This window comes from Acinetobacter sp. AOR34_HL (assembly GCF_027854795.1).
In the GTDB taxonomy this organism is placed as follows: domain Bacteria; phylum Pseudomonadota; class Gammaproteobacteria; order Pseudomonadales; family Moraxellaceae; genus Acinetobacter; species Acinetobacter junii.
This window is the reverse complement of sequence record NZ_JAKTID010000080.1, coordinates 1-57,671: the sequence shown is the minus strand read 5'-3', so window position 1 is coordinate 57,671 and position 57,671 is coordinate 1. Positions and strand designations below refer to the sequence as shown.

The following is a 57,671-nucleotide window of genomic DNA, read 5'->3' as shown; positions in this document are numbered from 1 at the left end:
TAAGGATTGCAAGGAAATATATCTTCAATAAATGCTTCATATCGGACTACCCTAGCAAACCGAGAGTCGTTAGTTTCGGAGCAGGAATGACGGGAAGATTAAGCATTTTCTCCACTCGTAGTTTCATTTGCTGACTACTACGATCTGGCAGATCCTCTAAAAGCAGCATAACTTCTTGCATTGACTTGCGATATTCAGTGGCTTGATTTAAATGCAATGCTTGCTCTGCAAGTAATAATCTTAATTGAGCCTCTTTTAGTAAAATACTTCGTTGAATTAAGTCCGGTGGAGTGCGTTGCACCTTTTCAAATTTGAACCATTGCCACCATGAACGTTCACTGTTTTTCTGCAGTCGAATATCGGGTTTCTGCATTTCTTGCTGAAGCTGCTGATCTAAATACTGCAATAACGTATCAAACTGCTGACGCTGCTGAGTTTGCAGCAATACATATTGTTGAATGTTTTGCTTATCTTGTTCCATCGCTTTGATAAGACCATGCTGCAATGCTGGTGAAACTTGATGTTGAGCCATTTGTTGTTGCAACTGATTCAACTGTTCTAGCGCAAAAATAAATTGTTGCTGATCTACCGCAAACTGCACTAATTGTAGTTTTTGCTTGATTACAACAGCGGGAGCAATACCATCAATCGTTATCGGTGTAGTTACAAGTTTATTATTGGTATTTGAGGTGTTTTTGTCTTGCAGTTGTCGTTGCAAACCCACTAATTGGTCATTTAACAAAGAGTATTGTTGCTGTGATTGAACCAACTGCTGTTGAAGCTGAGGAATTGTTTGAGAATATTGCGCAACATCATAACTGAGTTTCGCCAACCACACCAAACCCAGAACCAATATGAAATAAGCAATTTTTCTCATGATTGTCCTTGCCAGCCTTGAATAGAATGAATAATTTCTAATGGTGCTAATGTTTCTAACTGAATATATTTCAACATAGAATCTACTTGATTTTGCGTTTGACACAATACCTGAGCTAAACGCTCACCAAGTACTAAATAAATACAATCCAACTCTTTGCTAATCTGTGCGGTGAGCTTTTGCCAGTTTCTCCAACTTGCTTCACTACTAATCAACACAAAAACTGGTTGTTGTGATACCAATTGAGAAACGAGTTTAGGAAATTTAGTCAAACTTAGTTCAGGGCATTGGCGACGATAAAGGATAAAGTTGAGAGTATTAACGCCTGTTTGTTGCAAATGTTGCATCATAAATTGACGTCCGCCATGCCCACGCCAAAAGGCGACTGTATTTAAGTCAACACGTTCTCTAAGTATCGGTAGCTGCAACATCCCTTCTGAACTTTCCACATCAGGAACAAGACTATCAATCCCAAAGGTTTTTAGCGCTGCTGCTGTGGCTTGCCCAACCGCGATCCATTGAATATGTTTAAGTTGATCTAAATCAATCTCACTATTCTTGAGATGCAGCATGCCAATCTCAACAGCAGTTGGACTGACAACAACGATCACTTGCGAAGCCTTGAGTTGATCATACAACTGCATCAAATCTACTGTAAATGGCTCAGCAACCAACTCAAGTAAGGGCAAGGATTCAACCTGTATCCCCTCTTGAATCAGAGCTTGATTTAATGAATGTGCTCGATCTTCAGGGCGCGTATTGATGAATAACATTTTAATATAAAGCTTTCAGTAGCTCACCTGCACCCTGTGCCAATAATTTTTCGGCTAAAACCACACCCAATCGCTCTCCCTCATCCAATGCTCCTGACAATTGTTCTTTTAATAGCGTCTTTCCATCCACACTACCGACTCGACCTTCGATATGAAGTTGATTTTGAGTAATTGTCGCATAACCAGCGATCGGAACTTGGCATCCGCCTTCAAGATAGGCATTAAATGCACGTTCTGCACGTACACAAATTGAAGTTACTTCATGTTGAAGAGGAGAGATTAATTCCAGTAATTCTTGATCATCTGCACGACATTCCAACCCCAAAGCACCTTGCCCTACTGCAGGCAAACTCAATGTAGGTGCGAGGCAATGGCGAATCCTCTCTGCCAAACCTAAGCGTTTTAAACCTGCGCTCGCTAAAATGATCGCATCATACAATCCATCATCGAGTTTAGATAACCGTGTTCCGACATTACCGCGTAGATCAATAATTTCTAAATCAGGGCGTTGCTGAAGTATCTGACATTTACGGCGTAGACTTGAGGTTCCTACTTTCGCACCATGTGGTAACTCATCAAAATGAGCATATTGATTCGATACAAAAGCATCTAAAGGATCTTCTCGTTCACAGATCACTGCAAGTGTTAAGCCTGCAGGTAAATGCATCGGCACATCTTTCATTGAATGTACAGCTAAATCAGCACGCCCATCCAATAGTGCTGCTTCCAACTCTTTTACAAATAATCCTTTACCACCAATTTTTGCCAAAGGCGTATCTAAAATCTTATCACCTTGGGTTACAAACTTAACCAATTCAACCGTTAAATCAGGATAAAGTTCATTTAAACGAGCACGAATATGCTCAGCTTGCCAAAGTGCAAGAGGACTTTGTCGAGTTGCAATTTTTAGAGTTTTCATAAATCTAAGTTAAGTATTGATCAAAGCAATTGCTCCAAACTTAACTTGATCATTTAAAAATGCAAGCAAAAAAAGCAAAAAGTGATCATAACAAGCTTAGCTTCAACAAATTATAGTTGATGCATACACTCTCTTAGACTTGGTAAATGACGGCGACTCACCGACAAGCGCTCCTCGAGTTCACGTAATCGAACTTGGTATTGCCCAGCAGCAACCAGCTCTAAACCTTCTAAATAATCTAGTGAAACAAGCGCATTACGATGGATTCTAATAAAGCGGTCAGCAAACTCATGCTCTAAATCTTTTAATGTTTCGTCTATCAATACACTGCCATTTTTATGGCGCACGGTGACATACTTCTGATCCGCCAAAAAATAATAAATATTTTCTACAGGGATAAGTTCGACCCCACGATAAGTTTTTGCAGCAATTTGGTGACGTTGAGTTTTAGTATCGTACATATGATCTTGTTGTTTTAAACCCGTCATTTGAGCTTGGGTAAGTTGAGTTAAATTATCAAAAACCTGCTGTAAATCTTGTTGGGCTACAGGTTTGAGTAAATATCCTTGGGCTTGAAATTTAAATGCTTCCAATGCATGTTGATCGTATGCCGTACAAAAAATAATAGCAGGACGTGGGTTCAAGTGACTCAATTGCTCAGCGCACTCTAATCCATTCATCCCTGGCATTTGAATATCTAATAAAACAACATCTGGTGAATCATTTTCAATATGATCTAACACATCTTGCCCATGATGTGCTGTCGCAATCACTTCATGCCCCATCTGGGTCACTAAACGTGATAAACGCTCTACTGCGAGAGGTTCATCATCAGCAATCAGAACTTTCATCCTCTCCTCCTTGTCACCGTTAACATCATCCATATTTTTTATGGTTAACTGGACTTATTATTTTACTCGATCGTGGTAACTCACCACAGTCGTATATAACGACACTCCTCCATACACTTGAAATTTCACAGCTGGCCCATAATAAGCCTTCAAGCGCTGTTCAACATTTTCTATTGCAATACCATTCCCTGTTCTGGATTTTATTTTATCGTGAGAATAGGGGTTAGTAATGACTATAGTGACTTGATTTTGCAATATTTCAACCAATACGCTAATCGTTGAAGCTTGTAAAACTTTTTCCACCCCATGAAAAATACTATTCTCTAACAAAGGTTGCAACGTTAATAATGGAATAGTCGCTCGTTTTAACTCAATTGGTGTCGCTTGAATATTCCATTCTACGGTTAATCTATCACCTAAACGCATTTTCTCAATACTGAGATACTGCTTACACAGATCAATTTCTTCCTCCAAACTTACCAGTTTCAACTCCTGAAAACTGGCCCGAAACAATCGAGAAAGACTGATCAACATATTTTCAGCTTTATCTGGATCTATTGAAATCAAACTCACCACACTATTTAAACTATTGAATAAAAAATGTGGATGAATCCGTGCCTGCATCGCTTGAATACGCGCATTTAACTCACTGTACTGCTGACGCAACCATTGCTCACGCATATATAAATAACGTAAGCAAAAAGCACCCAATAAAATACCATACCCCAAATGCAAACTTACGCCATGAAATAAGACATCTTCGGAAAAACCAGTAGATCGAGCTGCCCAAAACTGAATGATATTCACAGCGCAAGTTGTAAGCAGCACAATGATTTGCAGGACAACAAAACCCAAAGTCAAAGCGACCTTTTGACTTAACTTAGTAAAGAAATCCTGAAAATAATCGACAAATGCGGAAAAAGATAAAATCACCCAATTAATAAAAAAGGTGTATTGTAAAACGCGAATACCTTCCAAAGCATGCCAAGAGCGAGCTTCCGCCAATGCTAAAACCATTGCCAATACATTACTTGCAACAATTAGTTCTAATAAGTGTTGCCATTGACCAATTTTCGTAAAAAAATACGTGCCTGATGAATTCATCTGACGAGATTGCGATAACTTCTTGCGTCGAGTTTCGGCATCTGCGTTTGGATTTGCTATACTCTTTTTTATTTTACTGAGCCGCCATGACCACATCTTCTCAATCCTCATCTACAGCAAGCCCTAATCAAACCTCTGGTATGTGGGGCGGTCGCTTCTCAGAAGCAACGGATGCATTTGTTGCAGAATTTACAGCATCTGTGCAATTTGACCAACGTTTTTATAAACAAGATATTGCGGGCTCTATAGCTCATGCAACCATGTTAGCGAAAGTTGGTGTACTCACTGAAGCTGAACGTGATGACATTATTCAAGGTTTAAGCACAATTAAAGCAGAAATCGAAGCTGGAAATTTTGAATGGCGTATTGATTTAGAAGATGTCCACATGAACATTGAGTCTCGTCTGACTCAACGTATTGGCATCACAGGTAAAAAACTTCATACAGGTCGCAGTCGTAATGACCAAGTAGCAACAGATATTCGTTTATATCTACGTGATGAAATTGATGACATTTTAGGCTTATTACTTCGCTTACAAAAAGGTTTACTGAGTTTAGCAAGTCAAAATACGCATACCATCATGCCCGGTTTTACTCATTTACAAACAGCTCAACCTGTGACGTTTGGTCATCACTTATTAGCTTGGTTTGAAATGCTTGTTCGTGACACCGAACGTTTACAAGACTGCCGTAAACGTGTCAATCGTATGCCACTCGGCTCAGCAGCCTTAGCTGGTACAACCTACCCGATTGATCGTGCCTATACCGCTGAGTTATTAGGTTTTGAAGCCGTTTCAGAAAACTCTCTGGATGCAGTCTCAGATCGTGATTTTGCGATTGAATTTAATGCCGCAGCATCTTTGATCATGATGCACTTATCACGTATGTCTGAAGAACTAATTCTATGGACTTCAGCTCAGTTCAAGTTTGTGAATATTCCTGATCGCTTCTGTACTGGTTCTTCAATCATGCCACAGAAGAAAAACCCAGATGTTCCTGAATTAGTTCGTGGTAAGTCTGGTCGTGTTTTTGGCGACTTAATTAGCTTATTGACCTTAATGAAAGGTCAACCATTGGCATACAACAAAGATAACCAAGAAGACAAAGAACCATTATTTGATGCCATTGATACCGTTCGTGGCTCACTTATGGCTTTTGCAGACATGGTTCCAGCACTGGTACCAAATATTGAAGTTATGCGTGAAGCAGCTTTACGCGGCTTCTCTACAGCAACCGACCTTGCGGATTACCTCGTGAAAAAAGGTGTTGCTTTCCGTGATGCGCATGAAATTGTTGGTAAAGCAGTTGCTCTTGGCGTAACAGAAGAAAAAGATTTGTCTGAGCTTTCTCTTGAACAGTTACAACAATTCTCTGATCTGATTGAAGCAGATGTATTTGACAAAGCTTTGACTTTAGAAGCTTCAGTGAATGCACGTGACCATATTGGTGGAACTTCACCTAAACAAGTTGAAGCTGCAATTGTTCGTGCACACACTCGCTTAGAACAGCTATACGCTTAAGGACTGATCATGACTAGACAAGTATTTTGCCGTAAATACCAACAAGAACTTGAAGGTTTAGATTTTGCACCATTCCCTGGTGCAAAGGGTCAAGAATTTTTTGAGACTGTATCTAAACAAGCTTGGCAAGAATGGTTAAAACATCAAACTACATTGATTAACGAAAAACGTTTAAATGTATTTGAACCAGATGCAAAAAAATTCCTCGAGGAACAACGCGAGAAATTTTTCAACAATGACCAAAGCGTAGAAAAAGCCGAAGGCTGGAAGCCTGAACAAGGATAAGCTGAGTAACGCTCTACCCTTATCGAACAGCTAAGCTCTGCCAAGTTAAGAAGGGGAGCTTAGTTTTTTAAAATTTCTTGTGTCAAAAGCAATGATTCCATCATTGCTTTTTTTATTTAAAAATTGGCAAGACAACTTTGATCTTTTAAATTACAGGCTATTTTTACCATAAGTTCAAATTTTGATTTAAAAACACTTATGATTTATCATTTTTATTTACGTGATCTTTACACTAGTAATAAAGGATTACAGAGTATACACAGTTGTCTACATGACAGATTGAACGATTCTATTTAAAGTTACTTATAGAAAGATAGAGATACCCCCAATATCTCAACAATGCATGATATTTCTCTTCCAGACTTTTCCCCCGAAGTCTGGGATTTTTTTATTTACTCTATCTAAATATCTGTGTGACATATTCGTTTCTGCAATCTTATGGAGATAGCAGGAAATACTCCCAAATCATAAATCCTAAACCAAATCCAAGACATGCATATAGAACGATAATAAAGAAAACGAAGCTCGCATTATTTTTCTTTTTTAGGAAACTCATAGCATTCTCGCCTTTAGGTTGAAAATACTATTTTGAAAAAATACTGATTCTAAATATAGCCACAAAGCCTTCAAAAAAAACTATAACAGATCATTAAAATCACCCCAAAATGATCCAAACAAACCGTTTTTCATAAAAAAAGTGAACTTAATCAAAATCTGCTTCAGATTTACTTTGATTAAATTCACTTTCTATTAAATCTTTTTGGGTGTGCAAAATTACTTTTGATTTACTTTTTGCTCAATTTCTTCAATGCTAGTATGACGAACATCCATACCTTTCGCCATATAGATCACTTGCTCAGAAATATTACGCGCATGATCACCAATTCGCTCTAAAGAACGTAACACCCACATCACATTAATAACACGTGAGATATGACGTGGATCTTCAATCATATATGTCATAAGTGTACGAGTCGCTGATTGATATTCACGATCAATATCGACATCAGCCATAACAACTTTCAAAGCCTGATCCACATCTAAACGCGCAAATGCATCTAATGCATCATGGATCATGACACGAACCTGATTACCAATATGACGTGTTTCCATGTAACCACGTGGTGACTCACCCTCTTCACAAAGATTTTGAGCAATACGTGCAATTTTTGCAGCTTCATCACCAATTCGCTCAAGATCGGTATTGGCTTTGCTCATTGCAATCACCATACGCAAATCGATCGCAGCAGGATGACGGCGCGCCAAAATTAAAGTCAAACCTTCATCAATATCTCGCTCATATTGATTCACCGTGTTGTCTTTAAACTGAACATCAATCGCTAAATTGGCATCTGTGTCTAATAAAGCATGAATTGAGTTAGCAACTTGCTGCTCTACCAATCCGCCCATTGTCATAAATTTGGTATGAACATCTTGTAGGTCTTCATTAAATTGTGAAGAAATATGGTGACTTAACACTGGATTACTTGGACACACAGGATGCCTCCACTAGACACATGGAAAAAATGATTGGTGATTAAACCATAACTATGATGAAACTTTTATGACAATAGCATGGATTTGGCAATTAACGAATGGTGTTAATTGATACAACAATAAAGCAAAAATCTGTTAGTCTAAATGCCTAGCTTGACGGAGCGCAGTTAACAAACTGCTGAGATTGTCTTAATTCTCAATTTAAAGACAAGTACCGTTGAACCTGATCAGGTTAACACCTGCGTAGGAATCAAGCCCAGCAAAAACTTCGCCTTTATTTATCAAAGAGATAAATCCGCCATCGTTTTTGGTCGTGCTTGATTCGTTAATGCCAAACATAAGGATCATGCAATGAACCAATTAACGAATCTTTCCCCTGCTGATATTTCTGCTCAACATGAGCAAGATGCTAAAGATTTAACCCGTATCTTACCTGCCTCCAAAAAAGTCTATGTTGAAGGTTCACGCCCAGACATCCAAGTACCGTTCAGAGAAATCAGTCTCACAGATACTCCTACTGGTTTAGGTGGCGAACATAACCCACCAATCATGGTTTACGATACATCTGGAGTCTATACAGATCCAAATGTCCAAATTGATTTGAACAAAGGTTTACCTCTAGTTCGCCAATCATGGATTGAAGAACGCAATGATACAGATGTTTTAGAAACCTTGAGTTCTGAGTTTGGACAAGCACGCTTAAAAGATATTCGCACAGCAGATATTCGGTTTGCTCATATCCAAAATCCTCGCCGCGCAAAAGCAGGCAAAAATGTCACGCAAATGCATTATGCGAAGCAAGGTATTATCACGCCAGAAATGGAATATATTGCAATTCGTGAGAATCAACGCCAACGTCATGACGTTGATATGCGCCAACACGCAGGACAAAATTTTGGTGCACAAAATTTAAGAGAAATTACCCCTGAATTTGTACGTCAAGAAATTGCTGCAGGACGTGCGATCATCCCTGCAAATATTAATCACCCTGAATGTGAACCGATGATTATTGGTCGTAACTTCTTAGTGAAGATTAATGCCAATATTGGTAATTCAGCGCTTGGCTCATCTATTGATGAAGAAGTTGCCAAAATGACATGGGCAACACGTTGGGGTGCTGACACCATTATGGATTTATCGACAGGTAAAAATATCCATGAAACACGCGAATGGATCATTCGCAACTCACCTGTTCCAATTGGGACTGTTCCAATTTACCAAGCCTTAGAAAAAGTGGATGGTGTTGCAGAAGACCTCACTTGGGAAATTTTTAAAGACACCTTGATTGAACAAGCTGAACAAGGTGTAGATTATTTCACCATTCATGCTGGTGTCTTACTTCGCTACGTTCCTATGACTGCAAATCGCCTCACAGGCATTGTATCTCGTGGGGGTTCAATTATGGCGCAATGGTGTTTAGCACATCATCAGGAAAACTTCTTGTACACGCATTTCGATGAAATTTGCGAAATCATGAAAGCTTATGATGTCTCATTCAGCTTAGGTGATGGACTACGACCTGGATGTGTTCAAGATGCCAATGACGAAGCGCAATTTAGTGAACTTAAAACACTGGGAGAGTTGACACATCGTGCTTGGGAACATGATGTTCAGGTGATGATTGAGGGTCCTGGTCATGTGCCTATGCATATGATTAAAGAGAATATGGATTTACAACTAGAAGTCTGTAAAGAAGCTCCTTTCTATACTCTTGGACCACTCACGACTGACATCGCACCAGGATATGATCACATTACCTCAGCAATCGGTGCTGCGATGATTGGTTGGTATGGTACAGCGATGCTTTGTTATGTTACACCTAAAGAACATCTAGGCTTACCAAATAAGAAAGATGTAAAAGATGGCATCATTACCTACAAAATTGCAGCGCATGCGGCAGACTTAGCCAAAGGTCATCCAGGTGCGCAAGTCCGTGATAATGCACTTTCTAAAGCACGTTTTGAATTCCGTTGGGACGATCAGTTTAATCTGAGCTTAGACCCTGATACGGCACGTAGCATGCATGATGAAACACTTCCAAAAGAAGCTCATAAATCAGCTCATTTCTGTTCGATGTGTGGACCAAAATTCTGTTCGATGAAAATCACACAGAATGTGCGAGATTATGCGCAAAATCAACACAATGCCAATCAATCAAATGATGAAGATGCAGAAGTTGAAGCAGGTCTCAATGCAATGAAAACCGCTTATCAGGAACATGGTCAAAAACTGTACCACAAAGTGTAAATCGACTAAAAAAAGATTTTCCAACGAACCATTCTCGGTTAGGATGAGATATGTACAATCTCATCCTAATTTATGATGAATATTCTTGAGCACGCCAGCTTTTCAGCATCCGACGTTTCGATAGAATCTCGAGAGAACTTATTTCGAGGGTTCATTCAGGTAGAGAAAGTCACGATAAAACATAGATTATTTAATAAATCTAATTATTCATCATCTATTCATCGTGAATTAATTCACCGTCCCGAAGCGGCTGGTGTTTTATTATATGATAATCAGCAAAGACGTTTTGCTTTGATCGAACAATTTCGAATTGGCGCATTAAACGATACCGTTTCACCTTGGCAATTAGAAGTGATTGCTGGTGTTTTAGATGGGGATGAAACACCTGAAACATGTATTCGCCGTGAAAGCTTAGAAGAAGCGGGTTGTGAAGTTCATGACTTACAACATTTATTTACCTTTTATCCTTCAGCAGGGGCATGTTCAGAAATTTTTCACTTATATGTTGCAAATGTTGAATTACCAACATCAGGTGGCGTGTTTGGAATGCCAGACGAAGGTGAAGACATTCAACTTCATTTGTTTGATTATTCTGATGCACCTCTATTATTAAAAAATGGGCGGTTGAGAAATGCACCTGTCATTATGGCATTGCAGTGGCTTACTCAGCATTTACGACAACAATAAAAATCTGAAGGGGATAAAGCGGTGACTTTTCAAGTCTCAACATTATCACAAAAAGATTTTGTGATGATCCAGATTACGGATACTCATTTACTTGAATATCCACATTTAGAATTTGTCGGAATGCAACCCGAACAAAGTTTTCATGCAGTAATTGACTTGATGCGTCAAACACACCCTGAGATTGACTTGATTGTTCATACAGGTGATTTAGCTCAGAACCCGACGCCACTCACCTATCATCGCTATCTCGAGTATATGCATAGCTTGAGCATTCCCTTTTTTCAAACACCTGGGAATCACGATGATGTCAATCATTTTCCATTCCATGAGCAAGACAAGACTGCTCCAACAGTTGTTGAGCTTGGAAATTGGTATGTCATTTTATTAAATAGCGCTCAGCCGAATCGTATTGACGGCAAAATCGCAGATGCCCAATTGCAGCAACTTCCAAAATTATTGACTCAACTACATGATCGTTATGTCATAATTGCATGTCACCACCATCCCTTTGCAATGCAATCTGCATGGATTGATCAGCATAAATTAAAAAATTCCTCTGATTTACTTGAAACCATTCAGCTCTTTAGCAATGTTAAGGCAATTATTTGTGGACACGTGCATCAAGACTCTATTACATCATGGCAAGGTGTTGAATTCCTTTCGACCCCTTCTACATGTATTCAGTTCAAACCGAAAAGTGAAAAATTTGCACTTGATGAAGAACACCCTGGCTACCGATATATCCGTTTGAAAGCAAATGGCGAGATTGAAACACAAGTACATCGTCTAAGTAATTCTCAACGCTTGAGTAGCTCAGAAGTCTTAGGTTACGACTAAACTTTTGATTACAAATCACATCCTAGATTTATCACTAATTCTAGACAGTAATGACTACCATCTTGCTGAAAAAGTCTATATGATGTCGACCCTTGATGGAAAAAACCATCTTAGGTTTCTATAAAAACACTTGCATATCACCATATTTTTTGCGTATAGATAGTACGTGTAAGATGAGGAATGCCCTATATGGCGAATGACAACCAAAATCAAGTCTTGGACGAACACACAGCAGTGATCGACGAACAAAAATCGACTGTAAAACGTGTACGCAAAACCAAACCTAAAGCTTCTGAAGGCGGTACAACTGCGAGCTTGTTTGGGATTGAACCTTATCAGCCGAAAAAAAATGAAGAATACATGTCTGATGGACAACTTGAGCATTTCCGCCAAATCTTAAATGCATGGAAAGCAGAGTTAATGTCAGAAGTTGATCGTACGCTCAACACAATGCAAGATGAATCAACAGCTTTACCCGATGTAAATGATAGAGCGACTCAGGAAGAAGAGTTTGCGATTGAATTACGTACACGTGATCGTGAGCGTAAGCTGATTCGTAAAATCGAGCAATCATTAGAAGCGATCCAAAGTGGTGATTACGGTTTCTGCGAAACTTGCGGTATCGAAATCGGCTTACGCCGTTTAGAAGCTCGTCCAACAGCTACTCAATGTATCGATTGCAAAACTTTGGCTGAAATCAAAGAAAAGCAAAACAACGGATAACCATCCCGCCTAACCTCCCTTTAGAAAGGGAGGAATATTGCGAATTTTAAAAACCCATTGTTTTCGCATATCTCCCTCCTTGTATTGGAGGGATTAGGTGTAGATTTAATTATTTAGACAACAATAAATCTTTATGTCTTATATCGGACGTTTTGCACCCTCTCCTACTGGCCCTTTACATTTTGGTTCTTTACTGACTGCTGTCGCAAGCTATTGTGATGCCAAAGCCAATCATGGTAAGTGGTTAGTACGAATAGAAGATACCGATATTCCTCGCATTTATCCAAATAGCGAAACTCACATTTTATCTTGCATCGATGCCTTTGAATTTGAACCTGATGCCGAGATTATTTTCCAAAAAGATCGTTTAGCTATTTATGAGCAAGTAATCGATCAACTCAAACAGCAACATGCCATATATGCCTGCCAATGTACCCGAAAAATGCTCGGCTCTAATCACATCTATGCTGGCACATGCCGAGATTTAAATCTTGATTTTGCTGAGCAAGCCATTCGTTTAAAAGTCGATGATCTGCTGATTTGTTTTGAAGACAGATTACAAGGTCGACAATGTTCCAACCTAAAAGATGATCTTGGTGACTTCGTTCTAAAACGAAGAGATGGCATCATTAGTTATCAATTAGCAGTTGTGGTTGATGATTATTTACAAGGCATTACGCATGTCGTTCGCGGTGCGGATTTATTAGATAATACCGCTCGACAAATCTGGCTTGGCTCTATATTGAACTATCCAAGTTTGAGTTATATGCATTTACCCCTAGCTATGAATGGTCAAGGTCAGAAATTATCTAAGCAAAATTTGGCACAAGCATTAGACGTATCAAAGGCTTCTGAATTATTACAGCAAGCCCTATTGGCACTTGGGCAACCAAATGTTGAATTAAATAAACCTAGAATAATGCTGCAACAAGCTGTACAGCAATGGGATGTAAATTTAATCCCTAAAGGCATTCATTTGACAGGATCTTATTTATAAAACAAAAGAGACCCTAATAAATTAGGGTCTCTTTTGTATCAGAAACTAAATTCCTTAGAAATTCGATTCTTCTTTGACAGGATTTAGCTCTTGGGTTGAAGCATCAATTTTCAAAATCAGACTAATCATCGCAGCACACATCATCAATGATGTACCACCATAACTAATAAATGGCAGTGTCAAACCTTTGGTTGGCATCAAGCCCATATTCATGCCTGCATTTACCAAAATCTGTAACAGGAAAATAATGCTGATACCATAAGCTAAATAACCTGCGCGCAGATAATTATGCTGCAATGCACGATGCCCAATACGAATACAACATGCCAGCATAGTAAATGAGAGAATCATGACAGTTGTTACACCGAAGAATCCAAACTCCTCCCCCAAGACTGCTAACATAAAGTCTGTATGTGCTTCAGGAAGATAGGAAAGTTTCTGGACACTATGTCCCAAACCTGTTCCAAACCATTCACCCCGACCAAATGCCATCAAAGCATTTGACAACTGATAACCCACACCTAATGGATCAGCCCAAGGGTTGGTAAATGAAATAAGTCGTTGAAAGCGGAATGGTTCAAATAAAATCAGTGCGGTAATTCCTGCAAGAATCGCCCCTAACATGATCAAGAACTGAGTCGCAGGCGCACCAGCTAAGAAGAACACACCAACCATCATTAAAACTATCACCGCTGTTGCCCCAAGATCAGGCTCAGCAACGATAAAACCGACTGTAAGTGCCATTACTCCGCTTAAGCGTAGCAAGCCTTTCCAGTGCGTTCGAACCTCTTTCGCACGGCGCACCACATAATCTGCCGTAAAAATTGCCATCACAATCTTAGCAATCTCCGTTGGCTGTATCGTGAAACCACCAACTTTAATCCAACGATGTGCGCCATTCACTTCTGACCCGACCACCAAAACGGCGAGCAGTAATATGATCGTAATCAGCCATAATGGAAACGCATTTTTAAACCATAAGTTTAAAGAGACACGATAAGTCAAAAATGCAACCACAGCGGCGACAACAATCGAAATACCATGACGAATCAAAAAATAAAATGGATTCTCATGGATATATTCTGCATACGGCATGGAAGCAGAGGCCACCATCACCGAACCCAAACAGAGTAAAGACACTACACAGAAAATCAGAATGTTACGTGGTGTCATTTCTGCTGGAAGCTTCGGCAATCGATTTAAGATTTGAGAAATCTTCTGCACTGTATTTTGGGCCAAATCCGCCATAACGCTGTTCCTAGTTTTTATTTTCACTCAAGGCATTTACACATGCCACGAACTGATGCCCGCGATCATTATAACTTTTAAACATATCAAAACTTGCACATGCTGGCGACAACAGAACCACATCTTCAGCTTGCGTTACTTGCTGAGCAAGCTCGACCGCGGCTTTTAAGCTAGACGCGTGCTGAATAACAGTTGTTCCTTGTATCGCTTGTTCAATTACAGGCGCATCCTCGCCAATTAGAATGACAGATTTCACATATTTTTGTATTGCATTACGCAAAGGACGGAAATCCTGACCTTTGCCTTGACCGCCTAAAATAAGTGCTAATTTGCCTTTATTGACTTCAATAGCAGCGCCAAGCCCATCAATCGCCGCTAAAGTTGCACCGACATTTGTTCCTTTTGAATCATTGTAATAACGCACACCATCAATCGTTTGCACATATTCACAACGATGCTCCAAGCCTTTGAATGTTTTCAATGTCTCTAACATACTCGGCAACGGAAATCCAACCGCTTCACCAATGGCCAAACAAGCAAGTGCATTTGCTACATTGTGCATTCCTTGAATATACATCTCAGAGGTTTTTAAGATACGCTCTCTTCCACGTGCCAACCACATGGTGCCATCTGCATCTCTCAAAACACCATATTGATTTAAATCAGGAGCATTCAAACCGAAACTTTGCATTGGTGTTGCATCAGGCACTAAAGGACGGCTTAAATTATCATCACGGTTATAAACGACTTTTTTAACACCTTGGAAAATTCGATGTTTGGCTTTGTGATAACCCAACATATCACCATGACGATCCAAGTGGTCTTCACTCATATTGAGAACAACCGCAACTTCAGCATTCAAATGCGAAGTAGTTTCCAACTGGAAACTCGATAACTCCAAAACGATGAGTTCAGGTTTATCTTTTAATAAATCTAAGGCTGGTCGACCTAAGTTTCCACCAACAGCCACTTTCTTTCCAGCATCCTGAGCCATCAAACCCACGAGTGTTGTCACTGTACTTTTAGCATTTGACCCTGTAATCGCAATAATGGGAGCATCAGTTGCACGGCGTAAAAGCTGAATATCCCCTACAACTGGAATTCCTTTATCAATGGCTTGTTGAATTTCAGGTAATTGTGGTGCTAATCCAGGACTTAAAATAATCTCTTCGGCCTGAAGTAATAGCTCTGTATCGAGTCGTCCAAAGCTCGTTCTCACCTCAGCAGGAATTTGATCATGACCTGGTGGAGTTTCTCGAGAGTCTGTTACTGCAACTTGGTAGCCTTGTTCATGCAGAAAGTTTACTGCTGACACACCAGAAATACCCAAGCCAGCAACAACTTTTAATCCACCACGTTGTATTAACATTTTTGCCCCATTTTATCGCAGATCACAGAATGGCAAAAATGTTAGCACTTTGCTGTTTTGAATGCTTTTTCAGTTTTATCTTTATTCGCATTTTTTTGTGTCAGTGCGTAAAAAAGCCATCATTCGATGGCTTTATAAACAAAAAATCTTAACGCCATTTCACGGCTTGAATCTCTTCAGTTTTATTATTGTCCTTTTCATCGCTTGCACAACCACATCCACCACCACATCCAACAACCATTTTAGGTTTCAATCGTAGTGCTAAGCGTTGCCAACCAAAATGTTGACATACATTCGACAAAGACATGAACATAGCATTTGCGGTTTGAGGAAATACCTTTTTAAAGACAACTATGGCACTCCAACCGACCAAAACCGCAATAATCAGATACTCAAACATATGCAGCTCCTATCTAGCCCCAAATTCGCGAAGCGATTTGGTAAGTAAAGAAAGACATCAAATAAGCCAAACCAAATAAATATGCGGTCATCACAGCCACATGTTTCCAAGAACCTGTTTCTCTACGCACCGTTGCCAAAGTTGCTAAACAATGTGGCGCATAAACAAACCACACCAGCAAAGACAGCCCTGTAGCTAAAGACCAACCTGTTCCATCTGCACTAATTAAATGAGCCAAGCCTTGGGCAACAGCTTCATCATCAGCTCCAGATAAGGCATATACTGTTCCCAGTGCAGCAACAACTACTTCACGTGCTGCCATCGCTGGAATAAGTGCAATACATATCTGCCAGTTGAATCCCACTGGGGCAAAAATAGGCTGCATTAAATGCCCCAACATACCAGCAAAACTATAATCAATCGCAGGTTGAGTGGCACCTTCAGGCGCTTGTGGGAAAGTACATAAAAACCAAAGTAAAATCGAAAGCGCGAAGATAATTCCACCCACGCGTTTTAAGAAGATTTTTCCACGATCTAATAAACCAATGCCGACACCTTTTAAATCGGGAATACGATAGCTTGGCAACTCTAATAAAAGCGCATGTTGTGATTTATCTTTTTGCAAAAATTTCATCACAAATGAAACACATAATGCGCTAACAATACCCGCCATATATAGACCAAACAACACTAAACCTTGAAGATTAAAGATTCCCCAAACGGTCTGAGCTGGAATAAAAGCTGCAATCAATAAAGCATATACAGGTAGACGAGCTGAACAAGTCATTAATGGCGCGACCAAAATCGTCGTGAAACGATCACGGGGATCACTAATACTTCGAGTAGCCATAATACCCGGAACAGCGCAAGCAAAACTTGAAAGCAATGGAATAAACGCACGACCACTCAAACCTGCTTTAAACATCAATTTATCAAGCAAGAACGCAGCACGAGGTAGATATCCAGATTCTTCTAAGACTAAAATGAAGAAGAACAGGATCAGAATTTGTGGCAAAAACACCACTACGCCACCAGCACCTGCAATAATCCCATCAACCACTAAACTTTGTAAAAGCGGTTGACTGATATGAGCACCTAATGTTTCACCAAGCCATCCAAAGAATGTTTCAATTCCATCCATAAATGGTGCCGCCCAAGCGAATACAGCTTGGAAAACGATGAACATCATCACCGCTAGACTGAGCAAACCCAACACTGGATGCAAGAAGATTTTATCAAGGAAATCTGTACGTTTATCTTCCTGATCTACGAAATTCACGACATCTTTGAAAATGGTTTCAATTTTCTGATGATGCTCACCAGTCAAACCACTCAGCTCGGTCTGCGGAACGGTATATTTCCCTTGATCAAGTGCATGTAATAAATTTTCGATTCCTGAATTACGTACAGCAACCGTCTCAACCACAGGTACACCTAAACGTTGAGATAATTTTTGTGTATTGATTTGAATACCTCGACGACGTGCTTCATCCATCATATTCAAAACCACGAGGATCGGACGACCAAGCTCAATAATTTCTAATACGAGACCAAGATGTAGTTTTAAGTTCGTCGCATCTACCACACACAAGAAAGCGTCTTGCTGACCTTCCTCAGCTATTTTACCTTGGCAGACGTCACGGGTAATTGCTTCATCGGGACTAGTTGCTTGTAAACTATAAGTTCCTGGCAAATCTAGAACACGAACATTTTTACCTGATGGCAGCTGAAAATGTCCGACTTTACGTTCAACCGTAACACCCGCATAGTTTGCTACTTTCTGGCGGGTACCAGTTAAATGATTGAATAAAGATGTTTTACCGCAGTTTGGATTTCCCACAAGGGCAACACGAAGCGCATCACTCATGTAGGTACTCCTTCCAGCTGAATTTCAATTTTATCGGCTTCAGATTTGCGCAGAGCAAAACGGGTAAAACCTATTTGGATTAGAATCGGGTCACCACCAAAAACACCTTTGGTAATCACTTGAACTTGTGCGCCAGGCACAAAACCCAAACTCTCAAGACGTATCGCTACCAGATCTGGTTCATCATTATCATTCACTAGGCGATTCACTTGCGTGATTTTCGCTGTTTGTTTGACTTTTAATGCTGACAATCGCACCGTTTCTAACCCATATCTCTTTTGCACGTAGTATACAAGCAAATGAGAATAATTACCAAAAGCAATCTCAGTGGCATTTAGTCTTGTCACAGATCGACAACAAATACTTTTTCTTTTACAGTGCAATAGATGAAAGGATTTAAGCTGTTATGTTAAATAAAAAACCTCGTATTCCTGCTGCTGTAAAAATCCCTGAACATTTAAGTTTTTTACATGGATTTCGTGATTATTTAGTTGCACAAACAGTAAGTCCACATACTCGTAATGCCTATTTGTCTGATTTAATTCAATGTAGTGACTTGCACGACACAGTGGTACTTACTGAGTGGTCAAGTGATGATATTGCCGATGTACTGATCGCGCTGACCAAACATGGCAAAAGCCCACGCTCCATTGCTCGGTGTTTATCAGCTTTACGGCAATTTTTTAAATTTCTCAGAGAACAAAAACTTAGAGATGATAATCCTGTTGCGACACATCAATCCCCTAAGATTGGTCGATCATTACCTAAAGATTTATCAGAGCATGATGTTGAAGCACTGATAAATGCACCAGATATCAGTACCGCTTTGGGTTTACGTGATCGAGCCATGCTTGAAGTTTTATATGCTTGTGGTCTACGTGTTACAGAACTACTGAATTTACGTTTAGAGTTAATAAATTTAAAACAAGGCTTCTTACGTATTACAGGTAAAGGAAACAAAGAGCGTCTTGTCCCGCTAGGTCAATACGCATGTGAATGGGTCGAGAAATACTTATCAAAATCCCGTCCACAGCTTTATAAAAGTAATACCGATTATTTATTTCTTACCCAACATGGCGGAATCATGAGTCGGCAAAACTTTTGGTACGCGATCAAACGCTATGCTTTACAGGCCAATATATCTGCAGAATTATCCCCGCATACCCTGAGACATGCGTTTGCCACACATTTACTCAATCACGGCGCTGATCTGCGTGTAGTACAAATGCTACTCGGTCATAGCGATCTTTCAACCACACAAATTTATACGCATGTCGCTCAACATCGAATGCAAGAGCTGCATAGCAAACATCATCCAAGAGGTTAAACCGACCGTTTATCTATGACGCATTCAACAAGTTGATTGAGTTCACAAAGCTTAAGCAAGATTTAACGAAGTCAGATGTTTTTTTTGCTATGCTTAGACCCTTAATACAAATGAATACGTAGAAAAAAGGTTCTTTATGGTGTTTACTCGGTCTAAGCTTGCACTTGCTTGTGCATTAGCATCAACTTTATTAGTTAGTGCCTGCTCAAAAGAAAATTCAGCACAAAAACAAGATGCTCTTACAGCAACAGCGCCTGCTACGGGTGAAGCATCAACCTTAAGTGAGCGAAACGCGCAACAACGCTTAGTCTCAACCTTAGAAAAGCATCTTAAAACTGCAAATATCAACGCTAAAATTATTGCAGTTAAAAAAACAGAAGTTCCTAATCTATTCTGGGTGAGTCTAGAAGGCATGGGTTCTGTTTATGCCACTAGTGATGGTCAATACATCATCCAAGGCGATGTGATCCGTTTAGGCGACAAACAGCTACAAAATGTTAGCGAAGCTCTGCAAGCTACAGAAAATAAAAAACATTTAGCAGCACTCAAAACTGAAGATTTAATTGTTTACCCAGCGGAAGGCGGTAAAGCTAAGCATGTGATTTATGTCTTTACCGATTCAAGCTGCCCGTACTGTCACAAGCTGCATGAACATTTACCTGAAATTAATGCCAAAGGTATTGAAGTTCGTTATATCGCATGGCCACGTGGTGAGCAGTTTATGCCTACGATGCAAGCAATTTGGTGCAGTGAAGATCGCAAAGCTGCATTTGATCAAGCATCACAAGGTCTTCCTGTTGCTGCAGCAGAATGTAAAAACCCTGTACGTGATCAATATCAGTTAGGTTTAAACATGGGCGTTAATGGCACACCAGCAATTTATAACGTTGACGGCGAATATCTTGGTGGATATATGACACCAGAAGAAATCATTAAACGACTCGAAAAATAAATCCTCACAGCAACTCCACAAAGCGACTTGGGCGACAGATTAAAGATGATCTTAGCCCTAGTGTCTGCGCACTTTTTTAGCTATGATCAAGCTTCATTAAAATGATTGAATAAAATGGAGTGTGACGTGAAACCAGTTCGTCTGGCGATACTCGGTCTTGGTACTGTAGGTGGTGGAGCCCTTAAATTATTACAAGAAAATGCTGCTGAAATTAAACGCCGTACTGGTCGAGAAATTCAAATTACACACGTAGGCACCCGCCGTCCACGTCCAGATCTACAACTCGAAGGCATTAAACAAAGCTCAGATCTCATGGAGATCGTGCGTCAACCTGATGTTGATGTAGTCGTTGAAGTCATGGGTGGCATTCATCCTGCTTATGAAGTCATCATGGAAGCCATTAAGCATGGCAAGCAAGTTGTTACAGCAAACAAAGCTTTACTCGCAGAACATGGTAATGAGCTATTCAAAGCAGCAGAAGACAATGCCGTGCAAATTGCTTATGAAGCGGCTGTTGCTGGTGGTATCCCAATTATTAAAGTCATCCGTGAAGGTTTAGCAGCTAACCATATCGAATGGCTTGCAGGCATCATCAACGGTACAGGTAACTTCATTCTGACTGAAATGCGTGAAAAAGGTCGTGCATTTGATGATGTTCTCAAAGAAGCTCAAGAGCTTGGCTATGCTGAAGCAGATCCGACATTTGATGTTGAAGGGATTGATGCTGCACACAAACTGACGATTTTGGCATCTTGTGCGTTTGGTATTCCACTTCAATTCGATAAGGTTTATACCGAAGGCATTAGTAAAATCACAGCTCAAGATGTGAAATATGCTGAAGAACTTGGCTTCCGTATCAAACATTTAGGTATTGCGCGTCGTGCTGAAAAAGGCATTGAGTTACGTGTACACCCAACCTTGATTCCTGCTGAAGAATTGATCGCAAACGTGAATGGCGTAAAAAATGCGGTACTTGTTCAAGCAAATGCGGTGGGTCCAACATTGTACTATGGTGCTGGTGCAGGCGCAGGACCAACAGCTTCAGCAGTTGTAGCAGATGTGATTGATATTGTTCGAGATATCTCATACACCGAAGACGGCGCTGGAACAATCCCTCAACTTGCATTCGAGGCGCTTACAAATGTACCAATCCTAAGCCGTGAAGAAATGACAACGGGATATTACATTCGTTTAAATGCAGAAGACCAAACTGGTGTGCTCGCTGATGTCACTAGCATTCTCAGCCGTTCAGGTATTAGTATTGATGCGATCATGCAACAATCTCGCCTCAAAGACCTCATCCCAATCGTGATTTTGACTGATCCAATTGTTGAATCAAAAATGGATGAAGCTCTTGCTCAAATTCAAGCATTACCAGCTATTCGTGGCGAAATCGTAAGAATTCGTTTAGAATCGCTCGATAGTTAATCAGGTTGAGGGAAAATGCCTTCCCTCACCCCGCTCTACCTCATATTGGAACACCATCATGTCGAATGCCAATCGTTATACTGGTCTTGTAGATCGTTATCGTGACCGTTTACCTGTGTCTGCAACTACACGTGCAATTTCTTTAGGCGAAGGAAATACTCCTCTTATTAAACTAGAGAACATTCCACGTATTATTGGCAAAGACGTTGAAATCTATGTGAAGTACGAAGGTCTTAACCCAACAGGTTCATTCAAAGACCGTGGTATGACGATGGCTGTAACCAAAGCGGTTGAAGAAGGCTCGAAGGCAATTATCTGTGCATCAACAGGGAATACTTCAGCTGCAGCAGCGGCATATGCAGCACGTGCAGGAATTAAAGCATTCGTTTTGATTCCTGAAGGCAAAATTGCAATGGGTAAAATGGCTCAAGCAATGATGTACGGTGCAATCACCATGCAAATCCGCGGTAACTTCGATGACGGTATGCGTCTAGTAAAAGAAGTAGCAGATCAAGCGCCTGTGACTATCGTAAATTCAATCAATCCTTACCGTTTACAAGGCCAAAAAACCATTGCGTACGAAATTGTTGAAGCTCTAGGGCGTGCACCTGACTACCACTGTTTACCAGTAGGTAACGCAGGGAATATCACTGCACACTGGATGGGTTATACAGAAGCATTAGCAAATCAACCTGCTGATCAGTTCGAACAAGTCATCTATGATGCAGCAACAGATCAATTCACTGGTCCTAAACCTGAAGGCTTACCAACGATGGTTGGTTATCAAGCTTCTGGTGCAGCGCCATTCTTACGTGGTGCTCCAGTGGAAAGTCCTGAAACCGTTGCAACGGCTATTCGTATTGGTAATCCACAAAGCTGGAATCATGCAAAAGCAGTTGTACGTGATTCGAAAGGTTGGTTCGATGAACTTCAAGATAGCGAAATTCTTGAAGCTCAACGCTTACTTTCTATGTATGAAGGTGTTTTCGTAGAGCCAGCTTCTGCTGCTTCTATCGGTGGTGCTATTCGTGACATCAAAGCAGGTAAAATTGCTGAAGGTTCTGTGATCGTATGTACAGTGACAGGTAACGGTTTGAAAGATCCAGATACAGCAATCAAACAATGTGCGGATGCTGTGATGTTATCCATCGATGCAACGATGGATCAAGTTAAAGATTCTATTCTTTCAAATATGTAAGAATAAATTTTTAGTAATAAAAAACCAGTTGCTTGCAACTGGTTTTTTATTAACTAGAACATGATTTTATTCTTCATATTCATAATCTTCATCATAGCTATATTGTTTCGCTAAGTATTTTTCAATTTTTTGAATTTCTTCTAGACTAATTTCCTTAATTTCAAACAAAGGCTGCTTCAATAGCGAATTCACAGCATACAATGCTTCATCTTGCCAAGCATCAATGACAAGGGTTTGTTTTGCTTCATCATAACTTAAACCAGATCGTGTACTAATCATTGCTTGCAATAAAATCGGTTGGGCTGAAAGTTGATCCAAGCTGCCTTTTATTTCAATTGCTGAATAATCATAATCAGCAAAAATATGCTCAACTTTAGATTTAAAAGCATCTAAACTTTCTGAATATATTAAACCCGCAAAGCATTCATCATGCTCCTCCACCCATTGTTGTTTTTTTACAGACCATAAACCATAAAACTTGACTTCATTTTCGAATTCAACCAATTGGAATTTTTGCATTCCAGCAAGCTGAATAAATTCAAAGGTATCATCGTCACTTAAACTTGCAGGTAATACATCGTCAGAAATATCCCCTTCTTCGCAAATATGTTCACCACAACGTGAATATACGAAGTCATCTAATTGCTGCAATAATGCTTCATCAGCATCAAAAAGGGATTCAACTTCATATAATGCAAAATCACGCGCTCCATCTATCTCAAGTTTTTTATAAGCTAATTCAGCCTGTTGCTTATTATCAAAAACATTCGCAATACGATTGCCAGCTACGTAGAAAACTTCATCGTTATAACCAAAATACTTGGCACGAATCACATATGTGCTCATTTTATTCCCGTAAAAATATATCGTTAAGTCGTTTGTTTTATTTGATGTAATGCTTGCGCACTCAGAGGAATTGCCATCCCATTGTCCATCCACAATTCAAAATGCATCGCATTAAAAAAATCAGCAGGGCTATAACGAATATTTCCCAAACTAGGCAGTGATCCCAATCGAGGTAAGATATCAAAAATAAACCAGCTATTATGTGTCAGTAATAAAGAATGTAATTTACCCGTCTGTGCTAATGGCGATAACATCATTTGCGAAAGTGTTTTATCCTTTACATAGTTAAGATGTAATTGTTCTAAATGTTGTTCAAAATTTTGGGGTAATTGTTTTACATCTATCGCATTTACAAAATCATGTAAGGTCGGAATAAAACGCTGTTGATAGTCCACTAACAAATGATCACGCTCACACAAATCTTTAACATCAACAGATTTGCCTGTACTCGTCACTAGACTATGCCCAAAGATCGGTACTACAACTGAGTTAATTCCCCATAAAGTATGCAAAACTCGGTGTCGTGCATCACTGCATAAGCTTTTGGTACTATCTATAAAAGCATGAATTTCATAGTAGTCTTCAGGCTCCCCACCCCAACGTTTTGCGGAAATCCGAGCATGTTGCATCGCATTCATGATTGAATGTCATCATTTATTGTAATGAATAAATATTACTCTATTTTTGATTTATTAATACATATAATTATTTGATAAAAGACAAGTTATGTCGTCTTTCTCTGATTTTTTAAAGACATAAAAAAGCTCTTCATAAAGAAGAGCTTTTAACAATCCAATGCTACTAAATACGTTTTGGTAGGGTAGCCACCCAATTTAATAGATTAGTCGCATCATTTGTACGTGCTTGAGAAGTTGAAGCCCCGAGCAATACGACAACAGCTGGACGAGAATTAACTGTGGTGTGCATCACTACACAACGTCCTGCCTCATTGATATAACCTGTTTTTGATAAGTTAATATTCCAACCACCATTACGTACTAATGCATTGGTATTATTAGACTTCAAAACACGATAGCCTAAATTAAAATCGTAAGTAGGTGTTGTTGAGAACTGACGAATCAAACCATATTGAGATGCAGCACTCACCAAAATACCTAAATCTCTAGCTGATGAAACATTATGTGGATCAAGGCCTGTAGATTCAGCATAACGCGTTGATGTCATACCTAGTTGTCTTGCTTTTGCATTCATCGCAGCCACAAACGCTGAACGGCCACCTGGATATGTACGAGCTAAAGCAGCAGCAGCAGGATTCTCAGATTTCATCAATGCGAAAAGCAGTAGTTCTGCACGATTCATCGTATCTCCGGCACGCAATGTAGAACTTGAGTTCTTACCACCAGCACCAGCGAAATCGATTTGTTGTAAGGTGATCTCTTCCGACATGTCTAAACGAGCATCAGCTGTCACAACTGCGGTCATGACTTTAGTAATCGATGCAATTGGAACTGCTAAGCTACTATTTTTACTGTACAGTACTTCACCAGTTTGTGCATCCATGACTAATGCTGCACGTGCATTGACAGAGGGTTGATTGCTATACCCGAAAGTGTCACGTATTTGTACGCTCTTTTGAGGCGCCGTTGATGAAGTAATGGAAGCAGAGCCACTCCCTCGTAAAATTGTCGTGACTGAAGTTGAACCTTGTGGGCTAATCTCAGTCTCATCATCTTCCAGAAATTGACTGACATCATTTGCAGACCAACTAATCGAAGCTGACGAACTGCCCGCACTCGGAGATACTGAATTGTTATTCACTAATTCAGCAAAACTTGTTGAACTCCACGCCAACAAGATCGACATGCTTAACACATGCAAGACAGATTTTTTAGAATTTTTCACGACACAATACTCAACTCAGGACGCTGTACATTTGCGCTTACTATCATTATGCCTTACATTTGAACAAATCGGGTAAAGCTTTTGTAGACACAATTGTGTACAACTATTCTCTAATCACAAAGAATAGGATTGCTAATTTTGTCGTTTCATTGCAAGCTAATTTTGCTTTATGTAACAAAAAACCAGTTTTTTGAAAAAAAAGGAGGTCTTCTTGATCACTGTTCTAGTTGTTGATGATCATGAACTCGTACGCACAGGCATTTGCCGTATGTTAGAAGACCATCCAGATGTAGATGTTATTGGACAAGCTGAATCTGGCGAGGAAGCAATTGCATTGGTTCGTCAAAAACACCCTCAAGTGGTGTTGCTTGATGTCAATATGCCAGGTATTGGTGGCGTTGAAACTACTCGCCGACTACTCCAGTCAGCACCAGATACAAAAGTTATTGCTGTCAGTGGTTTAGCAGAAGAGCCCTACCCATCACTACTGCTCAAAGCAGGTGCTAAAGGTTATATTACCAAAGGTGCACCGATTTCGGAGATGGTTCGAGCGATCAATAAAGTCATGCAAGGTGGTAAATACTTCAGTGCTGATATTGCAGAGCAGTTAGCTAGCTCATATCTTTCAGATACTCAACAATCCCCATTTGATTCGCTTTCAGAACGTGAAATGCAAGTCGCGATGATGGTCGTTAACTGTATTAGTGCTCAGGAAATTGCCGATAAATTGTTTGTAAGCGTTAAAACTGTCAATACTTATCGTTATCGTATTTTTGAAAAACTTGGGATTGATAGTGATGTCAAACTCACACACTTAGCGATTCGATACGGTCTTATTAAACCTTAAGAAAAGTGATCACATATGCTGGGCAAAATAGCCTCTTCCGTCTCCCAAACCGTCTATAAGCTTGGTATTTGGTATAGTGGATATCGGCTGATTATCTCTATCAGCCTTTTGCTCATTTATTTATTAACGGCTGAGCAATTAGCCTCAGACTATGATTACCCTTTTTTATATTTCTATACACTGATTTGCTTTATTGCATTTAGTATTTTCCAGCTTTTTTTACTCAAAATACTTCCAGTACAAGTCACTAAACAGCTCATTTTAATTTTTCTTATTGATGTGATTTGTTTAGCGTTGATTACTTTCTCTGCGGGGGGGCCAAACTTACAATTAAGTTTGCTGTACGTAATCGTAATCTTTTCTTCTGCAATTCTACTAAACTCTCAGCTCTCGCTGATCGTGACACTTTTTGCTGTCATTATGGTGGTTTATCAACGTTTTATTGGCGATTTCTTTAACTACAATAACTTAAATCATTTAAGTAATAGTATCTTTCTCGCTTTTTTATTCTTTGTTGTGCATGCTATTGGACGTATTGCAGTACAACGTTTTAAAATTTTAGAGACGTTGACATTCCATCAATCCATAGAGATTCATCAACTTCAAAATATCAACCGCTACATCCTTGAACAGATTGAAGATGGTTATCTCGTTCTAGATGAAAGTAACCATATTGTTTTAAGCAATCCTGCTGCCAATACTTTACTTGGAATTAACGTTCCTGTTTCTACTGAGAAAACACCTTTAATAAAATGGCAACCTGATCTTTTTGAGCTGATCAAATTTAGTGAGCTAAAAGATGGTGAGGAATTTAGTTTTGAATCACAACTTAGCCCATACACGGTCAATGTTAGAGTCAAACATTTAATTGTTCCTGAACAGCCCCTATTCTTATTGATCCTGAAAGATGCCCAAAAACTTACTCAACAGGTTCAACAATTAAAATTGGCGGCTTTAGGACAACTTTCTGCAAGTATTGCACACGAAATCAGAAACCCACTTGCAGCTATTGTACAAGCCAATGAATTACTTAAGGGTAGCGATATCCATCAGCAAGATATGCTATCTCGAATGATTAGCAAACAGGCAAAAAGGATCGATAGCATCATTCAAGATACTTTGGGAATGGCACGCAATAAACCTACTGAACCACAAATTATTCAATTAACAGAATTTTTTGAAACATTATTAAATGAAGATTTAGCAGATGTTAAATCTAAGATCCGAATCAGTTTGCCTGAAAATTTAACGATCATGTTTGATGAAAAACAATTAAGACAAGTGTTAATCAATCTTATTCGTAATGCTATAAGACACAATGCACCTGAAGCAGAATATATTGAAGTGAATATTCATCTAAATGATGGTCGCACCCGAATAGATGTGATTGATTTTGGTACAGGTGTTGCAAAAAGAGATATTTCTCAGTTATTCAAACCATTTTTTAGTACCGAAATTAAAGGAACTGGTTTAGGATTGTACTTGTCTCATAGTTTTTGTGAGGCAAATCATGCAAAGCTCAATTATATAGAGCAACAACAAGGAGCATGTTTCAGGATTGAATGCTCAAAAATTCATTGATTAAATTAGGTTTTTCGGGGAAATGGCAACTAAACAACCTCTCGTCTTACTCGTAGACGATGAAGAAGACTTGTGTCTTCTTATGCAAATGACGCTCGCACGTATGGGAATCAAAACTCATCTTGCATATCGTGTGGAGCAAGCCAAAAAATTCTTTACCGAGTTTCAGTACGATGCATGTCTAACCGATCTTAATCTTCCAGATGGAAATGGTCTTGATCTCGTTAAACATGTGACTCAAAACTATCCAAACACACCCATCGCTGTTCTTACTGCTTACGGAAATATGGACATTGCAATTGCAGCACTGAAAGCTGGAGCGTTTGACTTTGTTAGCAAACCAGTGAATCAGACACATCTTGATCAACTGATTCAAAAAGCTTTAAACCGCCCTCAACCCGAACAAGAGGCGGTAGAAACAGCCTTAGAAAACAAATTGCTGATTGGGCGTTCAACACCTATTCAACAATTACGGATCGCTTTAAAAAAGATTGCCCGTTCACAAGCACCTGTTTTTATTACAGGTGAATCAGGAACAGGAAAAGAAGTTGTTGCGAACTTAGTTCATCGTTTAAGTAATCGCAGCGAAGGACCTTTCATTGCCATCAACTGTGGTGCTATTCCAACAGAATTAATGGAAAGCGAATTATTCGGTCATAAAAAAGGCAGCTTTACAGGTGCAACACAAGATAAACAAGGTCTTATCTTATCGGCACACGGTGGCAGCCTTTTTTTAGATGAAATCGCAGAACTTCCCTTAAACATGCAAGTAAAACTTTTACGTGCAGTACAAGAGAAAAAAATTCGTCCAGTTGGATCAGATCAAGAAATTGATGTGGATTTCCGTGTGATTAGTGCCAGCCACCAAGATTTAGAACTCTTGGTTCAGCAAGGTCGCTTTAGACAAGATTTATTCTTCCGCATTCATGTGATGGATATCGTATTGCCCCCACTTCGTGAGCGTGGTCAAGATATCTTAATTCTGGCAAATCATTTTATTCAAAAGATTAGCCAAGAATGGGAGTTACCTGTTAAATCCCTCACCACACGTGCAGAGCAATTCCTCTTGCAGCAATATTTTCCAGGTAACGTTCGCGAACTTCGAAACATTATTGAACGTGCAATCACTCTCAGTGATGATGAAACCATTGATTTGGCTCATTTGCAAACTGCACCTCTGCGTAGCTCAATCAGTATTCCTTCAAATGCTTATGTTCAGTCAGATGAAAGTGAAATAACGCTGCAAAGTGCGAGTCCAAACCCAAGCTCTAAAAAATTACCGCCAGAAGGTTTGGAACGCTATTTAGAAAATATTGAAAAAGAAGTGTTATTGAATGCTTTAAATCTCACCCACTGGAATCGAACGCTAGCAGCAAAAAAACTTGGAATGACCTTCCGATCTTTACGCTATCGTTTGAAAAAGTTCGGTTTAGATACTGAGGATGATGAGTAATCTTCGAATAAAAAAGCCCCATAAAGTTTGGGGCTTTTTTTAGATTTTGCTTTTTAAAGTCAACTCTGCCACATGTTCTAGATATGAATCTTCCCTTGTTTCAGGCGACAAGGGATAGGTTTGATGAGGCTGAATCCCTTGACCTTCAATCATATGTCCTTCAGGCGTATAATAATGAGAAACAGTCATTTGTAAGGCGGCTCCGCTAGGAAGTGGAAAAAGCTTTTGCACCACGCCTTTTCCATAACTATTTTCACCAATTACCCACGCTCTTTTATGCTCTTTTAATGCAGCAGTAAATACTTCAGCAGCTGATGCGGAACGATGATTAATCAAAATTCCTACTTTTAGATTTTGAAAGTCATTTGAAGGAAGTGCTTGAAATTGTTGATCTCCCTCAGAACGACTTTTTGTCGTCACGATCAAACCTTGGTTTAAAAATAAATCGGCTGACTCAACAGCAGCGGATAACAATCCACCTGGATTATTACGTAAATCCAAAACAACAGCTTTCAAACGATTTGAACTATATTCATCAATAATTCTTTTGATTTCATTTGCAGTGTCTTGTTGAAAGACACGAATTTTTAAAACTAAAACTTGATTGTGCAGTAACTCAGGTTCGATATCCGTTTCAACTTTTTTGTTTCTGACTAAGATGATAGTACTCGTGCTATTTTCAGCTTGTATTTGTACTGTACTTCCGATGGACCCATAAAGTAAGCCGAGAACTTGATCTTGATTTAGATTTTTTAATTCTTGATTATCAATTTTTAAAATTGTCTGCCCATTTCGCAAACCCAATTTATTTGAATCAGAACCTGTTTTTAAATCTTGAATCTGCCATGCGCGCATATGCGTGTCGTAATTCAAATTAAAATCAACTGATGCTAAATCACCTTCGGTATATTGAATGAGTTGGCGATATTCTTCTGCAGAAAGATAACGAGAATAACGATCTAGACCACTGACTAGACCTTGTATGGATTGTTGGAACAAAGCATCATCAGATTTTTTATCGACGTAATTGTCCTTCACAATGCTATAGATTTGAACAAACTGTTGAATTGATTCTATCGGAACTTCGGCACTACGAGATTCAGGATTCTCATCCCACTCATGTGTATGTGAGATCGGCGCAGCAAAGGATGAATATCCCCCACACATCAACAAACTAGCAAATAATGCGCGATATATGTTGTTGTGTGGGGTCATTCTCTCACCTTATTGTAACGTAATTAGATTTTTGCCTTGCATCTCTTGTGGAACAGGAAGATTCATCAAACTAAGCAAAGTTGGTGCTACATCTGCAAGCACGCCACCTTCAGCAATTGTTGCTTGTGTAGGTCCAACATAAATGAATGGTACCAGCTCAGTGGTATGTTGCGTATGTACCTGTCCGCTTTCATAGTCCTGCATTTGCTCTACATTACCATGATCAGCAGTAATTAACATATGACCTTTGTTTGCCATCACTGCTTCGTAGACTCGACCTAAACATGCATCCACAGTTTCTACTGCTTTCACAGCAGCATCAAACACACCAGTATGACCAACCATATCACCGTTAGCATAGTTCACAACTAACAGATCAAACTCACCTGAATTGATTGCATTAACCAACTCATCAGTGACTTCAATTGCACTCATTTCAGGTTTTAAATCGTAAGTTGCGACATTCGGCGATGGAATCAAAATACGCTTCTCACCTGCATATTCATCCTCACGACCACCACTAAAGAAGAACGTAACATGTGCATATTTTTCTGTTTCAGCAATTCGTAACTGTGTCTTACCCAACCCTGATAGATATTCACCAATCGAATTCTTCAACTCTTCAGGCATATAAGCAACGGGAGCATCAATACTTGCTTGATAACGAGTCAGCATAACGAATTTGGAAAGTGCTGGAATTACTTTACGTGTAAAGCCTGTAAAATCTTTTTCAACAAAAGCACGAGTAATTTCACGCGCACGATCGGCACGGAAATTCATAAATACAATACTGTCGCCATCTTGTACTTTAACAATGTCACCAATACGTGTTGCTTTGACAAATTCATCGTTTTCATCAGCAGCATAAGCGAGATCCAACGCTTCAACCGCATTGCTAGCAACACGAGTCGCCTCACCCTCAGTCATTAAACGATAAGCTTGTTCAACACGATCCCAGCGATTATCACGGTCCATTGCAAAATAACGACCAATCATCGAAACAATGCGACCTTGATTTGGGTATTGAGCAAATACAGCATCTAATTTTTCTAATGAAGGTTTCGCACTACGTGGTGGAGTATCACGACCATCGAGAAATGCATGTAAGTAGACCTTTGCACCACGTTTTAGTGCAAGCTCACACATCGCCACGATATGGTCTTCATGTGAGTGAACGCCACCCTCTGACAGCAAGCCCATGATATGCACAGCACCATTTGCAGCTTTGGCTTTTTCTACAGCATCAACCAATACTTCATGCTCAAAGAAAGCACCAGTACGGATATCTTTAGTAATACGAGTAAAATCTTGGTACAACACTCGACCTGCACCAAGATTCATATGTCCAACTTCAGAGTTACCCATTTGCCCATCTGGCAAACCGACATCTTCACCTGAACCAGAGATTAAACTATTCGGATGCTTCGCTTTCATGGCGGTTAGATTTGGCGTTTTTGCTGCTAAATACGCGTTATCTTCAACTGCTTCACGATGTCCTACACCATCCATGATTACAAGAACGTGAGGAATTTTGCCAGCATTTGCATCCGTCATATTGGACTCTCTGTTTGTCTATCATTTGATCGGCATAGTTTACCGAAATTTGACAAAATTCTCTATGACCTGACGGATGGCTTTGCTCAATCGATAAGATAGGGAAAGCAAATGCTGCGTTAACGTGCTCGATAGAGCAAATAACTACCGATGCCGAACATCAGCATAATTGGCAACAATACAAACCATGCAGGAGATGGCGCATAAACCAAACTTGCATAACCTAAAAAGTCTTGCAAGTAGAAAAAGCCTAATCCCGTAAATAATGCAATCACCAGACGAAAACCCATAGACTGTTGACGCAATGGACCAAAAATAAAAGAACACGCAATCAAAACCAGTGCAATCAATGCAAAAGGAGAAGATACTTTCTGCCAGAAAGCCAGTTCGTAGCTCTTTGGTACTTGGCTATATTCTTCCAAATAGCGCATAAAACTAACCAACTGACTTGGAGATAAATCTTCAGGATCTAAGGTCACCATGTGCACATATTTCGGCTGCAAAGCGAGACCTAATGCCTGTTGAGCATGATCAGTTTTGATCGCATTACCTTGAGCCAGCAAATCAACTTGATGTGAGTCCTGTAAAGTCCATTGACCATCTTTCACAAACTGACCTTTCTCAGCAGTAATAAAAGACTGAAGACGATAATTTTGATCAAAATCAATTGACTGAATATTACGTAATTGCCCTTGAGAGTTTGCATAGTCAATATATGTAAAACGTTGTCCTTCTCTCGACCAATATCCTTTTACTTCACCTAAAGTCGCAACACTACGTTGTTTTTTTATGCTTTGGGCTTTTTCATTTGTATATGGAATAACCCATTCACTTAATACAAAAGACAAAACAATTAATAACAGTGCCGAACGCATAACCCAGCCAACTATACGCCATAGGCTGATACCCACCGAGCGCATGACAATCAGTTCACTGTTCGATGCCAATGCCCCCAGACCAAGTACAGAACCTATCAACGCAGCGACAGGCAAAATTTCATACAAATATCGAGGCGCACCCCACATGACATACAAAAATGCCTGCCATGCATTGTAATTAGGTTTAAGTGAGCCTAACTCACCTAGATACGTAAACAACACTTGTAAAAAGGAAAGCACCAATGTTGTTCCCAACATTGCGAGTACCGTGGTTTTTGTCACATGTTTGGCGACTATTCGACGTGCTAACATCATAACCCCACTCGCTGAATGCCTTTCTTAATTTTAGGCGCTAATTTCTGTTTGCGTGCAAAAATCGCTGCTGCAATTGCATAGACAAGAAGCACAACTGGATATGCCCAAATATCTAACTCTTCTTTACTAATTCGGGTCTTAATTGCAATCATCAATACAATTAAACTGGCAAAAATAAAAATCGCAGGAATGAGACGATAATAACGACCTTGTCTCGGGCTAACTTCTGATAATGCTACGGCAAGCAACAAAGCAACAAGGATGACAAACGGTCCAAATATCCGCCATCCCAACTCACTACGAACCACCGAATCATCACGTTTTTGCCATAATTTACTCATCGATAATGCTTCAACATCATCACTTTCAAATTTAATGTCTTTATCATTTTCTAAACGTAAGCGATATGACTGAAATTCTGCTTGAGTGTAGCGTGGCTGATTCGGATAAATTTCGTAACGTCGCCCCTGAACGAGGTCCACCACATTGGCTGTGTCATTAGCCATTTCCACACGTGTAGCTTCTTTTGCCAAGATCATGACATCAGGTTTGTCTTCACGTTCAGCTTTTTGATAATAGAAAATATCTTTTAAGTTTTTGCGATCTTCTGACAAAGAGCCAGCATAAATGGTGTATGGCCCAGAAGAAATAAACTCCTTCGGTCGAACCAAATCAAAACCTGCTCGCACTGCTTGAGTTTGCATCAAACTCTCGTAAGCTCTGATTCCCGACGATGATCCCCAAAACATCAGAAAAGATTGAACAAGCAAATAAACGAAGGTCATCGGTAATAATAATTTTGCCAATTGATTTCGACTGACGCCACTACCATTTAACACCGCCATTTCATGGTCAACATAAAGTCGACCAAATACCAGCATCAATCCAATAAAGAAACCGAGTGGAAGAATCAACGTCAAAAATTCGGGTAGACGATATGCAATGATACTCAGCAAAACGCCAGCATCTAAACGACCTTGTGCAGCTCGTCCAAAAATCTTGATTAACTGACCACCCATAATAATGAGCGTAAGTAATGCAGTTACAACCAAAGAAGTGGACACCACTTGTTTGACGAGATAACGCCGAATAATCAAAGTAATGCTTCCAAAAAATAGACCAATCGTGGGGTAACGCTAGTTTACCCGAATGTTAAAAATATAAAACCTATCGCATGTTGCCGATTGCAAGCTCATACCTGAACGTGTTTAATGGACTTATCTATCTTTTTTGCTCATTAGGTTTTACATAAACAATGAAATTTACACTTCATACCGCATTACCAACTCAAGCGTCTAGTGAATCTTTGTGGATTTTAGTTGATTCAGAGCAATTACAACAAAGCACAAAGTCTTATAAAATCAACAATCTAGATAATCTTATTTCAGCAACACAATTTAAAGCAGCCTTTAATGAGAATTTACCGCTTATTGCTCAATTAGAAGAGCAAGCTAATGCCCAACTGCTTGGTTTAGGTAAAAGTAACGAGTTAAAACCGAATAAATTAGCAAAACTCGCACAAAGCATTATCAAATCGTCACAAAATAAATTTAAAGAAATTACGATTGATCTCACTGCTTTGCCAACAAATTTACATGCCTTATTCGCACTCAGTTTAAGTCAAGCAGGCTATGGTTATGACGAATTCAAATCCAAAAAAAATGAATTTGTTTTAGAAACCATTCATCTTGTTGCTGAAACAACTTTATTAGATGATGCACAACTCAACTTAGTTCATGCTGTTCAGTCTGGACAAAACTATGCACGCGACTTAGGCAATCGACCAGGAAATATTTGCTTCCCAGAATATTTAGCTGATCAGGCACTGGCTCTTGCTGCGCAATATCCAGATATGTTGCAAGTTACCATTCTTGATGAACAACAAATGGCTGACCTTGGGATGTATGCGTTCCTTGCCGTAAGCAAAGGATCTGATCGTCCAGGTCGAGTGATTACTCTTGAATACAAAGCCAATACAGATCAAGCTCCGATCGTACTTGTCGGTAAAGGTGTAACCTTTGATACAGGTGGTATCTCACTGAAACCTGGTGCAGGTATGGATGAGATGAAGTTTGATATGTGTGGCGCTGCTTCAGTACTTGGCACAATGCAGGCTCTTTGCGAAGCACAGCTACCAATTCATGTGGTAGGTGCGATTGCCGCAGCTGAAAATATGCCATCAGGTCGTGCAACTCGACCGGGTGATATTGTAACGACCATGAGTGGTCAAACTGTAGAAATTCTAAATACTGATGCAGAAGGTCGTCTGGTTCTTTGTGATACGCTCACCTATATCAAACGCTTTAACCCTGCTCTTGTGATTGATATTGCAACACTTACAGGTGCATGTGTCGTTGCATTAGGTAAAGTTGTAAGTGGCTTATTTACTCCTGATGATGAATTGGCTCAAGAGCTGCTACAAGCTGGCGAACAATCACTCGATCGTGTTTGGCGCATGCCTGTAATGGAAGAATATCAGGAATTGCTAGATTCACCTTTTGCAGACATTGCGAATATCGGCGGCCCACATGGTGGGGCAATCACAGCAGCATGTTTCCTCGAACGTTTCACACGTGACTATCGCTGGGCACATCTCGATGTTGCAGGTACAGCATGGTTATCTGGAGCCGCTAAAGGCGCAACGGGTCGCCCAGTTCCGTTATTGATGCAATTTTTAGCAAATCGTGCTCAAGCAAATAGCTGAATGTTGTGACATTTATTTTTGTCATAAAAATAGGGCTTGAATATAACTTTGGACGATTCAAAATTGAGAAGTTTCTAGCCCTATTTGAGCATATTGATGTATTCGCTAGTGAATACATCAACCCAACCATAAAAAACAGATATGTGTAATTAGATGTCAACTCAAGCTCAAATTAGTTTTTATCTATTTGAAAATAGTACTGAGCGACAAGTTGAAAGTGCTTGTCGTTTATGCCGAAAAATTTTGAACCAACATCCTAAAGTGTGGTGGTATTGCGATAATGCAGAAATGCAGAACGAACTTGATGAGAAGCTTTGGACTTTTGATCCAACAAGTTTTATCCCCCATGGGATTCATTTAGAAAATAGTGCCGTATGTATTTCAGAAGAATTACCATCATCCAATGATTGGATTGTCTTTAATTTTAACAATCATGCACTTGAACAAACTCAAGAATTTCGACACATTATCGAAATTATTGAAAATAATGAAATTGCGAAACAAATCGGTCGAGAAAAATTTAAAATGTATCGTCGTTTAGGTATAGCACCTCGAACATTTAAATTATAAATCCGAAATTAGAGCGTCATTCGAGGAGTGTCAGGTGGCATTAAATGTAGGTCAAGACTTTAAAAAACGTTGGTTGAACACGCCTGAAGCGGTTCGCCAAACGTATCAAGAAGATTTAGCTCGCATCTGTGATTTACTCCTGCCCCAAACACCCATCCAAACTTGGGTTCATCATGATGAACAAGCACAACGAAATTCTGCACAACGAATTGAAAAAGCATATGCTGATCTCAAAGCAGAATTAATCGAACAAGCAAGAATCCGTAAACAATTGGCTTTAGAAAAGGCGCTTGAAGAAAAACGAGCTGCTGAAGCAGCATATGCAGCACAGCTTCAAGCGGATGAAGAGCGTCAGTTCGAACAACAAACTGAACATTTAGCAGCATTACGTCATCATATTGACCAAGAGATTGCAGACCAAACTGAACGTTATCAAGTAAATCCAGAACAACCAAGTATTGATTATGCTCAAGCTCAACACATGGTCATTAAAGATGAGCAAATTCAATCTGAGCTTGAAAGTGTGCGTGTCCGACTGGAACTAGAAGCTGAAAGTATGATTGAACAAGCGGTCACAGTTTTTAGAGCAAAATTACATGCGATTGCGCAAGACGAAATAGAATACATTCTCAAAAATAGTCAATTTTCAGATGAAGAATAATAAAAAGCCCAGTTCAAACTGGGCTTTTTTGAATCATTTCAAAAAACCATTTTCGGCCAAAAATGCCATACTGATATTTGATTCATTTTTCTGCTCAGCCGCCTTATCACCGAGTAGTAATCTTTCGATATAACGAGCCAACACATCAACTTCAAGATTGACTTTGCTTCCAACTTGCCAAGTTCCAATATTGGTACGTTCAGCCGTATGCGGGATCAAATTCAAACTCAAAATATTGCCGCGTAAATGGTTAATCGTCAGACTGATCCCATCAACCGTCACAGAACCCTTTTCTGCCAAATATTTGGCTAATTCAACAGGTGCAGTCACTTCAAAATACAATGAACGAGCATCATGACGGACTAAAGTAATTTCACCCAGACCATCAACATGACCACTGACAATGTGCCCACCAAAACGAGTCGTTGGCAGCATTGCCTTTTCGACATTCACCGCTTGACCAACTTTCCATTGCCCTAGTGTCGTACGATTCAAACTTTCACGGGAAACATCAGCCGCATACCAGTTATCGCCCCATTCGATCACCGTCAAACAGATACCATTGGTTGCAATCGAATCCCCCAAATGCACATCCGACATATCCAGATCAGTTTGAATACGTAAACGAACATCGCCGCCCACACTTTGTAAGCTCTCAACCTTACCTAAACTTTCAATAATGCCTGTAAACATGGGAGTTTCAACCTATCTTTATGCAATACGCGCCATAGTCAATGAGATACCTTAAAGCAAAGAACTTGAGATAACAAGCCACTCAGAGTTCAAATCATCAGAGTTAAAAAAGATAGCCATTTGACTACCTTTAAACAATTCAATGAGGTTTATTGAAACTCAGAAATTTGTGAGTTCATCTTTTCTTTGACTTCGACTTGCTGATGTTTTAGGAACTGGCTAAAGAAAAATTTATAGCCCAATACACCTAAACACGCACCTAAAATTGGTGCAAAAATAGGAACCATAAAATATGGAACATCACGACCACCAGTAAAAGCGACAGGTCCCCAGCCCATAAAGTAAGCAACCAATTTAGGACCAAAATCACGTGCAGGATTCATTGCAAACCCTGTTAATGGGCCAAAAGAAGCACCGATTACAGCGACAAGCAATCCGACCAAAATAGGTGCTAGAGCTCCACGTGGTAAGCCATTAGTATCATCACTAATGGCCATAATTAACCAAAGTAAAAGCATAGTGATAAACATTTCCACCATGAATGCTTGACCAATAGACAACAACGGATGTGGATAGGTTGAGAAAATCCCAGCTAACTCTAAACTTTCTACGCTGCCGCGGAGCATATGATGAGTCTGCTCATAGTCCAGAAATAAGTTACTGTATAAAGCATATACAAGGAATGCACCCAAGGCTGCACCAGCGACTTGTGAAATGATATAAAAAGGGACTTTACGTTTATCAAACCCAGCAAATAAAGCTAAAGCGATTGTAACCGCAGGATTGAGATGAGCACCTGAAATACCCGCTGATAAATAAACAGCTAGAGCAACTGCTAAACCCCAAACGATACTAATTTCCCATAAACCTAAGTTTGCTCCTGCAAGCTTAAGTGCAGCCACAACACCAATACCAAATGATAGAAATATTGCGGTAGCGAAAAACTCTGCGACACATTGACCCCATAAAGTAGGTTCCGAGCGACTCATAACAACCTCACTTGGTCATAGCTACTGATCAGCATGACCTTAAATCAAGCTCGGCAAAATATATTCATTTTCGAAAATGATCAATATTTTAAGGTATTTTTTAAACCAAATAGTAAAATATTTTTCAAATAACAAAATCAACAAGTTCAAATGAAAATAATATAAGCTTCTGTTTTTGATTATTATTTATAAAATTAACAATTAAATATGAATTTATAAAAGCTCTTTATAACTCACATACAAAACAATAACTTAATCTAAATATTAGCTCTAATGATTAAAAAAGATAAAAAATATAAAAGCCCAGACACCATTTTATAAAAAATGATGTCTGCATGAACCTACCATAGTGCAAGTTGAGTGCTGTTGCCTGTTGTATCGACCCCGCCTAGCTCAGCGAAATGATAAAGCTGCCCTAATAGTTGTCTTAATGGAGGACCAGACTTAGCATGAGTATCTGTAATGACAATAAATTCAAGTACACGTGCACGTTCAGATTGGCGTTGTTTACTAACTCGATAGCGTGGAACATCTTGCGTAAGTAATGTTACTTTGCCGCGTTTTAAATTCGCTGTAAGTAAATCTTTAGGCTCGATATTTCCATCAGTTGAATAGCTTGTCAAAATATAACGTGCATTAATCGTTTCAAGTAACTTCTCATAAGCATCTTTGGCATGCTTCGAAGAGTTATAAGGGCTAGGACGCTCTTTACGCCATGCTCGATCAATACCACTCTTGAAGCCTTTTGTATCAGGTGATGGCAAGTCGACTTGATCCCACAAAGTCAAAGCATTTAAGACATGATAATTACTGCTGTAAGCATGTTGGTTGTAAGGAGGATCAAGATAAGCAACATCAACCTCAAAACCACTCATTTGATTGGCCAAATGCTGAGCATCTACACACCACATTTCAGCAGCAGGTCGTTTGCTATCACCAATTTCACAAAAGCGACTTGGGGTAAGCCACAATAAAGATTCAATACGTTCTAGTGCAGTTTGAGTTCTCCCCCCCCACCCTTGATGGAAACTCTTGAATACACCACTGGTATTACTCACAAAACTGGCTGAATAAAGTAATGGCGCCAACAAAGCACTCATCTCGACATCATTAATTGCACCTTGAGCTTGCCATGTAGCAATCTGTTGTCGAATTGCATCTATACGCATGCCATTGCGGCGTTTAAAGAACAATCGATCACGGGAAGGATCGTAAATATCATCATTGCGCGGGCATAAATTATGGGTCACCCAGCCTTTGACTTCAGGGAGCCTGTTTAAGTAATCAATCGCCTTTTGATAACCACCCAACTCTTTGAAAGCTGGTGCATCCACACAAGCTAAAATGGCATGATTGAGTGCATGACTATAGGGCTCCCAATCATTAGCAATCACACGATACCCATTTTGGCGGGCTAAACGAGAAACAACACCACTCCCTGCAAAAAAATCCGCAAAAATCGGTGGGTTCTTCTTTTTACTATTCAGAGTGCCCGTAATCTCAAGCGCTTCTAAAATCAAATGTAGAAGTCGACGCTTATTCCCGAGATATGGAACTAACTGATGAAAAAGATACTCGTCAGTGGTACGTGCTGCATGACGACGTTTGTGATAAACCGATGGTTCTGGATTCATATCATCTCTTGGATAGGGAGCAATCTCAGGCGAATATCTTGCCCAAGTTGGGTTACATCGACCAACTCAAAACGAAGTTGCTCTGCCATTTTGCTAAACTTAGCGTTGAACATTGGACGGGCAGATTGACCAAGTAAAGTAGGTGCAACATAACTAATCATTTCATCAACCAAACCTTGTTCTAAAAAGGCGGTTGATAAGGTTGCACCCGCCTCTACCAACACATCATAAATTTGATATTGCTGAGTGAGGGTTTGCAATAATTGATTCAATGGTTGCGGCGCTAATTGTATCACGCCTAAATCGGCAAGTTCTTGACGAAATGGTGTCATCACCATGACGGTTTCAGGATTTTGTAAAATCTTGGCACTCAGGGGTAACTGTCCCTGACGATCTAAAATAATTCGCTTAGGTTGTACAACCGAGCTGAGATCAATCCCGTCTAAGAAACGAACATTGAGTTCACAATCATCTGCCAGAACGGTCTGAATACCTGTAATCACGGCAGCAGAGATGGCTCGCCAATGTTGTACATCTTGACGTGCTGCTGTTCCAGTAATCCATTTCGACTCACCTGATGCCATCGCAGTCCGCCCATCCAAGCTAGATGCAATTTTCAAACGTACATAAGGTAAACCTGTCGACATCGCTTTTAAGAAGCCAAAATTTAAAGTTTTGGCTTCTTTATCACAAATCCCAGTTTCCACTTCTATGCCTGCATCTTGCAAGATTTTGACACCTTTACCAGCCACCAGAGGATTTGGATCAGAACAAGCAACGACAACCTTTTTGACTTGAGCTTTTACTAAGGCTTTCGCGCAAGGTGGTGTCCGACCAAAATGGGCACACGGCTCTAAAGTCACATATGCCGTGGCATCTTTGGCATTTTCTCCAGCTTGTCGAAGTGCAAATACTTCTGCGTGTGGCTGACCTGCTTTGGGATGAAAACCCTCACCTATGATTTTTCCATCTTTAACAATAACACAACCCACATTGGGATTTGGTTTAGTCGAATACTGACCACGTCGTGCTAAATCAATAGCCTGTTGCATCCAGTACTGATTTTCAGAAAGATGGTCTTGGATTAAATCGGACATGATTTCCCTAACTTAAGCTTCGTTTTCACGTTGTTGCATTTGCTCGATTTGACGACGAAATGCCTCCACATCTTGGAAATCTTGATACACAGAAGCGAAACGGACATACGCTACATGATCCAATGCAAACAAAGCTTGCATGACAATTTCACCAATGGTTCTAGATTTGACATCACGTTCACCGAGACGGCGAATTTGGGATTGAATGTCGCTCAGTACTGTCTCAATTTGCTCTTGGGTCACAGGTCGCTTCTGCAAAGCGTGCATCAGAGAGCGGCGGAGTTTTGCTTCATCAAAAGGCTCACTTTTCGCATCTGATTTAATAACCCGCGGCATTACCATTTCATAACTTTCGAAAGTTGTAAAACGCTCACCACACACCACGCATTCACGACGGCGACGAATCTGACTACCCTCGGCAGCCAAACGGGAATCGATAACTTTACTATCAGCGGCGTTACAAAATGGACAATGCATAGTTGTGCAATTAGTTATTCACATCAACCAAGTGTATCAAAGTTTCAGCTATTGCTAAACAGAGAGCCACAATAGCCCATCAGTACAACCAAAAGTATATAAATGCTTCTTCATTGACATAAAAAAACAGCCCTTACGGGCTGCTTTTTTATCGATATTCAAAAGATCAATTATTCGATACGTTCGCCATGTTGGCTAAGGTCAAGACCCATACGCTCATCATCAGCGCTTACACGTATACCAATCACAAGATCGATCACTTTAAGGATAATGAAAGTCACAACACCACTATATACGATTGTTGCTAATACACCTTCAATTTGAACCCAAAGTTGGCCAGCGAATGTCGGAGCTAGTACAACACCAGCAGCTTTAATGATTTCATCACTATAGAAGATACCTGTCAGTACTGCACCTACGATACCACCAACAGCGTGTAAACCGAATGCATCCAAAGCATCATCAGCTTTAAGTAAGCGTTTCAGTGCTGTAATACCCCAGAAACATACTACGCCACCGATCAGACCCATGATCAATGCGCCACCTACACCCACGAAACCAGCAGCAGGAGTGATTACAACAAGACCAGCCACCGCACCAGATGCACCACCAAGAACAGAAGCTTTACCACGGATTAGACGTTCTACAAGTAACCAAGAGAATGCAGCAGCGGCAGCAGCAACTTGAGTTACCAAGATTGCCATACTTGCACGAGCACCCGCACCTAATGCGCTACCACCATTGAAACCGAACCAACCTACCCAAATCAAGCTCGCGCCGATTACAGTTAAAGTAAGGTTATGTGGCGCCATAGATTCACGACCAAGACCTGTACGTTTACCTAACATGTATGCAGCAACTAGACCCGCAACACCCGCGTTGATATGTACAACAGTACCACCAGCAAAGTCTAAAGCACCTGCTTTGAATAACCAGCCGTCTGCAGCCCAAACCCAGTGAGTAATTGGAGCGTAAACGAGGATGACCCAGATTGCGATGAATGCCATGAACGCAGAATATTTCATACGATCAGCAATAGAACCACTGATAATTGCCACAGTGATGATCGCAAACGTCATTTGGAAAATTACAAATAAGCTTTCAGGAATCGTCCCGCTCAGCGCATCAAAAGCAACGCCATTTAACATCGCCTTCGCCAAGTCACCAACATAGGCACCTGAACCAGAGAATGCGAGAGAATAACCAACAATCACCCAAATCAAGCTCACAAGAATTGCAGCTGAAAGGCTGAACATCATGGTACTGAGTACGTTTTTCTTACGAACCATACCACCATAAAACAGCGCTAAACCTGGAATAGTCATTAACAGAACAAGTGCAGTTGAAACAAGGATCCAAGCGGTATCACCTGTATCTGCTGTTGGTGTCTCTTCAGGTGCTGGAGCAGCCTCTGCAGGAGCGGTAGTTTCAGCAACAACAGTGGTTACTGTTTCAGCGACGATATCAGATGCTGCTACAGTTTGCTCTGTTGCTGGTGTTGAAGCAGCTTCTTCTGCCCAAACAACAGCCGAACCACCTAAGAGTGCGCCAGATAGACTGAGCGCCATAAGCATTTTTTTCATTCGTGTCCCCCAACCTTATTTTGTGAGCTATTTCTCTTATTTCTAACTCAGCAAACTTTATGCCAATTTAGACAGCATCTGGCCCTGTTTCACCAGTACGAATACGGATGACTTGTTCTAAATTCGTAACAAAGATTTTTCCGTCACCAATTTTTCCAGTGCTTGCGACACGAGTGATTGATTCGATCACGGCATCAACCATTTCATCGCTAATCGCAATTTCAATCTTCACTTTTGGTAAAAAATCAACCACATACTCTGCACCACGGTACAATTCTGTGTGACCTTTTTGACGCCCGAAACCTTTGACTTCAGTTACGGTAATCCCTTGAACACCAATATCAGAGAGCGCTTCACGCACGTCGTCTAATTTGAATGGTTTTACAATTGCAGTTACAAGCTTCATGTTTGTTTTCCTTCGGCTTATTTTCACCAGTAAGGTTTTATGTTCAATTTTCGTGCCAATATTTAAAGGTTGGGGATTTTTAAATATCAGGCACAAGCTTTCTTTATAACCTATTTAGCCTTGAAGATGTAGATATTCAATCGAAAATAAGTTTCATTTGCCAACGTTTAGCTAAAACAAGTCTCCAGTCATCCAACGTTCAACAACAAGTCTAGAGGATTCAGACAAGCAGTGTTACACTGAGCAGCAAATATACATAACTCATTGAGCTCATTATGATTGAAACTCTTTTACAAGCGATTTTGCAGCAAATTGATCAACCTAAAAAAGATTTAGAAAAGAACCTCCGCGCATTATTAAATGAAAGCATCGAGAAACTCGATCTTGTTTCCAAACAAGAACTAGATCGTCAAAGAACTGCCCTCAATTTAGCCAACCTACGTCTTACTGAGTTACAACAACAGATGAAAACTCTTGAAGAAATGGTGCAGAACAAAAAATAAGCACCTTTTCAGTGCAACTTGCACATTTAAATGATTAAAAATAAAGCACCACAATGGAACAATAATAAAATGTCTTTTGCAAAAATTTATACAAGGGGATTATTGGGGCTACATGCCCCTCAAATCGAGGTCGAAGTTCATATTAGTTCTGGCCTACCCTCTTTAACTATCGTGGGTTTACCTGAGGCAGCAGTTCGAGAAAGTAAAGATCGCGTTCGATCTGCAATAATTAATAGTGGTTTTCTTTTCCCAACCAAACGCTTAACCATCAATTTAGCACCTGCAGACTTGCCCAAAGATGGGTCACGACTTGACCTGCCAATTGCATTGGGGATTTTAATCGCTTCAGGTCAGCTTCCTGAAAATTGTACGGAAGGATTTGAATTTATTGGTGAACTTGCTTTGGATGGTCATTTACGTCCAACTTCTGGGGCATTAACTATTGCTATGGCTTGTCAGCAAGCTAAGCATCATTTAGTTCTTCCTGAATCAAATGTGGACGAGGCAAATCAACTAGAAGACTTTCAAGTTTATCCTGCCAAACATTTACAAGATGTATGTGCACATTTTTCGGGCAGTAGCCAAATAAAAGCCGCACCACAACGATCTATTTCATCATTATCACAATATCAATACGATCTTGCCGATGTTAAAGGTCAACTTCGTCCTCGCCGAGCATTAGAAATTGCGGCTGCAGGAGGTCATTCATTACTCTTTAAGGGACCACCTGGCACTGGAAAAACATTACTTGCATCTCGACTGCCTTCAATTTTACCCCCTTTGAATGCTCAAGAAAATTTAGAGGTTGCTAGTATCTATTCCGTAGCAAATGCTCAACATCATTTCGGTCAGCGCCCTTTTCGTGCACCTCACCATACAGCATCTGCGATCGCTTTGGTTGGTGGAGGCTGTGAAAATCAGAAATAAATGAAACAAATCAGAAATAGATGAAACAAAATCTTAATTAGCAAAGTTTAGAACAAAGTTGGTTATAGCAATTTCTGATGATGATGAAATTTTCTTTATAGAATGCATGGTTAAGATAAATAATTAACAAATAAAATTTATTTGCTTAAATCTTTCAAAAAATCACGCTAGAATAATTTTCAAAGAAGGTTTCAAAAAACCTATTATGAGTAAATCTATTTATTTAAAAAAGAGAGAATAATGTCGCACGAAGCTCAAATTAGTAGAACATCTCCAACAGCCTTTTTGTTTTTGGTTGATCAATCAGGTTCTATGATGGATAAGATGTCATCAGGAAAGACTAAAGCAGAATTTGTTTCAGATGTTCTTAATAAAACTCTAATGGACTTAATTACGAGATGTTCTAAATCAGAAGGCATTCGAGATTACTTTGATATTGGTGTTTTAGGTTATGGGCATCAAGGCGTAAATAATGGATTTAGTGGCACTTTAGGTAATCAAGTAATGAACCCTATCTCATTACTAGAACAAAATCCACTTAGAATCGAAGATCGTAAACGTAAAATGGACGATGGCGCAGGTGGAATACTAGAGGTTGCAGTTAAGTTTCCAATGTGGTTTGAGCCAACAGCAAATGGTGGAACACCTATGCGAGCAGCGTTAACAAAAGCTGCTGAAGAATTGGCAAATTGGTGTGATGCCCATCCTGACAGTTATCCACCAACAATCTTACATGTTACGGATGGTGAATCGAATGATGGTGATCCAGAGGAAATCGCTAATCATCTTGCTCAAATAGGTACAAATGATGGATCTGTATTGATCTATAATTTACATGTAAGTGCATTAAGTAATTCCCCTATCATTTTACCTTCTAGTGAGCATGTTTTACCCGATGCATATTCTAAGATGTTGTTTAGAATGTCTAGCGAGTTACCTGTTCATCTTGTCGGTTATGCACAAGATAAAGGCTTTAAGGTGAGTGGAGAATCACGGGGCTTTATTTTTAATGCAGAAGCTTCTGATATTGTTGATTTCTTTGATATTGGTACGAGAGCTTCTCAATTACGTTAATGAAAATAATTTTTCAAGGAACTCATCCGAAAGAAATTGGACAAGAAAAAGCAAATGAGGATTCTTTTGCTTTTTCTGAAGATTTAACCAAGTTCATTCTATGCGATGGGGCTAGTGAATCATATAATTCTCAATTGTGGGCCAAAATTATTTGCAACTCTTTCATTAATGATGATGATATTAATGAAGACTGGTTAATTGATGCCGTGAAAAAGTATGTCTTAGAGCATGACTTTAATACTATGAGTTGGTCTCAATTATCTGCTTATCAACGTGGTAGTTTTTCTACGTTTACTAGCATTAGCGTTGATTCAATAAATAAAAAAATTATTACGAGATTATTTGGCGATAGTTTTATATTTTTCTTTAAAAAAATTGAAGGCAACTATGAATATTTTCCAACCTTTAATATTCCAGATTTCCATTTAAACCCAACTCTACTGTCTACCAAAATTGAGTTAAACAAAAGTATAGATTTAAACAAGGTAAATAGTAAACACTATTTAGAGATACCAATTTTAAAAAATGATGAACCTATAATTGCAATCTGCGCAACAGATGCTCTAGCTGATTGGTTTTGTAGAGCTATGTCAATTATTAATCACGATAAATTAGTTAATATATTTTTGAATATAAATGATAGGAAATTCAATAAATTGGTTAATTTCAGTCGTAACAGAGGAAGTTTAAAAGTGGATGATACTACTTTGGTTATTCTAGAGATATGATATACGGTTATGAGCTATCCATCTTTTGAAAAATATAATGAGGCATTTCAGCTCCATAGTAAATTATTAAATGACCCAGAATTAGCAAAAGGTAATGTCAAAAAGACAGGGCTTGGTGTCCCGTTAGCTATTAGTGGTGGATTTGCTTTAACTTATACAATTGAGTGCGTTTCAAAAAAATATGCTGTAAGGTGTTTTCATAAAGAATCTAAATCTCTAGAACTACGTTATATTGAAATTTCTAAAAAAATCAAAAATCTCTCTTCTGCTTTTTTCCTAGATTTTGAATTTCAGCCTAAAGGTATTGTAGTAGATGGTCATGCGTATCCTATTATTAAAATGGCATGGGCTGTCGGAACTACACTTGGTGAATTTTTTGAAGATAATTATAATAATCAAAAATATATCTTCAATTTATCTAATGCCTTAATAAAGCTATCAGAATATTTAGAGAGTAATTCAATTGCTCATGGTGATATACAAACTGGTAATTTAATGGTCTCAAATGCAGGATCTTCAATCCAACTAATCGATTACGATGGCATGTATATCGATTCTTTAGCACATTTGGGTAGTTCTGAATTAGGTCACATCAATTTCCAGCATCCTTATAGAGCCAAAATAAATCCTTATAATAATAAGATAGATAGATTCTCATTGATATTATTATGGTTAGCATGCAAAGCATTAGAAACGGATTCTAAAATTTGGGATAAAACACAGTCAGATATGGATTCTGTGATATTTCGTTCGACTGACTTTACTAATCCAAACTCATCTCAAACATTTGCATTGCTAAGTTCATATCCAAGTTTAAAGGAATATACTAAAAATTTTGCAGCAATATGCAGCACTAATAAATTAGAAAATATACCAAATTTAAGTGATTTCATTAAAGGTTTAAATATTCCTAGCTTAAGCAATATCAATATTGTTTCTAAAAATGTTAGTCGTGCTGTAATTGTTAATGAATATATTAGTCCCTACCCTGTTATCTCAGCTTTGGATTACAATGCTTGTTTGAAGCAAATGGGGAATCAGGTTGAAGTTGTTGGTAAAATTGTAAGTATAAAGCGTGGTTTTGCTCGAAATAAGAAGCCTTATATCTTTATAAACTTTGGAGACTGGCGAGGGAATATATTCAAAATTACAATTTGGAGTGAGGGGTTAGCTATCATTGCTGACAAGCCAGATAGCTCTTGGATTGGAAAATGGTTAAGTATCAAAGGCCTAATGGAATCCCCTTATCGAAATGAGAAATATAAATGCTCCTCTATATCTATTACTGTATCGAAAAAAGGTCAATTGTTTATAATAAATGAGGTTGAAGCAAAAAAACGATTAGCCGCTAAACAACAATCAGTTTCTATAAGTAATTCCTCACAAAAAGTGTCCAACCAAGATATTTTAGCTAAAATATCTGGACAAAAACCTTCTACGAAAAACAGTCAACCGATAGGCTCTATTCCACCAAATACTACTAACTCATCTAACCAAGCTATTTTAAATAAAATTCATGCTACAACTAGCAATACTGGCAACTTGTCAAATCAGAGACAAAATATTTCACTACCTAAAGCTCAACAGAGTACCGCCAACCACAATACATTAGGAAATCCAAAAAATATTCCAAAAAATAAAACGAGAAATCCTATTAACACAGATCAGGTAATTAAATGGATTGTCGCAATTATAATTATCCTAGTAATTCTAAAAAGTTGTAGTTAAACCTATGATATTTATTACTTAAACATATTATTTATCATTATAAAAATAGATTAGACAATTAATACACATCAGTAACTTGGTAATTTTTTAATTACCTATGATGAAATAATTTTCTTGAAAATCTTCCATATCGAAGATTTCAATCTCATCAAGACAAGTTTTCATAACGCACGATGATGTCAAATCTTAGTTATTTGTTTTAGAATAACTATTTACTCTATAATTCATTAATTTTTTAATTTACCTAAATGAATCATACTAAAATTCATGAAACAGACTATACCTTTCCCTATTGTTCCTAATAAGACTGGCTACGAGAGAACTTCTGATTTTAAGAACCTAAAGATAAATGTAAATTACTTAGTTTGGTGGTTTGGGGGTATTTCAAAGATGCATCATCGCAAAACTATAATCACTTCTTTTCAAGTCATTTTTCGTGAAGTCATAGAACAAAATACAGATAATACTGTTGTAGGAAATTTCGTATTAGAACATATATCACTTTCATCTAGTTCAAGGAGTTTTCGGATTGGCGATATTTGGTCTAGAAATAAATATCATTCAGCGCAAATAGAGGGAAAAATTAATTTACCTGTCTTTTCTTTAACAACCTCTTTTGACGAATCAAATTGGTATATTCGTAAAGTTAATGAAGAAAAAGATATAAATTCAGATATTCAGGCATTTCTTGAGTTCTTTCCTCTTCCAAATAAAGTCCGTGATACAAGCAAATTTCTGGAATTAGGACTTGAAAATAAGCAGAAACTATTCATCAACAATATAGCTTTTTTGGTTGCAAGTTATGAGAAAGTTTCATTTCTAATGACTTATCCTTTTATATCTTCACATCCAACGGTCAAAACCATTACGAATTTATTAATACGCCCTATAAAATTAGATAAACCTGATGGCAAATGGCGAGTCTTTTCAAGCTTTGAGTCAGAATGTATATTCTTGGCACATTTCAAATATGACCCATATACTCAAAAAGTAATAAAAAAACTAACTAATCAAAGGATTAAAGCATGGTTAAAAATAAAATCAGATGACGATATTCCTACTTTTTATCCCTCTATTCAACCTTGGTATACTGATGATACAGTCGAGATAAAAGTGCAAGGTTTTTTATGTAATGGCAATATTATTGGGCTAAATATTCTCTCAATTTCAAATCCCAAAGGTCCTATCATTGAATGGCATAGCCCTATACGTAAAATGGGCAAGCAAGCGCCCTCAATTAATCGTGTAGTACATATAGATCAGCTCAATAAACAGCTTACATTGCCACTCAACGAGTTAGATTAGTTCTAGCTATGCAGATTGGAGGTATTACTAAGATATTGATCATCCTTGTAACCAAAAGCAAATAATTGATTTTATTTGAAATAATTACTACTTTATTATATATAAAGATATTTAAATTCTATTTAAGTAAAATTATTTGTGATATTGCATCTAACAATAACTTTTGTTTAAAGTTTTAAATTCAATTTTCGATGCTATTTTTCTTGAATTTAATGAGTTTTTTAGGCCTAATTTGATAACATATTGGGGCGTTATCTAAGCTTTTTTAAAAACTCAATAACTTAATCTGAGAGAATTTTAATTTTAATAAATAAAGGGGGCTATATGTTTAGCAAAGGTTCGGAATGGAGAAAGTGGGATCTACATGTACATACCCCAGCATCTCTTGATCATAAATATGGAGATGATTGCGATGCTACTTGGGAAAAATATTTAACAGATTTAGAAAAACTACCAGACTCCTTCAAAGTTTTAGGGATAAATGATTATTTTTTTATTGATGGATATGAACGTATTCTGCAAGAAAAAGCCAAAGGACGATTGCAGAATATTGATTTAATTTTACCAGTTGTGGAGTTCCGATTACAGGAATTTGCTGGCGTTCAATTTGGAAAGTTAAACCGTATAAATCTTCATGTTATTTTCGCAGATGAGAAAATTTTACCTTTGGATCAGATAAAATCACAGTTTTTAAACACATTAGATGCTAAGTACATCCTTGAGAAAGATCAAACACCATGGAATCTTAGTGTTACAAGAAAATCAGTAGAGGATCTTGGGAAATCTATCAAGGCACAAGTCCCTCCTAATGAGCTAAATAAGTATGGTTCAGATTTAATTGAAGGCTTTAATAATTTAAATTTAAGTCTAGACTCAATTTTAAAAAGTCTAGAAAAAAGTTGTTTTAAAGATAAGTATCTAATTGCTATAGGAAAAACTGAGTGGGATGAGCTTAAGTGGACAGATGGCTCTATAGCTGTTAAAAAACATTTAATTAATAGTGCAAAGATTGTTTTTACCGCAGCAGAATCATATGAAACCTTCAATAAAGCTAAAGAAAAACTTATAAATTATGGTGTTAATGACTTACTATTAGACTGTAGTGATGCTCATAATTTTTCTGATAAAACAACTGATAAAGATAGAATCGGAAATTGTTTCACATGGATAAAAGCTGATCCGACTTTTGCAGGTTTAGTACAAGCAACATTAGAGCCTCAAAATAGAATTTATATTGGTGAGTTGCCAGAAAAAGAATTAATTAAACAGGGTAAAGGCAGTTACTTCATTGATAAAATAGAAATTTCAAAAAAATCTTCAGCATCGAGTAACCATACTTGGCTTGATGGAACAAATCTTAAACTTAGCCATGATCTTGTAGCAATAATTGGAAAAAAAGGCAGTGGAAAAAGTGCATTGGCTGATGTGATTTCCCTTCTAGGTAATTCGAAGTCGAGTAGTAAATTCTTTTCATTTTTAAAAGACGGTCGATTCAAAGGCAAAGGCGGATTTGCATCAGATTTTGAAGCAAGCCTCACATGGTTGAATGGTACAAAAGAATGTCAATCATTAGATTCAAATGTCGATCATGGAAAAGCAGAAAGAGTCCGTTATATTCCTCAGGTATATTTTGAAAAACTTTGTAATCCTGATCAAGGAGATAACGAATTTCAAAATGAGCTTAATTCAGTTATATTTTCTTACTTATCTGAAGAGGATAGAAATGAGTGTACATCTCTTGACACATTGATTAAGTTTAAAGAAAGTGCTTTAAATGATCATTTATCTTCACTAAAACTAGCTTTAAGTAATTTAAATACAGAAATCGAAGACTTAGAATATCAAGCACAAGCAGGTGTAAAAAATATTTTAGAAAGTAAAAGACAATTAAAGTTACAGGAATTACAAGATCATGAATCAATTAAGCCTATCGAAGTTAAATCTCCAAGTGAAGAGCTTACCCCAGAACAACAGTCTTTAAAAGCGAAGATGGATGCTAATAATTTAAGGCAGATTGAATTATTAGGTGAGGTTAAAAAACTCAACGAACAAGTAGTAGATAATCAAAGAAAAATAGTTATTTCCAAACAAATTATTGATAAATATGAAATTTTAAAAGAGCAGGTTCAAGCATTTAAGGAACAAATTAGTGAAAGTTTAAAAGTTTTATCTATTGATAATGATATTGTTACATTTAAGATAGATACAACGAAAATTGTAGAGCTAATTGATAGTTTAAATGAAGAAAATGCAGAAAATTCTCTCAGAATTGATTCTTTAAATAAAGAAATTGAAACTTGTAATGAAGTAGTGAAAACTGTTCGAGGACAACTAACTGAGCCATTGCAAAGATATAATGAATATTTAGAAAACTTAAGAAAATGGGATAATAAGAAGTTGGAATTAAAAGGAGACAATTCGTCCCTAGACTCTTTATTTGGAATTCAATATCAACTAGAACTAATAGAAAAATTGCCTGAACAGCTAACTCAAAAAAGGAATGATAGAAAAGATATTTCAATTAAAATATTTGAGGTTTTAGAAAGTAAAAAGCTTATACGAGAATCTCTCTATGGGCCAGTGCAAAAGGCTATCGAGAAAAATAAGTTTATTAATGAGAAAAATAAATTCGAGTTTGTATCAAAACTGAACTTTTCGACTGAACATTTTCAGGATGAATTAACAAACTTAATTATGCAACGTAGGTTAGAATTTACACCTGATAATATTAAGAAAACTTTAGATGAATTATCCAAGCATGAAGATCTTGATACAAAAGAAGGATGTATTAATTTTATTGAAAAACTTATTGCGAAGTTAGAAGAAGTTAACGATGCTACTGGTATAGCCGATATGGTGAAAAAAAATACAAAACCTAAAGATGTTTATAATTTTGTCTATAGTCTAGAGTTTATAAAATCTAAATACTCTTTACGCTTTCAGAATGCCGAGGTAGATAAATTATCTCCTGGCCAACGTGGGGCATTGTTGCTGATATTCTACTTATTAGTAGATCAAGATAAGACGCCAATTATCCTAGACCAACCAGAAGAAAATTTAGATAATGATACTGTTGTAAATTCTTTAGTGCCAATTTTGAATGAGGCTAAAAAAACAAGACAAATAATAATGGTTACTCACAATCCAAATCTTGCAATAGTTTGTGATGCCGAACAAATTATTTACACTGATTTTTACAGAGAAGATAATTTTTCTATCAATTATACCTCTGGTTCGATAGAGAGTTATGACTTAAATCAACATGCTGTTAACATATTGGAAGGAACATTAGATGCATTCAACAATAGACGAAGTAAATATTTCGCCTAATTGTATGGTAATCCTCCCATAAATAACCGAAGTTAAAAGTAGAGGTTAAGCTGCCATCAAAGGTGGTTTTCCTCTATTAGCTTGATGTGGTCGCTCATGATTGTAATGCCACAACCACTGTGTTGCATAATCTTGTACTTGCTCCAATGTATCGAACAAATGTTTGCTCACCCAACTATAGCGCATTGTACGATTGTAGCGTTCGATATAAGCATTTTGTTGTGGCTTGCCTGGTTGTATATATTCAATACTGATACCATGCTCCGTTGCCCAACGCACGAATTCGTGGCTGATAAATTCAGGTCCATTGTCACAGCGAATCGCAAGCGGTTTGTCTCTCCATTCGAGCAGCTGATTAAGTGTACGAATGACGCGCAGTGCGGGCAGTGAGAAACCTAATATAAAAGCTTATTTTCAATAAAAAACACATCATAATACCCCCTTGCCTTTTAACCACAAAAATATTGAAGTTATTATTTAGAAGCAATTAATAGAAAAATAAACAAATCTTTTTTAAACAAGCTACTAATAAAAATATCTCCATCGAAAATAAAGTATAAAAATTCAAAAACCATTTAATAAAGTATCAATAGAGTTAAAATACATATAGCTTACTTTTAATTTTAAAGAGGAATACAAGAAATAATTTCTTGTATTCCTGTTATAAGATTGGGAGAACCAAGTTGATAATTTCACCCATTTCTTTGGATCTATTAATTTAAGTTTCGACTTTACTTATTTGAGCTTAGCCATTTGGTCGAGTCACAATCGGGAAAATTGAATCTGGACGTTTAAACATTGCAAAGAATTTTCCAATTTTCAGTGGATTACCTTTGACTTTACTGTCTTTAGAAAGCAGGACTTTTACCCCTTCTATTTGACCTGTAATCATTTTTAGATATAAGGGCTTGGTTAAGGTTAATGTAGGGCAATCCAATGCCAAATCTTTACTTTCATCATAACGCTTAAACTGCATGACTGAGTTTTCAACCCATAATGAAAAATGCTCTTTGGTATCCGACAAAACCAGATTGATACACTGGTTTTCATTTTTTAAATTTTCCACATCTAAATTTGTCGCCATAGCTTCAAGAAATCTTTCAGTTGGTGTATGAATCAATAAATCACTCGGATCAGAAGTATTTTGTAGGGGTACATTATTTTGTAGCTCTTGAGCGCCCACCAAAAAGAAATTACGCCAAGTTGAAGCCTCAGCAGCATAGCCCAATTGACGATAAGTATTCGCCAATAAGTCTTTTGCTTGTTGGTTTTGAGGGTTATTCAACACAATATGTTTTAAAATCTCGGCAGCCCATCTATAGTCAGCTTGAGCGTAGGCATCCCGCGCATTTTTCAATGCATTGTTCTCCCCACCTGCTAACTCAATATATTTTTTTGCAACAGCTTTAGGGGGTAATGGATCTAAATTGGAAGGATGGGCATCGAACCATCCCATATAATATTGGTATACTGCTTTTACATTATGTTTTAGGGTTCCATAATAGCCATGAGCATATAGTTTTTGATCAAGTGCCGCTGGAAGCTTAATTTTTTCGGCAATTTCAGCGCCATTAAAACCAGAGTTCATATATCTCACCGTCTGATCATGCGTGAACTTATAAACATCTCGCTGGGTTTTAATAAAATCTTGAATATTGTCATTGCCCCAGACAGGCCAATGATGCTGTGCAATCAATACATCGGATGCTTTGGCATGCTGCATTGCTTGGTCTAGATAGCCCACCCATTTTAAGGCATCACGGACTTTAGCACCCCGAAGGGTATAAAGATTATGCATGGTATGAGATAGAATTTCTGCGCCGTTATAAAGTTTCAATGATGGGATAGAGAACGTTAATTCTGCTGGTGCTTCTGAACCCGGCACGTTATAAAACACAAAATCCAAGCCATCAACCGTCATTTTCTGTTCTGGTTGAGTGATCAGTTGTGTAGGCTCAAGGATGCCCATTTTTCCCACAGCAACAGCCTTACCTAAACCTGTATCCACCACTCCTTCCGCATTTTTAGGTAGAAAAGTTCCATACATATAAGTCGCACGACGTATCATGGCTGAACCTGCCATCACATTTTCACTGGTCGCTTCTTCCATAAAGCCTTTTGGCGCAATAATTGGAGTTTTTCTAGCGTTAATTTCTTCGCTAGAAAGAACGCCTAATGCACCACCAAAATGATCGATATGGCTATGGGTAAAGATAATGGCTGAAATTTTTTGCTCACCTAAATGCTGTCTAGCAAATTTAAGTGCTGCTTCAGCCGTTTCTTTAGAGGTTAATGTATCCACAATAATCCAGCCAGTATCACCCTGAATGATGGTCATATTTGCCAAATCAAAACCACGAATTTGCCAAACTCGATCTGTTACTTTAAATAGCCCAACATTGTTGTTTAATTTTGCTTGTCGCCATAGAGTGGGATTAACGGTATTTGGTGCTTGATCTTGTAAAAAACTAAATGCATCAAAATCCCAGATAACATTGCCTTTCTCACTTTTAATTTGACCTGTTGGCTTGGCAATAAAGCCCTTTTGAGCCTGATTAAACTCAGTCATATCCTCTAAGTTATACTTCGCCTTATATGTATTATTTGATTCAATGACCGCTTTTTCTACTACAGTATTTGCTGCAAAAACAGAAAATGGCAGAATAAGCATCAATGAAACTGTTAAAAACTTAATTTTCATCTTCTTTCCTTTTTTTAAATAGAGGTGGTCCCACATGTTTGAACAACTAAAAGCTTATTTCTTTGTACACGACAAAAAAATATAACTCATTGAAATAATGGCATAATACTTGTTTTCTGAAGACGAATATGATGACACATTTCAATGAGTTATATCTCATCTTAAACAAATATCTAAAGTGGAACAAGTCACATGCAAAATGTTTTACACTGATTATGCTTGCATTAATTGTAAAACAGACATGTAATCTTTCTTCTGCATCTAAAGCCTTACCCATCAAGTGCTTACCACAATCATTTTATCGACGTATACAACGCTTCTTTGCAGGTCAGTATTTCGATTATCGTCAAATTTCTCAGTTAATTTTCAATATATTTTCATTTGATAAAGTCCAATTAACTTTGGATAGAACTAATTGGAAATGGGGAAAACGAGATATCAATATCTTGATGTTAGCCATCGTCTATCGTGGAATAGCGATACCTATTGTTTGGACATTGCTCAATAAACGTGGCAATTCAGATACAAAAGAGCGTATTGCTTTGATTCAACGCTTTATCTCCATTTTTGGTAAAGATCGTATTGTGAATGTGTTCGCAGACAGAGAATTTATCGGTGAGAAATGGTTTACATGGTTAATTGAAAATGACATTCACTTCTGTATACGTGTTAAAAAAACTTTATTGTGACCAATCACTTAGCCAAGAATCATAAAATTAGTGATTTATTTCGTCATCTTCAAGTTGGTCAAACTGAATGTCGTAAACGACGTATTTGGGTTGGTCGAGTGAAACTGTATATTAGTGCGCTACGATTAGAAGATGGAGAACTTTTACTTGTTGTTTCTCCTATGTTTAATGCTTCTGCTATTCGTGATTATGCATTACGCTGGGAAATCGAAAC

General features: G+C 38.4%; 51 protein-coding genes, 3 pseudogenes and 1 riboswitch (1 of these 55 running past the window's edge). Of the genes and pseudogenes, 25 read left to right on the top strand and 29 right to left on the bottom strand.

The features are described from left to right. The 6 genes from MKL32_RS13650 to MKL32_RS13625 form a co-directional block, all read right to left on the bottom strand. A protein-coding gene (locus MKL32_RS13650; protein WP_087540386.1) for a hypothetical protein crosses the window boundary here: on the bottom strand, positions 1-40 show its start. 1,154 nt of this gene lie to the left of the window's left edge; only the first 40 of its 1,194 coding nucleotides appear in the window; the start codon lies at positions 38-40; its stop codon lies off the left edge, out of view. Positions 41-46: 6 nt separating this feature from the next. After that, positions 47-877 carry a hypothetical protein gene (locus tag MKL32_RS13645; protein WP_042892807.1) on the bottom strand — a complete coding sequence of 277 codons (831 nt, stop codon included), beginning with the start codon at positions 875-877 and terminating at the stop codon, positions 47-49. Next, positions 874-1,650, bottom strand: a complete 777-nt coding sequence (locus MKL32_RS13640) for a uroporphyrinogen-III synthase (RefSeq protein WP_125272411.1) — start codon at positions 1,648-1,650, stop codon at positions 874-876. The genes MKL32_RS13645 and MKL32_RS13640 overlap by 4 nt, the downstream gene beginning before the upstream one ends. A gap of 1 nt (position 1,651) precedes the next feature. After that, a complete protein-coding gene (gene hemC, locus MKL32_RS13635) occupies positions 1,652-2,569 on the bottom strand; it encodes a hydroxymethylbilane synthase (protein WP_125272412.1) in 918 nt (305 codons plus the stop codon). Positions 2,570-2,679: 110 nt separating this feature from the next. Continuing rightward, the gene (locus tag MKL32_RS13630; RefSeq protein ID WP_004916982.1) at positions 2,680-3,420 is read right to left on the bottom strand and encodes a LytR/AlgR family response regulator transcription factor; all 741 of its coding nucleotides are present in this window, start codon (positions 3,418-3,420) and stop codon (positions 2,680-2,682) included. Between the two features lie 57 nt (positions 3,421-3,477). Beyond that, positions 3,478-4,620: a sensor histidine kinase gene (locus tag MKL32_RS13625; protein WP_005403540.1), complete on the bottom strand. Its 1,143-nt coding sequence runs from the start codon at positions 4,618-4,620 to the stop codon at positions 3,478-3,480. On the opposite strand from MKL32_RS13625, the gene argH reads away from it, so the two are divergent. Together argH and MKL32_RS13615 are read left to right on the top strand one after the other, a co-directional pair. Next, positions 4,611-6,044, top strand: a complete 1,434-nt coding sequence (gene argH / locus MKL32_RS13620; RefSeq protein ID WP_270900658.1) for an argininosuccinate lyase — start codon at positions 4,611-4,613, stop codon at positions 6,042-6,044. The two genes, MKL32_RS13625 and argH, sit on opposite strands and share 10 nt — an antisense overlap. Positions 6,045-6,053: 9 nt before the next feature. Further along, entirely contained in the window at positions 6,054-6,329 is a 276-nt protein-coding gene (locus MKL32_RS13615) for an oxidative damage protection protein (RefSeq protein ID WP_004916986.1), read from the top strand. Positions 6,330-6,765: 436 nt separating this feature from the next. Here MKL32_RS13615 and MKL32_RS13610 read toward each other — a convergent pair whose 3' ends face one another. Together MKL32_RS13610 and phoU are read right to left on the bottom strand one after the other, a co-directional pair. Further along, a complete protein-coding gene (locus tag MKL32_RS13610) occupies positions 6,766-6,885 on the bottom strand; it encodes a hypothetical protein (protein ID WP_270900657.1) in 120 nt (39 codons plus the stop codon). Between the two features lie 218 nt (positions 6,886-7,103). Continuing rightward, complete coding sequence (gene phoU, locus MKL32_RS13605) at positions 7,104-7,826, bottom strand: phosphate signaling complex protein PhoU (RefSeq protein WP_075696858.1); 723 nt, start codon at positions 7,824-7,826, stop codon at positions 7,104-7,106. A 147-nt stretch (positions 7,827-7,973) separates the two neighbouring features. Beyond that, positions 7,974-8,093: riboswitch (TPP riboswitch) on the top strand. 84 nt (positions 8,094-8,177) lie between these two features. On the opposite strand from phoU, the gene thiC reads away from it, so the two are divergent. The 5 genes from thiC to gluQRS all read left to right on the top strand — a co-directional run bounded on the left by thiC (position 8,178) and on the right by gluQRS (position 13,317). Further along, on the top strand, positions 8,178-10,073 hold the full coding sequence (gene thiC, locus MKL32_RS13600; RefSeq protein ID WP_004916989.1) for a phosphomethylpyrimidine synthase ThiC: 1,896 nt from the start codon (positions 8,178-8,180) through the stop codon (positions 10,071-10,073). Between the two features lie 75 nt (positions 10,074-10,148). After that, positions 10,149-10,760, top strand: coding sequence for an NUDIX domain-containing protein (locus tag MKL32_RS13595; RefSeq protein WP_005403538.1), 612 nt, complete (start codon positions 10,149-10,151; stop codon positions 10,758-10,760). 21 nt (positions 10,761-10,781) lie between these two features. Beyond that, positions 10,782-11,597, top strand: coding sequence for a 3',5'-cyclic-AMP phosphodiesterase (gene cpdA / locus MKL32_RS13590; RefSeq protein WP_004958529.1), 816 nt, complete (start codon positions 10,782-10,784; stop codon positions 11,595-11,597). A 189-nt stretch (positions 11,598-11,786) separates the two neighbouring features. Then, positions 11,787-12,320, top strand: a complete 534-nt coding sequence (gene dksA, locus MKL32_RS13585; protein ID WP_004916993.1) for an RNA polymerase-binding protein DksA — start codon at positions 11,787-11,789, stop codon at positions 12,318-12,320. 133 nt (positions 12,321-12,453) lie between these two features. Next, positions 12,454-13,317: a tRNA glutamyl-Q(34) synthetase GluQRS gene (gene gluQRS, locus MKL32_RS13580; RefSeq protein WP_270900656.1), complete on the top strand. Its 864-nt coding sequence runs from the start codon at positions 12,454-12,456 to the stop codon at positions 13,315-13,317. A 54-nt stretch (positions 13,318-13,371) separates the two neighbouring features. Here the strand turns inward: gluQRS and ftsW are convergent, their stop codons facing one another. From ftsW to MKL32_RS13555, 5 genes are all read right to left on the bottom strand, one after another. Beyond that, on the bottom strand, positions 13,372-14,565 hold the full coding sequence (ftsW, locus tag MKL32_RS13575; RefSeq protein ID WP_004916997.1) for a putative lipid II flippase FtsW: 1,194 nt from the start codon (positions 14,563-14,565) through the stop codon (positions 13,372-13,374). A gap of 10 nt (positions 14,566-14,575) precedes the next feature. Next, entirely contained in the window at positions 14,576-15,934 is a 1,359-nt protein-coding gene (murD, locus tag MKL32_RS13570; RefSeq protein WP_004957366.1) for a UDP-N-acetylmuramoyl-L-alanine--D-glutamate ligase, read from the bottom strand. 148 nt (positions 15,935-16,082) lie between these two features. Then, the gene (locus MKL32_RS13565; RefSeq protein WP_270900655.1) at positions 16,083-16,334 is read right to left on the bottom strand and encodes a DUF6587 family protein; all 252 of its coding nucleotides are present in this window, start codon (positions 16,332-16,334) and stop codon (positions 16,083-16,085) included. Between the two features lie 13 nt (positions 16,335-16,347). Next, on the bottom strand, positions 16,348-18,201 hold the full coding sequence (feoB, locus tag MKL32_RS13560; RefSeq protein WP_270900654.1) for a ferrous iron transporter B: 1,854 nt from the start codon (positions 18,199-18,201) through the stop codon (positions 16,348-16,350). Continuing rightward, positions 18,198-18,458 (bottom strand): FeoA family protein, encoded by a 261-nt coding sequence (locus tag MKL32_RS13555; RefSeq protein ID WP_270900659.1) that lies wholly within the window; start codon positions 18,456-18,458, stop codon positions 18,198-18,200. The genes feoB and MKL32_RS13555 overlap by 4 nt, the downstream gene beginning before the upstream one ends. Before the next feature lie 149 nt (positions 18,459-18,607). Here MKL32_RS13555 and xerD point away from each other — a divergent pair, with 149 nt between their 5' ends. From xerD to thrC, 4 genes are all read left to right on the top strand, one after another. After that, on the top strand, positions 18,608-19,528 hold the full coding sequence (gene xerD, locus MKL32_RS13550) for a site-specific tyrosine recombinase XerD (protein ID WP_270900653.1): 921 nt from the start codon (positions 18,608-18,610) through the stop codon (positions 19,526-19,528). 136 nt (positions 19,529-19,664) lie between these two features. Continuing rightward, positions 19,665-20,480 carry a DsbC family protein gene (locus MKL32_RS13545; protein WP_004917009.1) on the top strand — a complete coding sequence of 272 codons (816 nt, stop codon included), beginning with the start codon at positions 19,665-19,667 and terminating at the stop codon, positions 20,478-20,480. Positions 20,481-20,606: 126 nt separating this feature from the next. Beyond that, positions 20,607-21,908, top strand: a complete 1,302-nt coding sequence (locus MKL32_RS13540; protein WP_004917010.1) for a homoserine dehydrogenase — start codon at positions 20,607-20,609, stop codon at positions 21,906-21,908. Positions 21,909-21,966: 58 nt separating this feature from the next. Next, entirely contained in the window at positions 21,967-23,106 is a 1,140-nt protein-coding gene (gene thrC, locus MKL32_RS13535) for a threonine synthase (RefSeq protein WP_042892793.1), read from the top strand. A 66-nt stretch (positions 23,107-23,172) separates the two neighbouring features. Here thrC and MKL32_RS13530 read toward each other — a convergent pair whose 3' ends face one another. The 3 genes from MKL32_RS13530 to pbpG form a co-directional block, all read right to left on the bottom strand. Continuing rightward, positions 23,173-23,952 (bottom strand): hypothetical protein, encoded by a 780-nt coding sequence (locus tag MKL32_RS13530; RefSeq protein WP_042892788.1) that lies wholly within the window; start codon positions 23,950-23,952, stop codon positions 23,173-23,175. Between the two features lie 23 nt (positions 23,953-23,975). Beyond that, positions 23,976-24,590 (bottom strand): DUF6915 family protein, encoded by a 615-nt coding sequence (locus MKL32_RS13525; RefSeq protein ID WP_004957343.1) that lies wholly within the window; start codon positions 24,588-24,590, stop codon positions 23,976-23,978. A gap of 163 nt (positions 24,591-24,753) precedes the next feature. Beyond that, the gene (gene pbpG / locus MKL32_RS13520) at positions 24,754-25,815 is read right to left on the bottom strand and encodes a D-alanyl-D-alanine endopeptidase PBP7/8 (RefSeq protein WP_125272421.1); all 1,062 of its coding nucleotides are present in this window, start codon (positions 25,813-25,815) and stop codon (positions 24,754-24,756) included. A gap of 211 nt (positions 25,816-26,026) precedes the next feature. Here pbpG and gacA point away from each other — a divergent pair, with 211 nt between their 5' ends. Genes gacA through MKL32_RS13505 form a run of 3 tightly spaced genes read left to right on the top strand, consistent with a single transcriptional unit; the run spans position 26,027 to position 29,696 of the window. Further along, positions 26,027-26,662 carry a response regulator transcription factor GacA gene (gacA, locus tag MKL32_RS13515; RefSeq protein ID WP_004957336.1) on the top strand — a complete coding sequence of 212 codons (636 nt, stop codon included), beginning with the start codon at positions 26,027-26,029 and terminating at the stop codon, positions 26,660-26,662. 15 nt (positions 26,663-26,677) lie between these two features. Continuing rightward, on the top strand, positions 26,678-28,243 hold the full coding sequence (locus MKL32_RS13510) for a sensor histidine kinase (RefSeq protein ID WP_112987268.1): 1,566 nt from the start codon (positions 26,678-26,680) through the stop codon (positions 28,241-28,243). A 22-nt stretch (positions 28,244-28,265) separates the two neighbouring features. After that, positions 28,266-29,696 (top strand): sigma-54-dependent transcriptional regulator, encoded by a 1,431-nt coding sequence (locus MKL32_RS13505; protein ID WP_004958496.1) that lies wholly within the window; start codon positions 28,266-28,268, stop codon positions 29,694-29,696. Positions 29,697-29,735: 39 nt separating this feature from the next. On the opposite strand, the gene MKL32_RS13500 is transcribed toward MKL32_RS13505, so the two are convergent. From MKL32_RS13500 to lptF, 4 genes are all read right to left on the bottom strand, one after another. After that, positions 29,736-30,911 carry a S41 family peptidase gene (locus MKL32_RS13500; RefSeq protein ID WP_212387878.1) on the bottom strand — a complete coding sequence of 392 codons (1,176 nt, stop codon included), beginning with the start codon at positions 30,909-30,911 and terminating at the stop codon, positions 29,736-29,738. Positions 30,912-30,920: 9 nt separating this feature from the next. Continuing rightward, positions 30,921-32,465 (bottom strand): 2,3-bisphosphoglycerate-independent phosphoglycerate mutase, encoded by a 1,545-nt coding sequence (gene gpmI / locus MKL32_RS13495; protein WP_099949328.1) that lies wholly within the window; start codon positions 32,463-32,465, stop codon positions 30,921-30,923. A gap of 119 nt (positions 32,466-32,584) precedes the next feature. Next, complete coding sequence (gene lptG / locus MKL32_RS13490) at positions 32,585-33,655, bottom strand: LPS export ABC transporter permease LptG (protein WP_005403525.1); 1,071 nt, start codon at positions 33,653-33,655, stop codon at positions 32,585-32,587. Next, positions 33,655-34,755 carry an LPS export ABC transporter permease LptF gene (lptF, locus tag MKL32_RS13485; protein WP_004917030.1) on the bottom strand — a complete coding sequence of 367 codons (1,101 nt, stop codon included), beginning with the start codon at positions 34,753-34,755 and terminating at the stop codon, positions 33,655-33,657. The genes lptG and lptF overlap by 1 nt, the downstream gene beginning before the upstream one ends. A gap of 158 nt (positions 34,756-34,913) precedes the next feature. Between lptF and MKL32_RS13480 the strand changes: the two genes are divergently transcribed. From MKL32_RS13480 to blhA, 3 genes are all read left to right on the top strand, one after another. Then, complete coding sequence (locus MKL32_RS13480; RefSeq protein ID WP_270900652.1) at positions 34,914-36,362, top strand: leucyl aminopeptidase; 1,449 nt, start codon at positions 34,914-34,916, stop codon at positions 36,360-36,362. A gap of 153 nt (positions 36,363-36,515) precedes the next feature. Then, positions 36,516-36,932, top strand: coding sequence for a DNA polymerase III subunit chi (locus MKL32_RS13475; RefSeq protein WP_004917037.1), 417 nt, complete (start codon positions 36,516-36,518; stop codon positions 36,930-36,932). A 34-nt stretch (positions 36,933-36,966) separates the two neighbouring features. After that, positions 36,967-37,593 carry a cell division protein BlhA gene (gene blhA / locus MKL32_RS13470; RefSeq protein WP_004917039.1) on the top strand — a complete coding sequence of 209 codons (627 nt, stop codon included), beginning with the start codon at positions 36,967-36,969 and terminating at the stop codon, positions 37,591-37,593. Positions 37,594-37,626: 33 nt separating this feature from the next. On the opposite strand, the gene MKL32_RS13465 is transcribed toward blhA, so the two are convergent. The 7 genes from MKL32_RS13465 to glnK form a co-directional block, all read right to left on the bottom strand. Beyond that, positions 37,627-38,286, bottom strand: coding sequence for a riboflavin synthase (locus MKL32_RS13465; protein ID WP_125297257.1), 660 nt, complete (start codon positions 38,284-38,286; stop codon positions 37,627-37,629). 149 nt (positions 38,287-38,435) lie between these two features. Further along, positions 38,436-39,275, bottom strand: coding sequence for an MIP/aquaporin family protein (locus MKL32_RS13460; RefSeq protein ID WP_157938019.1), 840 nt, complete (start codon positions 39,273-39,275; stop codon positions 38,436-38,438). 341 nt (positions 39,276-39,616) lie between these two features. Continuing rightward, complete coding sequence (locus tag MKL32_RS13455) at positions 39,617-40,909, bottom strand: DNA adenine methylase (RefSeq protein WP_004917048.1); 1,293 nt, start codon at positions 40,907-40,909, stop codon at positions 39,617-39,619. After that, positions 40,906-42,006 (bottom strand): bifunctional diaminohydroxyphosphoribosylaminopyrimidine deaminase/5-amino-6-(5-phosphoribosylamino)uracil reductase RibD, encoded by a 1,101-nt coding sequence (ribD, locus tag MKL32_RS13450; RefSeq protein WP_270900651.1) that lies wholly within the window; start codon positions 42,004-42,006, stop codon positions 40,906-40,908. Before ribD ends, MKL32_RS13455 begins: the two co-directional genes overlap by 4 nt. Before the next feature lie 12 nt (positions 42,007-42,018). Then, positions 42,019-42,483, bottom strand: a complete 465-nt coding sequence (nrdR, locus tag MKL32_RS13445) for a transcriptional regulator NrdR (RefSeq protein ID WP_004957298.1) — start codon at positions 42,481-42,483, stop codon at positions 42,019-42,021. 170 nt (positions 42,484-42,653) lie between these two features. Then, positions 42,654-44,066 (bottom strand): ammonium transporter, encoded by a 1,413-nt coding sequence (locus tag MKL32_RS13440; RefSeq protein WP_125272821.1) that lies wholly within the window; start codon positions 44,064-44,066, stop codon positions 42,654-42,656. A 67-nt stretch (positions 44,067-44,133) separates the two neighbouring features. Beyond that, complete coding sequence (gene glnK / locus MKL32_RS13435; RefSeq protein ID WP_000780326.1) at positions 44,134-44,472, bottom strand: P-II family nitrogen regulator; 339 nt, start codon at positions 44,470-44,472, stop codon at positions 44,134-44,136. Between the two features lie 275 nt (positions 44,473-44,747). Here glnK and MKL32_RS13430 point away from each other — a divergent pair, with 275 nt between their 5' ends. The 7 genes and pseudogenes from MKL32_RS13430 (at position 44,748) to MKL32_RS13400 (ending at position 54,067) form a co-directional block, all read left to right on the top strand. After that, on the top strand, positions 44,748-44,975 hold the full coding sequence (locus tag MKL32_RS13430; protein ID WP_005403519.1) for an accessory factor UbiK family protein: 228 nt from the start codon (positions 44,748-44,750) through the stop codon (positions 44,973-44,975). 69 nt (positions 44,976-45,044) lie between these two features. Then, positions 45,045-45,884: pseudogene (locus tag MKL32_RS13425) on the top strand (YifB family Mg chelatase-like AAA ATPase); the annotation flags it as partial. Positions 45,885-46,142: 258 nt separating this feature from the next. Continuing rightward, positions 46,143-46,976: a vWA domain-containing protein gene (locus tag MKL32_RS13420; protein ID WP_004883649.1), complete on the top strand. Its 834-nt coding sequence runs from the start codon at positions 46,143-46,145 to the stop codon at positions 46,974-46,976. After that, a complete protein-coding gene (locus MKL32_RS13415; RefSeq protein ID WP_004883651.1) occupies positions 46,976-47,704 on the top strand; it encodes a hypothetical protein in 729 nt (242 codons plus the stop codon). The genes MKL32_RS13420 and MKL32_RS13415 overlap by 1 nt, the downstream gene beginning before the upstream one ends. Before the next feature lie 9 nt (positions 47,705-47,713). Continuing rightward, entirely contained in the window at positions 47,714-49,432 is a 1,719-nt protein-coding gene (locus tag MKL32_RS13410; RefSeq protein WP_004883653.1) for a hypothetical protein, read from the top strand. Between the two features lie 267 nt (positions 49,433-49,699). Further along, a complete protein-coding gene (locus MKL32_RS13405; RefSeq protein WP_119048157.1) occupies positions 49,700-50,737 on the top strand; it encodes a hypothetical protein in 1,038 nt (345 codons plus the stop codon). Between the two features lie 324 nt (positions 50,738-51,061). Then, positions 51,062-54,067 (top strand): TrlF family AAA-like ATPase, encoded by a 3,006-nt coding sequence (locus MKL32_RS13400; RefSeq protein ID WP_004883657.1) that lies wholly within the window; start codon positions 51,062-51,064, stop codon positions 54,065-54,067. 45 nt (positions 54,068-54,112) lie between these two features. Here the strand turns inward: MKL32_RS13400 and MKL32_RS13395 are convergent. Beyond that, a pseudogene (locus MKL32_RS13395) lies at positions 54,113-54,463 on the bottom strand (integrase core domain-containing protein); the annotation flags it as partial. Positions 54,464-54,812: 349 nt separating this feature from the next. Continuing rightward, on the bottom strand, positions 54,813-56,768 hold the full coding sequence (locus MKL32_RS13390; RefSeq protein WP_270900649.1) for an alkyl/aryl-sulfatase: 1,956 nt from the start codon (positions 56,766-56,768) through the stop codon (positions 54,813-54,815). A 131-nt stretch (positions 56,769-56,899) separates the two neighbouring features. Between MKL32_RS13390 and MKL32_RS13385 the strand changes: the two are divergent. Beyond that, a pseudogene (locus MKL32_RS13385) lies at positions 56,900-57,671 on the top strand (IS4-like element ISAba33 family transposase); the annotation flags it as partial.

Coding starts and splice junctions, on each gene's coding strand:
- MKL32_RS13645 (WP_042892807.1), bottom strand. CDS start 877: ATGAGAAAAATTGCTTATTTCATATTGGTTCTGGGTTTGGTGTGGTTG.
- MKL32_RS13640 (WP_125272411.1), bottom strand. CDS start 1,650: ATGTTATTCATCAATACGCGCCCTGAAGATCGAGCACATTCATTAAAT.
- hemC (WP_125272412.1), bottom strand. CDS start 2,569: ATGAAAACTCTAAAAATTGCAACTCGACAAAGTCCTCTTGCACTTTGG.
- MKL32_RS13630 (WP_004916982.1), bottom strand. CDS start 3,420: ATGAAAGTTCTGATTGCTGATGATGAACCTCTCGCAGTAGAGCGTTTA.
- argH (WP_270900658.1), top strand. CDS start 4,611: ATGACCACATCTTCTCAATCCTCATCTACAGCAAGCCCTAATCAAACC.
- MKL32_RS13625 (WP_005403540.1), bottom strand. CDS start 4,620: ATGTGGTCATGGCGGCTCAGTAAAATAAAAAAGAGTATAGCAAATCCA.
- MKL32_RS13615 (WP_004916986.1), top strand. CDS start 6,054: ATGACTAGACAAGTATTTTGCCGTAAATACCAACAAGAACTTGAAGGT.
- MKL32_RS13610 (WP_270900657.1), bottom strand. CDS start 6,885: ATGAGTTTCCTAAAAAAGAAAAATAATGCGAGCTTCGTTTTCTTTATT.
- thiC (WP_004916989.1), top strand. CDS start 8,178: ATGAACCAATTAACGAATCTTTCCCCTGCTGATATTTCTGCTCAACAT.
- MKL32_RS13595 (WP_005403538.1), top strand. CDS start 10,149: ATGAATATTCTTGAGCACGCCAGCTTTTCAGCATCCGACGTTTCGATA.
- dksA (WP_004916993.1), top strand. CDS start 11,787: ATGGCGAATGACAACCAAAATCAAGTCTTGGACGAACACACAGCAGTG.
- gluQRS (WP_270900656.1), top strand. CDS start 12,454: ATGTCTTATATCGGACGTTTTGCACCCTCTCCTACTGGCCCTTTACAT.
- ftsW (WP_004916997.1), bottom strand. CDS start 14,565: ATGGCGGATTTGGCCCAAAATACAGTGCAGAAGATTTCTCAAATCTTA.
- murD (WP_004957366.1), bottom strand. CDS start 15,934: ATGTTAATACAACGTGGTGGATTAAAAGTTGTTGCTGGCTTGGGTATT.
- MKL32_RS13565 (WP_270900655.1), bottom strand. CDS start 16,334: ATGTTTGAGTATCTGATTATTGCGGTTTTGGTCGGTTGGAGTGCCATA.
- feoB (WP_270900654.1), bottom strand. CDS start 18,201: ATGAGTGATGCGCTTCGTGTTGCCCTTGTGGGAAATCCAAACTGCGGT.
- xerD (WP_270900653.1), top strand. CDS start 18,608: ATGTTAAATAAAAAACCTCGTATTCCTGCTGCTGTAAAAATCCCTGAA.
- MKL32_RS13545 (WP_004917009.1), top strand. CDS start 19,665: ATGGTGTTTACTCGGTCTAAGCTTGCACTTGCTTGTGCATTAGCATCA.
- thrC (WP_042892793.1), top strand. CDS start 21,967: ATGTCGAATGCCAATCGTTATACTGGTCTTGTAGATCGTTATCGTGAC.
- MKL32_RS13530 (WP_042892788.1), bottom strand. CDS start 23,952: ATGAGCACATATGTGATTCGTGCCAAGTATTTTGGTTATAACGATGAA.
- MKL32_RS13525 (WP_004957343.1), bottom strand. CDS start 24,590: ATGAATGCGATGCAACATGCTCGGATTTCCGCAAAACGTTGGGGTGGG.
- MKL32_RS13510 (WP_112987268.1), top strand. CDS start 26,678: ATGCTGGGCAAAATAGCCTCTTCCGTCTCCCAAACCGTCTATAAGCTT.
- MKL32_RS13505 (WP_004958496.1), top strand. CDS start 28,266: ATGGCAACTAAACAACCTCTCGTCTTACTCGTAGACGATGAAGAAGAC.
- MKL32_RS13500 (WP_212387878.1), bottom strand. CDS start 30,911: ATGACCCCACACAACAACATATATCGCGCATTATTTGCTAGTTTGTTG.
- gpmI (WP_099949328.1), bottom strand. CDS start 32,465: ATGACGGATGCAAATGCTGGCAAAATTCCTCACGTTCTTGTAATCATG.
- lptG (WP_005403525.1), bottom strand. CDS start 33,655: ATGTTAGCACGTCGAATAGTCGCCAAACATGTGACAAAAACCACGGTA.
- MKL32_RS13480 (WP_270900652.1), top strand. CDS start 34,914: ATGAAATTTACACTTCATACCGCATTACCAACTCAAGCGTCTAGTGAA.
- MKL32_RS13475 (WP_004917037.1), top strand. CDS start 36,516: ATGTCAACTCAAGCTCAAATTAGTTTTTATCTATTTGAAAATAGTACT.
- MKL32_RS13465 (WP_125297257.1), bottom strand. CDS start 38,286: ATGTTTACAGGCATTATTGAAAGTTTAGGTAAGGTTGAGAGCTTACAA.
- MKL32_RS13460 (WP_157938019.1), bottom strand. CDS start 39,275: ATGAGTCGCTCGGAACCTACTTTATGGGGTCAATGTGTCGCAGAGTTT.
- MKL32_RS13455 (WP_004917048.1), bottom strand. CDS start 40,909: ATGAATCCAGAACCATCGGTTTATCACAAACGTCGTCATGCAGCACGT.
- ribD (WP_270900651.1), bottom strand. CDS start 42,006: ATGTCCGATTTAATCCAAGACCATCTTTCTGAAAATCAGTACTGGATG.
- nrdR (WP_004957298.1), bottom strand. CDS start 42,483: ATGCATTGTCCATTTTGTAACGCCGCTGATAGTAAAGTTATCGATTCC.
- MKL32_RS13440 (WP_125272821.1), bottom strand. CDS start 44,066: ATGAAAAAAATGCTTATGGCGCTCAGTCTATCTGGCGCACTCTTAGGT.
- glnK (WP_000780326.1), bottom strand. CDS start 44,472: ATGAAGCTTGTAACTGCAATTGTAAAACCATTCAAATTAGACGACGTG.
- MKL32_RS13430 (WP_005403519.1), top strand. CDS start 44,748: ATGATTGAAACTCTTTTACAAGCGATTTTGCAGCAAATTGATCAACCT.
- MKL32_RS13420 (WP_004883649.1), top strand. CDS start 46,143: ATGTCGCACGAAGCTCAAATTAGTAGAACATCTCCAACAGCCTTTTTG.
- MKL32_RS13415 (WP_004883651.1), top strand. CDS start 46,976: ATGAAAATAATTTTTCAAGGAACTCATCCGAAAGAAATTGGACAAGAA.
- MKL32_RS13410 (WP_004883653.1), top strand. CDS start 47,714: ATGAGCTATCCATCTTTTGAAAAATATAATGAGGCATTTCAGCTCCAT.
- MKL32_RS13405 (WP_119048157.1), top strand. CDS start 49,700: ATGAAACAGACTATACCTTTCCCTATTGTTCCTAATAAGACTGGCTAC.
- MKL32_RS13400 (WP_004883657.1), top strand. CDS start 51,062: ATGTTTAGCAAAGGTTCGGAATGGAGAAAGTGGGATCTACATGTACAT.
- MKL32_RS13390 (WP_270900649.1), bottom strand. CDS start 56,768: ATGAAAATTAAGTTTTTAACAGTTTCATTGATGCTTATTCTGCCATTT.